53 protein-coding genes (1 of these 53 cut by a window edge) are annotated in these 56,994 nt (G+C 70.9%); 42 read left to right on the top strand and 11 right to left on the bottom strand.

What is annotated here, in order from left to right; all coding sequences use genetic code 11:
- Positions 1–43, bottom strand: the 5' portion of a protein-coding gene (gene cofC / locus ACFXOM_RS14020) for a 2-phospho-L-lactate guanylyltransferase (RefSeq protein WP_384933833.1). The gene continues 620 nt to the left of window position 1, outside the view; 43 of the gene's 663 nt are visible here — the first part of the coding sequence; it begins with the start codon at positions 41–43; its stop codon lies beyond the left edge, outside the window.
- Positions 44–183: 140 nt separating this feature from the next.
- Here cofC and ACFXOM_RS14025 point away from each other — a divergent pair, with 140 nt between their 5' ends.
- From ACFXOM_RS14025 to ACFXOM_RS14035, 3 genes are all read left to right on the top strand, one after another.
- A complete protein-coding gene (locus ACFXOM_RS14025) occupies positions 184–936 on the top strand; it encodes a lysophospholipid acyltransferase family protein (RefSeq protein ID WP_385037989.1) in 753 nt (250 codons plus the stop codon).
- Entirely contained in the window at positions 933–1,943 is a 1,011-nt protein-coding gene (locus ACFXOM_RS14030) for an NAD(P)H-dependent glycerol-3-phosphate dehydrogenase (protein WP_384933839.1), read from the top strand. Before ACFXOM_RS14025 ends, ACFXOM_RS14030 begins: the two co-directional genes overlap by 4 nt.
- Positions 1,944–2,016: 73 nt before the next feature.
- Positions 2,017–3,189: a D-alanine--D-alanine ligase family protein gene (locus ACFXOM_RS14035; RefSeq protein WP_384933842.1), complete on the top strand. Its 1,173-nt coding sequence runs from the start codon at positions 2,017–2,019 to the stop codon at positions 3,187–3,189.
- 115 nt (positions 3,190–3,304) lie between these two features.
- Here the strand turns inward: ACFXOM_RS14035 and ACFXOM_RS14040 are convergent, their stop codons facing one another.
- Both ACFXOM_RS14040 and ACFXOM_RS14045 read right to left on the bottom strand, forming a co-directional pair.
- Complete coding sequence (locus tag ACFXOM_RS14040; protein WP_384933845.1) at positions 3,305–3,808, bottom strand: DUF3515 domain-containing protein; 504 nt, start codon at positions 3,806–3,808, stop codon at positions 3,305–3,307.
- 20 nt (positions 3,809–3,828) lie between these two features.
- Positions 3,829–4,062 (bottom strand): Lrp/AsnC family transcriptional regulator, encoded by a 234-nt coding sequence (locus ACFXOM_RS14045; protein WP_017947604.1) that lies wholly within the window; start codon positions 4,060–4,062, stop codon positions 3,829–3,831.
- Positions 4,063–4,306: 244 nt separating this feature from the next.
- Here ACFXOM_RS14045 and ACFXOM_RS14050 point away from each other — a divergent pair, with 244 nt between their 5' ends.
- Both ACFXOM_RS14050 and thiD read left to right on the top strand, forming a co-directional pair.
- Complete coding sequence (locus ACFXOM_RS14050) at positions 4,307–5,266, top strand: thiamine-phosphate kinase (RefSeq protein ID WP_384933848.1); 960 nt, start codon at positions 4,307–4,309, stop codon at positions 5,264–5,266.
- Positions 5,267–5,336: 70 nt separating this feature from the next.
- Positions 5,337–6,119 carry a bifunctional hydroxymethylpyrimidine kinase/phosphomethylpyrimidine kinase gene (gene thiD / locus ACFXOM_RS14055; RefSeq protein ID WP_385037992.1) on the top strand — a complete coding sequence of 261 codons (783 nt, stop codon included), beginning with the start codon at positions 5,337–5,339 and terminating at the stop codon, positions 6,117–6,119.
- A 326-nt stretch (positions 6,120–6,445) separates the two neighbouring features.
- Here thiD and rpmB read toward each other — a convergent pair whose 3' ends face one another.
- The gene (gene rpmB, locus ACFXOM_RS14060) at positions 6,446–6,631 is read right to left on the bottom strand and encodes a 50S ribosomal protein L28 (protein WP_003957616.1); all 186 of its coding nucleotides are present in this window, start codon (positions 6,629–6,631) and stop codon (positions 6,446–6,448) included.
- 256 nt (positions 6,632–6,887) lie between these two features.
- Here rpmB and ACFXOM_RS14065 point away from each other — a divergent pair, with 256 nt between their 5' ends.
- Positions 6,888–8,504: a DAK2 domain-containing protein gene (locus tag ACFXOM_RS14065; protein WP_384933853.1), complete on the top strand. Its 1,617-nt coding sequence runs from the start codon at positions 6,888–6,890 to the stop codon at positions 8,502–8,504.
- 148 nt (positions 8,505–8,652) lie between these two features.
- Here the strand turns inward: ACFXOM_RS14065 and ACFXOM_RS14070 are convergent, their stop codons facing one another.
- Entirely contained in the window at positions 8,653–11,550 is a 2,898-nt protein-coding gene (locus ACFXOM_RS14070) for a tetratricopeptide repeat protein (protein WP_384933856.1), read from the bottom strand.
- Positions 11,547–13,373 carry an HSP90 family protein gene (locus ACFXOM_RS14075; RefSeq protein WP_384933858.1) on the bottom strand — a complete coding sequence of 609 codons (1,827 nt, stop codon included), beginning with the start codon at positions 13,371–13,373 and terminating at the stop codon, positions 11,547–11,549. The genes ACFXOM_RS14070 and ACFXOM_RS14075 overlap by 4 nt, the downstream gene beginning before the upstream one ends.
- Positions 13,374–13,668: 295 nt before the next feature.
- Between ACFXOM_RS14075 and recG the strand changes: the two genes are divergently transcribed.
- From recG to mutM, 8 genes are all read left to right on the top strand, one after another.
- Entirely contained in the window at positions 13,669–15,870 is a 2,202-nt protein-coding gene (gene recG, locus ACFXOM_RS14080) for an ATP-dependent DNA helicase RecG (protein ID WP_384933860.1), read from the top strand.
- Positions 15,871–15,954: 84 nt separating this feature from the next.
- A complete protein-coding gene (gene rsmD / locus ACFXOM_RS14085; RefSeq protein WP_384933863.1) occupies positions 15,955–16,539 on the top strand; it encodes a 16S rRNA (guanine(966)-N(2))-methyltransferase RsmD in 585 nt (194 codons plus the stop codon).
- Positions 16,536–17,045, top strand: a complete 510-nt coding sequence (gene coaD, locus ACFXOM_RS14090) for a pantetheine-phosphate adenylyltransferase (protein ID WP_384933866.1) — start codon at positions 16,536–16,538, stop codon at positions 17,043–17,045. The genes rsmD and coaD overlap by 4 nt, the downstream gene beginning before the upstream one ends.
- Positions 17,046–17,144: 99 nt before the next feature.
- On the top strand, positions 17,145–18,284 hold the full coding sequence (locus ACFXOM_RS14095) for an ATP synthase F0 subunit B (RefSeq protein ID WP_385037995.1): 1,140 nt from the start codon (positions 17,145–17,147) through the stop codon (positions 18,282–18,284).
- Positions 18,285–18,420: 136 nt separating this feature from the next.
- Positions 18,421–19,059: a YceD family protein gene (locus ACFXOM_RS14100; protein WP_384934091.1), complete on the top strand. Its 639-nt coding sequence runs from the start codon at positions 18,421–18,423 to the stop codon at positions 19,057–19,059.
- A 2-nt stretch (positions 19,060–19,061) separates the two neighbouring features.
- Positions 19,062–19,235 carry a 50S ribosomal protein L32 gene (rpmF, locus tag ACFXOM_RS14105; protein WP_026165248.1) on the top strand — a complete coding sequence of 58 codons (174 nt, stop codon included), beginning with the start codon at positions 19,062–19,064 and terminating at the stop codon, positions 19,233–19,235.
- Between the two features lie 19 nt (positions 19,236–19,254).
- On the top strand, positions 19,255–20,070 hold the full coding sequence (gene rnc / locus ACFXOM_RS14110; protein WP_384933871.1) for a ribonuclease III: 816 nt from the start codon (positions 19,255–19,257) through the stop codon (positions 20,068–20,070).
- A 191-nt stretch (positions 20,071–20,261) separates the two neighbouring features.
- Positions 20,262–21,134: a bifunctional DNA-formamidopyrimidine glycosylase/DNA-(apurinic or apyrimidinic site) lyase gene (gene mutM / locus ACFXOM_RS14115; RefSeq protein ID WP_384946659.1), complete on the top strand. Its 873-nt coding sequence runs from the start codon at positions 20,262–20,264 to the stop codon at positions 21,132–21,134.
- Here the strand turns inward: mutM and ACFXOM_RS14120 are convergent.
- Positions 21,095–21,484 carry a winged helix-turn-helix transcriptional regulator gene (locus ACFXOM_RS14120; RefSeq protein WP_384933877.1) on the bottom strand — a complete coding sequence of 130 codons (390 nt, stop codon included), beginning with the start codon at positions 21,482–21,484 and terminating at the stop codon, positions 21,095–21,097. The genes mutM and ACFXOM_RS14120 overlap by 40 nt on opposite strands.
- A 267-nt stretch (positions 21,485–21,751) precedes the next feature.
- On the opposite strand from ACFXOM_RS14120, the gene ACFXOM_RS14125 reads away from it, so the two are divergent.
- Both ACFXOM_RS14125 and ACFXOM_RS14130 read left to right on the top strand, forming a co-directional pair.
- On the top strand, positions 21,752–22,183 hold the full coding sequence (locus ACFXOM_RS14125) for a DUF6924 domain-containing protein (protein ID WP_384933880.1): 432 nt from the start codon (positions 21,752–21,754) through the stop codon (positions 22,181–22,183).
- A gap of 361 nt (positions 22,184–22,544) precedes the next feature.
- Positions 22,545–22,766: an integrase gene (locus ACFXOM_RS14130; protein WP_384933882.1), complete on the top strand. Its 222-nt coding sequence runs from the start codon at positions 22,545–22,547 to the stop codon at positions 22,764–22,766.
- A 20-nt stretch (positions 22,767–22,786) separates the two neighbouring features.
- Here the strand turns inward: ACFXOM_RS14130 and ACFXOM_RS14135 are convergent, their stop codons facing one another.
- Entirely contained in the window at positions 22,787–23,632 is an 846-nt protein-coding gene (locus ACFXOM_RS14135; protein ID WP_384933885.1) for a CAP domain-containing protein, read from the bottom strand.
- A gap of 153 nt (positions 23,633–23,785) precedes the next feature.
- Here ACFXOM_RS14135 and ACFXOM_RS14140 point away from each other — a divergent pair, with 153 nt between their 5' ends.
- The 4 genes from ACFXOM_RS14140 (at position 23,786) to ACFXOM_RS14155 (ending at position 30,068) form a co-directional block, all read left to right on the top strand.
- The gene (locus tag ACFXOM_RS14140; protein WP_384933888.1) at positions 23,786–24,067 is read left to right on the top strand and encodes an acylphosphatase; all 282 of its coding nucleotides are present in this window, start codon (positions 23,786–23,788) and stop codon (positions 24,065–24,067) included.
- Between the two features lie 379 nt (positions 24,068–24,446).
- Positions 24,447–24,665: a hypothetical protein gene (locus ACFXOM_RS14145; protein WP_093653542.1), complete on the top strand. Its 219-nt coding sequence runs from the start codon at positions 24,447–24,449 to the stop codon at positions 24,663–24,665.
- Between the two features lie 175 nt (positions 24,666–24,840).
- Complete coding sequence (gene smc, locus ACFXOM_RS14150; protein WP_385037998.1) at positions 24,841–28,404, top strand: chromosome segregation protein SMC; 3,564 nt, start codon at positions 24,841–24,843, stop codon at positions 28,402–28,404.
- Between the two features lie 239 nt (positions 28,405–28,643).
- Positions 28,644–30,068, top strand: a complete 1,425-nt coding sequence (locus tag ACFXOM_RS14155; protein ID WP_384933894.1) for a sugar porter family MFS transporter — start codon at positions 28,644–28,646, stop codon at positions 30,066–30,068.
- A gap of 40 nt (positions 30,069–30,108) precedes the next feature.
- Here ACFXOM_RS14155 and ACFXOM_RS14160 read toward each other — a convergent pair whose 3' ends face one another.
- Positions 30,109–31,080 carry an LLM class flavin-dependent oxidoreductase gene (locus tag ACFXOM_RS14160; RefSeq protein WP_384933897.1) on the bottom strand — a complete coding sequence of 324 codons (972 nt, stop codon included), beginning with the start codon at positions 31,078–31,080 and terminating at the stop codon, positions 30,109–30,111.
- A gap of 252 nt (positions 31,081–31,332) precedes the next feature.
- On the opposite strand from ACFXOM_RS14160, the gene ftsY reads away from it, so the two are divergent.
- The gene (gene ftsY, locus ACFXOM_RS14165; RefSeq protein WP_384933899.1) at positions 31,333–32,556 is read left to right on the top strand and encodes a signal recognition particle-docking protein FtsY; all 1,224 of its coding nucleotides are present in this window, start codon (positions 31,333–31,335) and stop codon (positions 32,554–32,556) included.
- 143 nt (positions 32,557–32,699) lie between these two features.
- Here the strand turns inward: ftsY and ACFXOM_RS14170 are convergent, their stop codons facing one another.
- Positions 32,700–33,365, bottom strand: coding sequence for a bifunctional DNA primase/polymerase (locus ACFXOM_RS14170; RefSeq protein ID WP_384933902.1), 666 nt, complete (start codon positions 33,363–33,365; stop codon positions 32,700–32,702).
- 427 nt (positions 33,366–33,792) lie between these two features.
- Here ACFXOM_RS14170 and ACFXOM_RS14175 point away from each other — a divergent pair, with 427 nt between their 5' ends.
- From ACFXOM_RS14175 to ftsH, 6 genes are all read left to right on the top strand, one after another.
- Complete coding sequence (locus tag ACFXOM_RS14175; RefSeq protein ID WP_384933905.1) at positions 33,793–35,271, top strand: hypothetical protein; 1,479 nt, start codon at positions 33,793–33,795, stop codon at positions 35,269–35,271.
- Between the two features lie 387 nt (positions 35,272–35,658).
- A complete protein-coding gene (locus tag ACFXOM_RS14180) occupies positions 35,659–37,014 on the top strand; it encodes an ammonium transporter (protein WP_384933908.1) in 1,356 nt (451 codons plus the stop codon).
- Positions 37,011–37,349, top strand: coding sequence for a P-II family nitrogen regulator (locus tag ACFXOM_RS14185; RefSeq protein WP_084904268.1), 339 nt, complete (start codon positions 37,011–37,013; stop codon positions 37,347–37,349). Before ACFXOM_RS14180 ends, ACFXOM_RS14185 begins: the two co-directional genes overlap by 4 nt.
- Positions 37,350–37,364: 15 nt before the next feature.
- Positions 37,365–39,869, top strand: coding sequence for a [protein-PII] uridylyltransferase (locus tag ACFXOM_RS14190; RefSeq protein ID WP_384946653.1), 2,505 nt, complete (start codon positions 37,365–37,367; stop codon positions 39,867–39,869).
- A gap of 109 nt (positions 39,870–39,978) precedes the next feature.
- The gene (ffh, locus tag ACFXOM_RS14195) at positions 39,979–41,526 is read left to right on the top strand and encodes a signal recognition particle protein (protein WP_384933914.1); all 1,548 of its coding nucleotides are present in this window, start codon (positions 39,979–39,981) and stop codon (positions 41,524–41,526) included.
- A gap of 186 nt (positions 41,527–41,712) precedes the next feature.
- Positions 41,713–43,635 carry an ATP-dependent zinc metalloprotease FtsH gene (gene ftsH / locus ACFXOM_RS14200; protein ID WP_385038001.1) on the top strand — a complete coding sequence of 641 codons (1,923 nt, stop codon included), beginning with the start codon at positions 41,713–41,715 and terminating at the stop codon, positions 43,633–43,635.
- A 106-nt stretch (positions 43,636–43,741) separates the two neighbouring features.
- Here the strand turns inward: ftsH and ACFXOM_RS14205 are convergent, their stop codons facing one another.
- The gene (locus ACFXOM_RS14205) at positions 43,742–44,620 is read right to left on the bottom strand and encodes a class I SAM-dependent methyltransferase (protein WP_384933918.1); all 879 of its coding nucleotides are present in this window, start codon (positions 44,618–44,620) and stop codon (positions 43,742–43,744) included.
- 727 nt (positions 44,621–45,347) lie between these two features.
- On the opposite strand from ACFXOM_RS14205, the gene ACFXOM_RS14210 reads away from it, so the two are divergent.
- The 15 genes from ACFXOM_RS14210 to dprA all read left to right on the top strand — a co-directional run bounded on the left by ACFXOM_RS14210 (position 45,348) and on the right by dprA (position 56,860).
- Positions 45,348–45,941, top strand: a complete 594-nt coding sequence (locus ACFXOM_RS14210; protein ID WP_384933920.1) for a hypothetical protein — start codon at positions 45,348–45,350, stop codon at positions 45,939–45,941.
- 237 nt (positions 45,942–46,178) lie between these two features.
- A complete protein-coding gene (gene rpsP, locus ACFXOM_RS14215; protein ID WP_384933923.1) occupies positions 46,179–46,616 on the top strand; it encodes a 30S ribosomal protein S16 in 438 nt (145 codons plus the stop codon).
- A 2-nt stretch (positions 46,617–46,618) separates the two neighbouring features.
- Positions 46,619–46,858, top strand: a complete 240-nt coding sequence (locus tag ACFXOM_RS14220) for an RNA-binding protein (protein ID WP_005311361.1) — start codon at positions 46,619–46,621, stop codon at positions 46,856–46,858.
- A gap of 78 nt (positions 46,859–46,936) precedes the next feature.
- Positions 46,937–47,503, top strand: a complete 567-nt coding sequence (gene rimM / locus ACFXOM_RS14225; protein ID WP_384933926.1) for a ribosome maturation factor RimM — start codon at positions 46,937–46,939, stop codon at positions 47,501–47,503.
- Positions 47,503–48,324 (top strand): tRNA (guanosine(37)-N1)-methyltransferase TrmD, encoded by an 822-nt coding sequence (trmD, locus tag ACFXOM_RS14230; protein ID WP_384933929.1) that lies wholly within the window; start codon positions 47,503–47,505, stop codon positions 48,322–48,324. Before rimM ends, trmD begins: the two co-directional genes overlap by 1 nt.
- Before the next feature lie 130 nt (positions 48,325–48,454).
- Positions 48,455–48,805, top strand: a complete 351-nt coding sequence (rplS, locus tag ACFXOM_RS14235; protein ID WP_017947635.1) for a 50S ribosomal protein L19 — start codon at positions 48,455–48,457, stop codon at positions 48,803–48,805.
- A gap of 72 nt (positions 48,806–48,877) precedes the next feature.
- Entirely contained in the window at positions 48,878–49,633 is a 756-nt protein-coding gene (gene lepB, locus ACFXOM_RS14240; protein WP_384933931.1) for a signal peptidase I, read from the top strand.
- The gene (lepB, locus tag ACFXOM_RS14245; RefSeq protein ID WP_384933933.1) at positions 49,626–50,732 is read left to right on the top strand and encodes a signal peptidase I; all 1,107 of its coding nucleotides are present in this window, start codon (positions 49,626–49,628) and stop codon (positions 50,730–50,732) included. The genes lepB (ACFXOM_RS14240) and lepB (ACFXOM_RS14245) overlap by 8 nt, the downstream gene beginning before the upstream one ends.
- Positions 50,659–51,531 carry a signal peptidase I gene (lepB, locus tag ACFXOM_RS14250; protein WP_384946648.1) on the top strand — a complete coding sequence of 291 codons (873 nt, stop codon included), beginning with the start codon at positions 50,659–50,661 and terminating at the stop codon, positions 51,529–51,531. Before lepB (ACFXOM_RS14245) ends, lepB (ACFXOM_RS14250) begins: the two co-directional genes overlap by 74 nt.
- Positions 51,532–51,579: 48 nt before the next feature.
- Entirely contained in the window at positions 51,580–52,335 is a 756-nt protein-coding gene (lepB, locus tag ACFXOM_RS14255) for a signal peptidase I (protein WP_385038004.1), read from the top strand.
- The gene (locus ACFXOM_RS14260; RefSeq protein WP_384946646.1) at positions 52,328–52,819 is read left to right on the top strand and encodes an NUDIX hydrolase; all 492 of its coding nucleotides are present in this window, start codon (positions 52,328–52,330) and stop codon (positions 52,817–52,819) included. Before lepB (ACFXOM_RS14255) ends, ACFXOM_RS14260 begins: the two co-directional genes overlap by 8 nt.
- Before the next feature lie 55 nt (positions 52,820–52,874).
- Positions 52,875–53,183, top strand: a complete 309-nt coding sequence (locus ACFXOM_RS14265) for a DUF2469 domain-containing protein (RefSeq protein WP_005311352.1) — start codon at positions 52,875–52,877, stop codon at positions 53,181–53,183.
- 488 nt (positions 53,184–53,671) lie between these two features.
- A complete protein-coding gene (locus ACFXOM_RS14270) occupies positions 53,672–54,034 on the top strand; it encodes a YraN family protein (protein WP_385038007.1) in 363 nt (120 codons plus the stop codon).
- Positions 54,034–55,659 carry a YifB family Mg chelatase-like AAA ATPase gene (locus ACFXOM_RS14275; RefSeq protein ID WP_385038010.1) on the top strand — a complete coding sequence of 542 codons (1,626 nt, stop codon included), beginning with the start codon at positions 54,034–54,036 and terminating at the stop codon, positions 55,657–55,659. Before ACFXOM_RS14270 ends, ACFXOM_RS14275 begins: the two co-directional genes overlap by 1 nt.
- 34 nt (positions 55,660–55,693) lie before the next feature.
- A complete protein-coding gene (gene dprA / locus ACFXOM_RS14280; RefSeq protein ID WP_384933948.1) occupies positions 55,694–56,860 on the top strand; it encodes a DNA-processing protein DprA in 1,167 nt (388 codons plus the stop codon).
- The last annotated feature ends 134 nt before the right edge of the window (positions 56,861–56,994 follow it).

Genomic DNA, 56,994 nt, shown 5'->3' on the forward strand with positions numbered 1-56,994 from the left:
GGGGCTTCAGGGGGACCACCAGTGACCAGTGCACGGAGCCCATTGTCACCTGCGCGCCCGGTGGCCAGGCGGCCCCTTCGCGTGGGCGGGGCGTACGGTGTTCTCGACAGGCCGGGGGCCTGGGGCGAGACTTGACCCCCAGCAGCCAGGCGTCAGCCCGGTCACAAGAGAAGGGTGTCCCGAGTGTCCCGCCGCAGAATCGGCTTCTGGTACCGCCTTGCGGCGGTCATCGCGAAACCGCCGCTGGTGGTTCTGTTCAAGCGGGATTGGCGGGGAATGGAGCACATTCCGGCCGAGGGAGGGTTCATCACCGCGGTGAACCACAACTCCTACCTGGACCCGCTCTCCTACGCCCACTACCAGTACAACACCGGACGCGTCCCGCGTTTCCTCGCGAAGGCCGCCCTCTTCAAGGGCTCTTTCGTGGGCACCATACTGCGCGGCACGGGGCAGATCCCCGTCTTCCGCGAGACGACGAACGCCTTGGACGCGTTCCGCGCCGCCGTCGACGCCATCGAGCGCGGTGAGTGCGTCGCCTTCTATCCCGAAGGCACCCTGACCCGTGACCCCGAGCTGTGGCCGATGGCGGGCAAGACCGGTGCAGCCCGTGTCGCTCTCCTCACCAAGGCCCCCGTCGTCCCGGTCGCCCAGTGGGGCGCCAATCTGGCCATGCCGCCGTACGCCAAGGAGAACAAGCTCCGCCTGTTCCCGCGCAAGACACTGATCGTGCAGGCGGGACCACCGGTCGACCTCTCCCGCTTCCACGGTCTGGAGCCCACCCCCGAAGTGTTGCGCGAGGCCACGGAGGCCATCATGGCCGCGATCACGGGGTTGCTGGAGGAGGTACGGGGCGAGAAGGCGCCGACCGAACCCTACGACCACCGTCTGGCGAGGGCCGAACAGCGACGCAAGGCCGCTGGGGAGGGAACGAAGTGACTCGTCCCGTCAAGGCCGCGGTGTTCGGCACCGGATCCTGGGGCACGGCCTTCTCGATGATCCTCGCCGACGCCGGGTGCGAGGTTGCCCTCTGGGGGCGCCGCGCCGAGCCGGTCGACGCCATCAACGCCACCCGGACGAACCCCGACTACCTTCCAGGAGTGACGCTCCCCGAAGCGGTGCGGGCCACCACGGACGCCGCCGAGGCGGCCCGCGATGCCGACTTCACCGTCCTCGTCGTGCCCTCCCAGACCCTGCGCACCAACCTCACGGAGTGGGCGCCGCAACTGGCGCCCGACACCGTCCTGGTCTCCCTGATGAAGGGCGTCGAACTGGGCACGGCCAAGCGCATGAGCGAGGTCATCGAAGAGGTTGCCAAGGTGCCGGCGCAGCGGGTGGCCGTGCTGACGGGGCCCAACCTGGCCCGGGAGATCGCCGACCGCCAGCCGGCCGCCGCCGTCGTGGCCTGCTCGGACGAGACGGTCGCCCAGCGCCTCCAGTCCGCCTGTATGACCCCGTACTTCCGGGCGTACACCAACACCGACGTCGTCGGCTGTGAACTCGGTGGAGCGGTCAAGAACGTCATCGGCCTCGCCGTCGGCATCGCGGACGGCATGGGGCTCGGGGACAACTCGAAGGCCACCCTGATCACGCGTGGCCTCGCCGAGACGACCAGGCTGGGCCTCGCGATGGGCGCCGACCCGATGACCTTTGCCGGGCTCGCCGGGCTCGGTGACCTCGTGGCGACCTGTTCCTCGCCGCTCTCCCGGAACCACACCTTCGGCACCAACCTCGGCCGGGGCATGACGCTCCAGGAGACCATCGCCGCCACCAAGCAGACCGCCGAAGGCGTCAAGTCCTGCGAGTCGGTGTTGGATCTGGCCCGGCGGCACGGGGTCGACATGCCCATCACCGAGACGGTCGTGTCGATCGTCCACGAGGGCAAGCCGCCGGTCGTCGCGCTCAAGGAACTGATGTCGCGCAGCGCCAAGCCCGAGCGCCACTGACGTACGCCGCCCAGGCGGGCCGGCGGCGCGGGCCTGCCGCCGCGGCGAGGGCGCAGGGTACGCTCATCGCGATATGAGCGAGAACCTGTCCCAGAGCACCGGCCTTGTCCCCACCGGCGGCGAGGCGCACCGCAAGCCGCGCGTCGCGGTCGTCTTCGGCGGCCGCAGCTCCGAGCACGCGATCTCCGTGGTGACGGCCGGTGCCGTACTGCGTGCGATCGACCGCACCAAGTACGACGTGCTGCCCATCGGCATCACCTCGGACGGGCGGTGGGCGCTGACCGCCGACGAGCCGGACCGGATGGCCATCGCCGACCAGAAGCTGCCGTCCGTCAGCGACCTCGCGGAATCCGTCGAGGGCGGCGTGGTCCTCCCCGTCGACCCGTCCAGCCGCGAGGTGGTCTACAGCGAGCCCGGCTCCGTGCCCAAGGCGCTCGGTGAGGTCGACGTGGTCTTCCCGGTGCTGCACGGCCCGTACGGTGAGGACGGCACCCTGCAGGGCCTGCTGGAGCTCTCCGGTATCCCGTACGTCGGTGCCGGTGTCCTCGCCTCTGCAGTCGGCCAGGACAAGGAGTACATGAAGCGGGTCTTCACCTCGTTCGGGCTGCCCGTGGGCCCGTACGTGGTCGTCCGGCCGCGCGAGTGGGCACAGGACCCTTCCGCCGCCCGGAAGAAGGTCGTCGACTTCGCCGCCGATCACGGCTGGCCGGTCTTCGTCAAGCCCGCCCGCGCCGGCTCGTCGATCGGCATCACCAAGGTCGACGATCTCTCCGGTCTCGACGACGCGATCGAAGAGGCCCAGCGCCACGACCCGAAGATCCTGGTCGAAGCGCTGCTGCGGGGCCGCGAGATCGAATGCGGCGTGTTGGAGTTCGAGGACGGCCCGCGCGCCAGCGTGCCCGCCGAGATCCCGCCGGTCAGCGCCCACGACTTCTACGACTTCGAGGCCAAGTACATCGACTCGGCCGCCGGGCTGGTGCCCGCGCCGCTCGACGCCGAGCAGACCGCCGAGGTGCAGCGGCTCGCGGTCGAGGCGTTCGAGGCCGCGTCGTGCGAGGGGCTCGTGCGCGCCGACTTCTTCCTCACGGAGGACGGCGAGTTCGTGATCAACGAGATCAACACGATGCCGGGCTTCACGCCGATCTCCATGTACCCGCGGATGTGGCAGGAGAGCGGGGTGGGCTACGGGGAGCTCGTCGACTGCTTGGTCCAGGCGGCCCTGCGGCGTTCCACGGGCCTGCGCTAGGCAGGCGGACCGCCCGGGGTGCGGGTCCGTCGCGGCCGAGCCGCGGGTCCCGTCTTCGGCCGGGGCCTTTGCCGGAACGATTCGGCAAGTCCGCCCCGGCCGAGCCACGACAATCTCAGGGGGAGTGGTGGGGACTCGGGGCGGGCTGGCCGAAACGCTTCGGCACCGACTTCGCGACCGGTCCCGCCAGCTCCACCAGCGGACCGAGGTCGGCGAGCCGCTTCGACAGCGTCACCTCGACGTAGGTCTTGCGGTACGTGGTGGTGAACCGGGCGCCGTCCTCGAGCTCCTCCGTGAACCACTCGACGCCGGAGACCTCGACCGCCTGTGCCCGTGGGTCATTGAGCCCCGCGGGTCGGGGGACGCCACAGCGCAGTACGATCGCGGCGTCCCCCCACCCGGCGGTCAGCTCGGAACGCGGCTCGGGATCCCGGCGGCCCTCACCGGCCACGGAACCCGGCAGCGCCCTGTGCAGCGTCCGGCACAGTGCCTCCTCCTCAGCGGGAGGGGTGGGAACCGTGAGCGACGGGGTGGTGTCCGTGCCCCAGAAGGAACAGCCGCCGACGGTCAGCAGCACTGCGGCGGTGGGCAGAGTCAGTAGCCGGCGGAATGGCGTCACCGGCCAAGGGTAAACGGGGGCTACAGGTGCACGACCGGGCAGGTCAGCGTGCGGGTGATGCCGTCCACCTGCTGGACTTTGGCGACCACCATGCGGCCCAGTTCGTCGACCGTGTCGGCCTGTGCCCGCACGATCACGTCGTAGGGACCGGTGACGTCCTCGGCCTGGATCACCCCCGGGATCTTGGAGATGGTGTCGGCGACGGTCGACGCCTTGCCCACCTCGGTCTGAATAAGGATGTACGCCTGTACCACGGAACCTCCAGGGCGGCCACGAGGATCATGTGGGGAGAAGGGACGCCACGGTATCGCGTCGCCGTGGGCCGCGGGGAGACCCCCGCGCCCCCAGGTGCCCGCAGCGTGGCGTACAGGGCACACAAGTTGACGGCCGACAGGGCCTACTCGACCGTACCCACAGCGGTGACGGCTCGCGACCGCACGAAGAGAGCAGGTGGGCCGGAGCGTCCGGCGGCACCGCGGCGACGAAGGGCATGACGTGATGAAGGGCACCGTGGGCGAGCTGGGGGAGTTCGGGCTCATCAGGGAGCTCACCTCCCGGCTCACCTCCACCCCCGCCGTACGGCTGGGACCCGGCGACGACGCCGCGGTCGTGGCCGCACCGGACCGCAGGGTCGTGGCCAGCACCGACCTCCTGCTGGAGGGACGGCACTTCCGGCGCGACTGGTCGACCGCCTACGACGTGGGCCGCAAGGCCGCCGCCCAGAACCTCGCCGACATCGCGGCCATGGGCGCCGTACCGACCGCGCTGCTGCTCGGCCTCGTGGTGCCGGCCGACCTCCCGGTCACCTGGGCCACCGAGCTGATGGACGGCATTCGGGACGAATGTCAGGTCGCGGGTGCGGCCGTGGTGGGCGGTGACGTCGTGCGCGGCGAGACCATCACCGTCGCCATCACCGCGCTCGGCGACCTGCGCAACCACGACCCGGTGACCCGGGCCGGCGCCCAGCCCGGTGATGTCGTCGCCTACACCGGGTGGTTGGGCTGGTCGGCCGCGGGCCACGCCGTGCTCTCGCGCGGCTTCCGCTCGCCGCGCGCCTTCGTCGAGGCGCACCGTCGTCCGGAGCCGCCGTACCACGCGGGCCCGGCCGCAGCAGGGCTCGGTGCCACGGCCATGACCGACGTGAGCGACGGGCTCGTCGCCGACCTCGGGCACATCGCCGAGGCGAGCAAGGTCCGGATCGACCTGCGCTCCGGACTCATCGATATCCCCTCGCAGATGAACGACATCGGCCAGGCCGTCGGCGTCGATCCGCTCCAGTGGGTGCTCAGCGGCGGAGAGGACCACGCGATCGTGGCGACGTTCCCGGTGGACGTGAAGTTGCCGGCGCGCTGGAAGGTGATCGGCGAGGTGCTCAACCCGTCGGCGCTGCCCCAGGTGACCGTGGACGGGGCGCCCTGGACCAGCAAGGGCGGCTGGGACCATTTCGGGGGTGAATGAGATGGCGGGAGCGGGGCGTGGGCCGCAGGGGCGACGAGCGCCCGTCGTAGGTGGCGCACGGCGGACGGGTGTGGTGCCGCGGGTCCTCGCCGTCGCCGGGTCCGACTCGGGCGGCGGCGCGGGGATCCAGGCCGACCTGAAGACCATGCTCGCCCTCGGCGTCCACGGGATGACCGTGGTCACTGCCGTCACCGCACAGAATTCGCTCGGGGTGCAGGGCTCCTGGGAGCTGCCGGTCGAGGCGGTCCGCGCCCAGTACCGCAGCGTCGTCGATGACATCGGCGTCCAGGCGGTGAAGACCGGGATGTTGGCGTCCGCCGAACTCGTCGACACGGTCGCCGCACTGCTGTCCGGGACCGACGTGCCCGTGGTCGTCGACCCGGTCGGCGTGTCCAAGCACGGCGACGCACTGCTGGCGCCGTCCGCGCTCGACGTCGTCCGCGGCAGGTTGCTCCCCGCGGCGACGGTGGCCACCCCCAATCTCGACGAGGTGGAGCAGCTCACCGGCGTCCGCGTACGCAGCGAGGACGACCTGGTGCGCGCGGCGGAGGCGGTGTTGGCGTACGGACCGCGCTGGGCGCTGATCAAGGGCGGCCACCTGGCGGGGGACGCCGTCGATCTGCTCACCGACGGCACCGAGGAGCACTGGTTCCGCGCGCCCCGCCACGACAACCGGCACACCCACGGCACCGGCTGCACGCTGGCTTCGGCCGTCGCGTCGGAGCTGGCGAAGGGACGGACGGTCCCCGAGGCGGTCCGGGCCGCGAAGAACTACGTCACGGGCGCGATCGCCGCCGGGTTCGCGCTGGGCGGCGGCATCGGCCCCGTGGACCACGGCTGGCGCCTGCGGTAGCTGCCGGCCCGGGAGGCCGGCCACGGGCCCGCAGCAGGACCGTGGCCGGCCGTGATGCGGTGTCGCACCCCGGGACGGGAAAGGCGCCGGCGGTGGGGCGCCCGCCCAGGGCGGGCAACGGTGGTGCGGGCGCCACGGCGGGGGTCGCCCCGGTCAAGCGCCCGACCGGACGGGAGTACGTCCTTTGGCAGGGCGGACTCCGGGAGGAGGACTCCGCCGGCGGTGACGGGGAACGGCCGGCACGGGGAACGGCGAAAAGCCGGCCCACCTGGGTGGACCGGCTTTCAAGGCAACCGCAGGGGCTGCGCTACGACGAAGCGTCGGCGTTAGCGCGAGACCTTGCCGGCCTTGATGCACGAGGTGCAGACGTTGAGCCGCTTCGGCGTCCGACCGACCACGGCACGCACGCGCTGGATGTTCGGGTTCCAGCGACGGGACGTACGGCGGTGCGAGTGCGAAATGTTGTTGCCGAAGCCCGGCCCCTTGCCGCAGACGTCGCAGTTGGCAGCCACGGGTCACTCCAAAGACTTCAGATGCACTTACGGTGAAATCCGGCGTGCCGGAATCAGTGATCTGAAGTGGCTTGCCGGGGGAATGGCCCGATTTTCATCGGGCAACCGGAGCAGCATACAACGGCTGCACCCGTAGAACGAAACTACCACGGCTCCCTCGGCCCCCGCCCCGGACCGGACCCGGGTGCGGGTCTACCCTGCGGTGCAGCCCATCTTCCCCCTGCGCCCCGTGGGGGACCCGTGAAGGAGGACGTAGTTGCCGCAGTCCCTCGATGCCGTGGCGGTACGCACCTGGTGCTCACTGGCGCTGGAGGCGCTGGGCCGGGAGCGCGAGGAGATCGATGCGATCAACGTCTATCCGATCGCCGACGGGGACACGGGGACGAACCTGTACCTGACGGTCGAGTCCGCGGCGCGCGCGGTGGAAGCGGTGTTCGCTGCGTACGAGACCGGTGCCGGGGCCCCCACCTTGGCCGACGCCGTCCGGGCCATGGCCCACGGGGCGCTGATCGGGGCCCGGGGCAATTCGGGGACCATCCTGGCCCAGCTCCTGAGGGGCATGGCCGACGTACTCGGCGCGCGGGGCGGAGGCGGGCTGGCGGACGCGTTGCGGCGGGCCGCGGAGTCCGCGCGGGAGGCGGTGGCCCACCCCGTCGAGGGCACGATCCTCACCGTCGCCGCCGCCGCTGCGGACGCCGCGGGGGCCCTGGACGACGCCGACGCCGCGGCGGCCGCGTACGCGCACGCCCGCGAGGCACTGGAAGCCACGCCGGGGCAGCTCGCGGTGCTCGGCCGCGCCGGCGTCGTGGATGCAGGCGGACAGGGGCTGCTGGCGGTGCTCGGCGCGCTCGTCGAGACGGTCACCGGGGACGCGCCCGCGCACCACCGGGACCGCCTCCACCAGGCAGGCCTCTCCCACCTGCACCACCCGGTCCCGGCCACCGCTCCGGAGTCGTGTGCCGAGGGCGGTCCCGACTTCGAGGTCATCTACCTCCTGGAGGCCGGCGATGCGGCGGTGGCCCGTCTGAAATCCCGGCTCGACGCCCTGGGCGACTCACTCGTCGTGGTCGGCGGTGACGGCCTGTGGAACGTCCACGTCCACGTCGACGACGCGGGCGCCGCCGTGGAGGCGGGGGTCGAGGCCGGACGGCCGTACCGGATCAGGATCACCCACTTCGCCAGTGACGCACCCACCGCCCGGGCACCCGAACCGGTGCAGCGGGCCGTCGTCGCCGTGGTACCAGGTGAGGGGCTGGCCGGCCTGTGCGCGCAGGCGGGCGCGACCACGGTCCTCGCCCGTCCGGGAGAACCCCCCGCCAGCGGCGAGCTCGTCGAGGCGATCCGCCGGGCGCACGCCCGAGAGGTGGTGCTGCTGCCGAACGACGCGGAACTGCGGCACACCGCGGCCGCCGCCGCGGAGCAAGCCCGTACGGAAGGCGTCCGGGTCGCCCTCATCCCGACGCGGTCCGCGGTCCAGGGGATCGCGGCGCTCGCCGTGCACGAACCCGACCGCCGTTTCGACGAGGACGTCGTGGCCATGACGTCGGCAGCGGGCGCGACCCGTTACGGCGAACTGGCGGTCGCCGAGCGGCAGTCCTTCACCTCGGCGGGGGTGTGCCAGGCCGGAGACGTCCTGGGGATGATCGAGGGCGACGTGGCGGTGATCGGCGCGGACCTCGCCACCACGGCGGAGACGGTGCTGGACCGCATGCTGTCGGCCGGGGGCGAACTCGTCACCCTGGTCCTCCCGGCCGACGCCCCGACGGAGCTGGCGGACCGCCTGGAATCCCACGTACGGACCGGGTACCTGGCGGTGGACACGGTGACCTACCACGGTGGGGACGGTTCGCCCCTGCTGATCGGCGTGGAGTAGTGGAGGAGGAGCCACGCGGCCGAAGCACCGACCCGTTCGGTGCCCGGATGCCCGCACGCCGGCAGGCCCCGGATGACGGACCGGGCCGGGCGCGCTCCCACCGCGGTCCGCTGCGGATCGCGGCAGGCGGTCCCTGCCGGCGGCCCCACTACCGGGACACGTACGCCAATACCTGCTCGGCCTCTGCGCGTCGCGACTCCGCCGTCTCGCCCGACGCCGTGGTGTACGCCTCCAGGACCCCGCGGGCCCGGGCGGCCGCGGAAGCCGTGGCGCCCAGGTCCGCCTCCAGCCATGCGGCCATCAGCTCCGCGCCCGTCCGCAGGTCGATGAAGTCCTCGCCGGCCTCGCCGAATCCGGCGATCGCCTTCTCCACGTGCACCAGGGCCGCCGCGTAGGTCGCCCCCTCCTCGCCTTCGCGCGCGACCAACTCTCCGGTCTGCCGGTGGGTGTCGGCGGTCTCCGCGAGCAGCCGTGCCCTCGCGGACGGGTCGGCCGCCTCCTGCAGCGCCCGCTCGCACTCCCGGGCCGCAGCGGTCATGAACGCCAGGGCGGCCTCCGTCCCCGCCTGGCCCTCGCGGACCGCGATCCAGGCCCGCACCCGCAGCGCGCGTACGGACGCGTGGACGTCGCCCAGTTCCCGCCAGAGCGAGCAGGCCCGTTCGTAGGCGCGGTCCGCCTCGCTGTTGAGGCCCGCGCGGTACAGCGCCTGGCCCGCGAGGTTGGCGAGCATGGCGTGATCGTCCTGTTCGGGCCAGGTGCGCGCGATGTCGGCCGCCCTCAGCCAGTGTTCGGCCGCCGCTCGCGGTTCGTCCAACGAGCTCAGGCAGTCGCCCGTCCACCACAGGGTCTGGACGACCATCCCCTCCCCGTGGTCGTCGGTGGACAGGTCGGCGAGCACCGCCTCCAGGACCGCTGCTGCCTCCGCCACCCGCCCGGCCTGCAACAGCCAGCCGCCGAGCCTGTGCCGGGCGTACACCCCGATGCCTGCGCTCTCACCGGCCTCGCCGGCCCAGTGCGCGGCCTCCAGCGCGTGCTCGGCCGCCTCCCCGAACCGGCCCGCGGCGCCGAGGACTTCTGCGAGCTGCAGGTGCAGGCGGGTGGACCCCCAGGCCTCGACGAACTCAGCACCGTGCTCCAGGGCGGCCCTGGCCGCCCGTTCGGCCGTCTCCTGGTCGCCCAGGTGGCGTGCCACCGGGACGAGACGGGACTCCGGCTCCACCGCGAACCAGGGCAGTCCGGCCTGGTGGAACAGGGCGGCCGACGCGGCGTACCGTTCGGCGGCCTCCGTGGCGTCCCCACGGCGCGCCGCGAGGTCGCCGAGCACGGACTCCGCCTCCGCGGCCCGGTCGGCGACGAGCGGGTCGATGCGGTGCGGCTCGGTGAACGCGAGTACTTCCGCCACGGCCCGCTCCACCGCGTCGGTCCGCCGCCTGCTCTCGTCCTCGTCCCGGAGGTCGTCCGCCTCGTGCAGGCGCACCAGATGGATGCGCATTCGGTTGAGGAGCGCCCCCGCCGGGTGGCGCGGCCCGATGGCGCCCTCGGCGTGGAGCGCGAGGGCGCGGGCACAGGACTCGGCCACGGCGGCGACCGCCTCGTCCGCTCGTCCGTCGCGGGCCATCGCGTACGCGGCGCGGGACCGCGCTGCCGCCGCCTCGCCGTGGTCGCCCACGGCCTCGTACCGCTCGGCCGCGGAACGGAACAGCCGGACGGACTCCGATGGCTCGGTACGGCGCGACATGGCCCGGTGGTCCTCGATCTCGGCGAGTGTCCGTTCGTCGGGATCCGCGTCCCGCGCGGCCTCGGCGAACGCCTCCCAGGCCGCCCCGGCACCGGGGTGCCGGGCGGCGGTCAGCCGTTGTGCCTCTGCCAGGAGTTCCTCCGGCCCGGCCGGCGCGGGCGCGCGCCGGACCGCGGGCGCATCGGCGGCGGGGACCAACGGCACCGCCCGCATCCCCAGCGGCAGGCGTTCCCGCAACGGACGCCGCCCCATCCGGTCCCTGAGCAGGGTGCTGATCGCCGCTGTGCCGTTGCGCGCGTCGAAGCGGGCGGCGACCGCCAGCGCCTGTTCGCGGGCGTGCCCGGCGAGCGTCCGCGCGGTCCAGGACGCCCCGGCGGGACCCGGCACCTCCTGCTCGCCGTGCCCGAGCGCCACGAGCCGGTCCATCAGCAGCGCCGTGACGGCGAGGTGGTCCATCAGGGAGTCCGGGTTGCCGTCGTCCGTGAAGTGCGCCGGTCGGTCCGCGAGGATCTCCAGCGCCCGCGCCTCGTTGCCGGTCACGGTGCAGAACTCGACGTGCAGGGCCACCGAGCTGCGCATGCTCTCCACGGGACGCACCAGCCGGTAGCCGCGCAGGTGGTTGGCGCGGGCTTCGTCCGTGCGGCCGAGCCGCACCAGGGGCAGCAGCGAGGACGCCAGCACGGCATGGGGCTCGTGGGCGCAGGTGTGTTCTCCCTGGAGGACCGGCCGCCACATCTCCAGGGCACGGGCGTCGTCACCGAGTTCCGCCTGCCAGGAGCCCTGCCCGTGCAGCTCGCACGCGTGGCAGTCGCTCATCCGGTCCCGGTCGGCGGCCAGCCACGCCGCGTAGGCGCGCTGGGCCCGATCCCGGTCCCCGAGGTGCCGGGCGACCCGGAACTCACTCTGGCGCACCGCCCGTTCGGAGTGCCCCGCCAGCCGGTAGCGGTGCTCCATCTCGCCGAGCCACTTCTCGATCGAGGCGAGCGGGATGTGCGGCTGGTCGAGCATGCCGCTGGACACCCATTTGAAGACCCAGTGCAGGGAGTGGGTCTCGTAATCGTCGAAGTCCCCGGGGCGCTCGTCCCACATCCGCAGCAGTCGCGCGAACGGGACGAACATCTTGGCCTTCTCCGCGCTGTAGTTGTAGACCTGCAGCTGGTGCCCGAGAGCCTCGATGACGGCCAGCGGTTCGCCGATGCCCTCGGCCTCGACGAGCAGCGCCTCCGCACGGGCGTTCCTGGCGGGCCCCTCCGGCTGCGCGAAGTTGTCCCGGATCGCCTCGCGCAGGGCTTGGAACGTCAGGGTCACCGGTCGTCCTCCCGGTCGTGGGTGGCCCACTCGAGCAGGCCGGCGAAGGCTCGGTTGAGCAGGGCTGAGTCGGCGGGGCGCAGCGGACGCTGGGCCATGAGCAGGGCCTGGCCGTACAGCGATTCGACGGCCGTGCCCGCGAGCTGGGGGTCGTGGAGGGCACTGATCCTGCGGACCAGCGGGTTGAGGTGGTTGAGGACGAGACGCGCACGTGGTGCGCTGCCGCGCAGCGAGCCGAGGATGCCCGCCCAGAGGTCGTCCGCCTGGTCCTCGGCCTCCGCGCGGGCCTGTTCGTGGCGGGCCGCCCGGTCGTCCAGGTGCAGCGCGGGAACGGTCAGCGGGTGGAAGGAACGCAGGGACACGTCGCAGCCGAGCGGATCCAGCGCGGCACGCGCCACCGCCAGGAAGCCCGCGAGGGCCAGTTCGTCGGCCGCGTCGACCGTGTCGAGATGCGCCGTCACGGTGTCGGCGTCGAGCTCTCCCACCACCGTTCCCGGCCGCACCGACGGGAGACGCTCGACGAGCTCGGAGTCGTAGGTGTAACCGCCGTTGACGACGCCGATGCCCTGGGCCGATGCGATCGGCGCGACCTGCCGGTACTCCTCGACGGTCCGCGTGAAGTGCACGACGGGGTGGCGCCGGGCGAACTCCTCGAGGGAGAGCCTGCCGTCGGTCGTCTCGAACGGCAGCCACGGCAGCATCGTGCGCAGCATCGCCTCGTCGTGCCGTGCCAGCGACTTGACCCCCAGGTGGTGGACGGACAGGAACTGGGCGAGGCGCTCCGGGTCGCCCGCGGCCAGCCCGGTCAGCCAGTCGCGGATGCGCCCGCCGAGCGTGTCCCGCACCGCCGCGAGCGTCTCGTCCGCGTACAGCGACTCGCGGGACGCGGTCGGGCGCAGGCTGTCGGTGTCCAGCACACAGCGGACGAAGAACGCCCATTCGGGCAGCAGTTCGTCCGCCCGGTCGGTGAGCAGCATCCCCTTGAGATGCACCCGGTGGCCCGCGCGCTGTACCGGACTCACCGCCGACGGCAGGACGTACGCCACACCGCGCACGCCCGCGAGCGGCAGGTCCAGGTCGATCGCGTCGAGCGGCGAGAAACCGAACAGCTCCTGGCAGTGGCGGGCGAGGGCTACCCGGCGGGCGGTCGGGCTCGGGTAAGCGCGGTCCCAGGGCGCGGGCAGATCGGTGATCTGTTCGTCGCCGATGCGCACGTCGTAGGGGAGCAGGGAGCCGAAGTCCCGGGCGAGCGTGCGCACCCGGTCCCGGGTCAGCCAGTCCCCGCTACCGGGCCGTGCGGTGAGGTACACGGTCGTACCTGGCTCCTCGCGGGCGCCGTCGGGGAGGCTGCGCACGGTGTACGAACCGTCGTCGCGCGCCGTCCATTCGACCGGCAGTGCCTGTGGCGTCCGCGCGGACCGGCTGACCACCCGGATCTCTGCGGCGACGACGAAGCAGGCGAGCAGCCCGATGCCGAACTGGCCGAGGAATTCGGACCGCGCGGACTCCAGACCGCCGTCCCGTTTGGAGCTGCGGCCGATCGTGGCGAGCAGGTCGTGCACGTCCCGTTCGGTCAGCCCGACACCGGTGTCCTCGACGCGCAGCCGGCCGTCATCCGCGTACAGGCGTACCCGGGCGGGCGCGTCCGGCTGCTCCGCCCGGCGCGCGGTGATGGCGTCCACGGCGTTCTGCAGCAGCTCGCGGAGGTAGACCTTGGGACTGGAGTAGAGGTGGTGGGACAGCAGGTCCACCAGGCCGCGCAGATCGACCTGGAAGGTGTGCGGGCCGGCAGCGGTGGTCTGTGGCGTGGTCTCAGAAGTCATCGTCGCTGCGCCGGTGGGGGGACGAGCGGCGGCGCGGGTCGGGCGATCCCGGTCGTCGGTGATCGCGGCGTGGGAAGGCGGGGAGACCCGAGCCATCCTAGGGTCCGCAGGACCGTGGTGACCAGGGGATATCCAGCGGTGCGCGAGGGTTGTCGGTGCCGTGGTGTGCAATGGGGGGCATGACGGCGCTGGATAGGGTGGTTCTCCGGGGTGCCGCCACGAGGCGGCCGGACCGGGCATCCGTCCGCGCCGGCAGCCCGGCCGGACCGGGAGTGACAGTGACGAGGAACGGGGCGTGCCAGGAGGCGTGGTGCTGGGTGAGTCGCTGAAGAAGACGCTCGGCCCGGCGACCGCGAAGGTCATGGCCGAGCACCTTGATCTGCACACCGTCGGTGACCTGCTGCACCACTATCCGCGGCGCTACGAGGAACGCGGTCAGCTGACGCGGTTGGCCGAGCTACCGCTGGACGAGCACGTCACCGTGGTCGCCCAGGTCGCGGACGCGCGGGTGCACACGTTCAACGGTGGCCGCGGCCAGCGGCTGGAGATCACCATCACCGACGGAAGCGGACGGCTCCAGCTGGTCTTCTTCGGCCGGGGGGTCCACAAGCCCCACAAGGACCTGCTGCCCGGCACCCGCGCGATGTTCGCCGGCAAGGTCTCCGTGTTCAACCGCAAGCTGCAGCTCGCCCATCCGGCGTACGAGCGGCTCGACGAGGAGAGCGGCGCGGGCGCGGTGAGCGCCTTCGCGGGCCGGCTGATCCCGATCTACCCCGCCTGCAAGGGCCTCGAGTCCTGGAAGATCGCCAAGGCGGTCGACGCGGTCCTCCCGCAGGCCGGTGAGGCCGTGGACCCGCTGCCGCCCGCGCTGCGCGAGGGCCGCGGCTTCGTCCCCCTCCCCGAGGCGCTGCTCAAGATCCACCGCCCGCAGACGAAGGCCGACATCGAGGACGCCCGGCACCGCCTGAAGTGGGACGAGGCCTTCGTCCTCCAAGTAGCCCTCGCCCGGAGGCGGTACGCGGACACGCAACTCCCCGCCGTCGCCCGCAGGCCCTCGCCCGGCGGATTGCTCGACGCCTTCGACGCCCGGCTCCCGTTCACGCTCACCGCAGGCCAGCAGAAGGTCTCCACGGAGATCTTCTGCGATCTGGCGGCGGAGCACCCCATGCACCGGTTGTTGCAGGGCGAGGTCGGCTCGGGCAAGACCATGGTCGCGCTGAGGGCCATGCTGGCCGTCGTCGACGCCGGCGGCCAAGCCGCGATGCTCGCCCCGACGGAGGTCCTCGCCCAGCAACACCACCGCTCGGTCGTCGAGATGATGGGCGACCTCGCCGAGGGCGGCATGCTCGGCGGCGCGGAGCACGCGACGAAGGTCGTCCTGCTCACGGGCTCCATGGGCGCGGCGGCACGCCGCCAGGCCCTGCTCGACCTGGTGAGCGGTGATGCCGGGATCGTGATCGGTACCCACGCGCTGATCGAGGACAAGGTCCGGTTCCACGACCTCGGCCTGGTCGTCGTCGACGAACAGCACCGCTTCGGTGTGGAGCAGCGCGACGCACTGCGCGGCAAGGGGAACGCCCGGGGCGAGCAGCGCACGCCGCACCTGCTGGTCATGACGGCCACGCCGATTCCCCGTACGGTCGCGATGACGGTCTTCGGTGACCTGGAGACCTCCGTCCTTGACCAGCTGCCCGCCGGCCGCTCGCCCATCGCCACCCACGTGGTCCCGGCGGCGGACAAGCCGCACTTCCTCGCACGGGCCTGGGAACGGGTCCGCGAGGAGGTCGAGGGAGGCCACCAGGCCTATGTGGTGTGCCCCAGGATCGGCGACTCCCTCGACGAAGCAGCCAAGAAGAAGTCGGCGGAGGACGAGGCCGAGAAGCGGCCGCCGCTCGCCGTGCTCGAGGTGGCCGAGCAGCTGGCGAACGGCCCCCTCGAGGGCCTGCGGGTGGAGGTGCTGCACGGTCGTATGGCGCCCGACGACAAGGACGACGTGATGCTCCGCTTCGCCGCGGGAGAGGTCGACGTCCTGGTGGCCACCACCGTCATCGAGGTCGGGGTGAACGTACCCAATGCCACGGCCATGGTGATCATGGATGCCGACCGGTTCGGCGTATCCCAGCTGCACCAGCTCCGTGGCCGTGTTGGTCGCGGCTCGGCCCCGGGGCTGTGCCTGCTCGTCTCCGAGATGCCGGAGGCGAGCCCCGCCCGGGCCCGGCTCGCCGCCGTCGCCGCCACGCTGGACGGCTTCGAACTGTCGCGCATCGACCTCGAACAGCGTCGCGAGGGCGACGTGCTGGGGCAGGCCCAGTCCGGCGCACGCTCCTCGCTGCGGGTCCTCGCGGTGATCGACGACGAAGAGGTCATCGCAGCGGCCCGCGAGGAGGCCCTCTCGGTCGTCGCCGCCGACCCCGAGCTGACTCACCTCCCCGGCCTGCGCACCGCCCTGGACGCACTGCTGGACAAGGACCGCGAGCAGTACCTGGACAAGGGCTGACGCCCGAGCCGCGCGCAGCCCATATCGTGGAGGTGACCGGTCCGGAGCGGGCCGGCCGGACCACCTCTGCCGCGAAGGACTCAGATGACCCGCGTGATCGCCGGTGCGGCCGGCGGACGTCGCCTGGCCGTGCCGCCGGGCAACGGCACCCGCCCCACCTCCGACCGGGCGCGCGAGGGCCTGTTCTCCACCTGGGAGTCGCTGCTCGGCACGCTGCACGGCGTGCGTGTCGCCGATCTGTACGCCGGTTCGGGCGCCGTCGGACTGGAGGCGCTGTCGCGCGGAGCGTCCCACGCCCTGCTCGTCGAGGCCGACGGCCGGGCCGCCCGCACCGTCCGGGAGAACGTGCGGACGCTGCGGCTGCCCGGTGCCGAGGTGCGCACGGGTCGCGCCGAGCAGATCGTGCAGGGACCGCCGCCCGAGACCCCGTACGACGTGGTGTTCCTCGACCCGCCGTACGCCGTCACGGACGACGATCTTCGCGAGATCCTGATCACACTCCGCTCGGAGGGGTGGCTCGCGGCCGATGCCCTCGTCACCGTGGAGCGCAGCACCAGGGGCGGGGCGTTCGTCTGGCCCGAGGGGATCGAGCCACTGCGGGCCCGGCGCTACGGCGAGGGAACGCTTTGGTACGGTCGCGCCGCCTCTACGTGCGAAGACGCACCATGACCGGACCGGAGAGCGAGGGACTTCAGTTGCGCCGCGCAGTCTGTCCGGGGTCATTCGACCCCGTCACCAACGGACACCTCGACATCATCGCCCGCGCCTCCAAGCTGTACGACGTCGTGCACGTCGTCGTGATGATCAACCAGGCGAAGCAAGGGCTCTTCAGCGTCGAGGAGCGGATCGAGCTGATCCGCGACGTCACCGCCGAGTACGGCAACGTCGAGGTCGAGGCCTACCACGGCCTGCTCGTCGACTACTGCAAGGAGCGGGACATCCCCGCCATCGTCAAGGGCCTGCGTGCCGTCAGCGACTTCGACTACGAGCTGCAGATGGCCCAGATGAACAACGGCCTCTCGGGCGTCGAGACGCTGTTCGTGCCGACCAGCCCGACGTACAGCTTCCTCTCCTCCTCGCTGGTCAAGGAGGTCGCCGCATGGGGCGGAGACGTGTCCCACCTGGTGCCTGAGGTGGTTCTCGCCGCGCTGCGCGACCGCCTCCCCGCGAAGTGACGCCCTGACCGTCCGTCATCCGGTGTCGGACCGGCGCCCGCTGGCCGTACAGTCGTCCCGTCCGTCTCCAAATCGGCTGTAGAGAGTGGCGAGCACACGGTGGACGTGCAGAAGAAGCTCGACGAGATCGTCGCGGCGGTCGGGAACGCCCGATCCATGCCCATGTCGGCCTCCTGCGTGGTCAACCGCGCGGAGCTGCTCGCGATGCTGGAAGAGGTCCGAGCGGCCCTTCCGGGTTCGCTCGCGCAGGCCCGAGAGCTGATCGGCGACCGGGACCAGATGGTGGCGCAGGCCCGCCAGGAGGCGGAGCGCATCATCGAGGCCGCCCACTCCGAGCGCGGGTCCCTGGTCTCCGGCACCGAGATCGCCCGGCAGTCGCAGGAGGAGGCCGACCGCATCCTCGCCGAGGCCCGCAGGGAGGCCGAGGAGATCCGGGCCGAGGCCGACGACTACGTCGACTCCAAGCTCGCCAACTTCGAGGTCGTGCTCAACAAGACCATCGGATCGGTCGACCGAGGCCGTGAGAAGCTGCTCGGCCGCGGCCCCGGACTGGACGAGCAGGGGTACGCCGACGAGGACGCCCCGGAGTACACCTCCGACCCGGGCGCGCTCCTCCAGCGCGCCGACGGTTACGTCGACGCCAAGCTCGGCGCCTTCGAGGCCGTGCTGGCGAAGACGCTGGAGGCAGTCGGCCGTGGCCGGCAGAAGCTCCACGGCCGTATCGCCACGGACGACCTCGGCGCCCACATCGCGGCTCAGGACGCAGCCGGAGTGCAGCACACCAGCGACGCCGACTACCTCGCCGGGCTCGCGGAGCTGGCCGACCCGGAGCCGCAGGCCCAGCAGGCTCGACAGCCTCACGACCAGCAGCCCCAGGCACCGCACTCCGGGATCCCTGCCCAGGCGGATCCCTACGCCGTGGGCGCCGCCCAGACCGGTGGGTACGGCCAGCAGGCCCCGGTCCAGGACGCGTACGCCTACCAGCAGGACCCGTACGCCTACGGCCAGCAGGGATACGGGCAGGGCTACGCCCCGGCGTACGGCCAGCAGGGCGCCTACGCCGTGGGCGCCTCCCACACCGGGGGCTACGGTGACCAGGAGGCCCAGGCCCAGGCCCAGCAGGCTCAGGCCCAGCAGCCTCATGCTCAGCAATCCCAGGGGCAGCTCGACGAGACGAGCTTCTTCGACACGAGCATGATCGACATGGAGCAGCTGCGCCGCTACGAACAGGAACGCTGACCGGTCATCGGCAGCGGCACTGACCGGATTGGGCCTACAGCGAACGGTCCAGTATCCTGACTGTTCGGTCGCGCGTGCGCCAGCTCGTGCTGCGCTGATTTCGCGGCCCCAACACGATCCGAAAGCAGGAAGAGCCCTGAACGCCCGTCTCGACCACCGCAACCCCCTCGTGTTCGACACGCACGAGCTGGGCCGGCGACCCGGTGCGCTCCAGCGAATCTCCCGCTCGGTCGAGGCGCCCTCCGCGCCCGTCTTCGGGATCGAAGAGGTCATCGGCGTGCCCGCGGGCACGCCCGTGGAGCTCGAACTCCGCCTCGAGTCCGTCATGGAAGGGGTGCTCGTGACGGGCACCGCCCGTGCGGCGGCCGAGGGGGAGTGCGTAAGGTGTCTGGAGCCGCTGCGCCAGGAGGTCGCGGCGGACTTCCAGGAGATGTTCTCGTACCCCGACGCCGATGACCGGGGCCGCACAGCGGAGCCCGGCGACGACGCCGAGGACGAGGGCATGATCTTCCTCGAGGACGGCTTGTTCGACCTCGAGCCCGTGCTGCGCGATGCGGTGGTGCTCGCACTGCCGATGCAGCCGGTGTGCCGGGAGGACTGTGCCGGCTTGTGTCCCGATTGCGGGATCAGGCTGGACGAAGAACCGGACCACCACCACGACGCCGTCGACATCCGTTGGGCGGCACTGCAGGGACTCGCCAGTTCACTCGGAACCGGTGAGAAGGACAACATGGGCGGCGCCGAAGCGGGCGTCGACGAGAAGCAGGAGAAGTAGCCGTGGCTGTTCCGAAGCGGAAGATGTCGCGCAGCAACACGCGCCACCGCCGGTCGCAGTGGAAGGCTGCGGTCCCCACCCTGGTTTCGTGTGAGCGTTGCCAGGAGCCGAAGCAGCAGCACATCGCGTGCCCGAGCTGCGGCACCTACAACAAGCGCCAGGTCCTCGAGGTCTGAGCGGCTGGTGAGAGGCACGGTGTCTGAGTTGTCCAACGCCGGCAACAGCAAGCAGGCAGACAACGCAAGCGCAGCCTCGTCCCACACGCTTCTGGAAGGGCGGCTCGGGTACCACCTCGAGTCCGCCCTTCTGGTGCGTGCACTGACCCACCGTTCGTACGCGTACGAGAACGGCGGTCTGCCCACCAACGAGCGGCTGGAGTTCCTCGGGGACTCGGTGCTCGGCCTGGTGGTCACGGACACGCTCTACCGCACCCACCCCGACCTGCCCGAAGGCCAGCTGGCCAAGCTGCGGGCCGCGGTGGTCAACTCGCGTGCGCTGGCGGAGGTCGGTCGAGGCCTCGACCTGGGCTCCTTCATCCGGCTCGGCCGGGGCGAAGAGGGCACGGGCGGCCGGGACAAGGCGTCCATCCTCGCCGACACCCTCGAGGCGGTGATCGGAGCGGTCTATCTCGACCAGGGCCTCGACGCTGCTTCCGAGCTGGTGCACCGGCTCTTCGACCCGCTGATCGAGAAGTCCTCCAACCTCGGCGCCGGCCTGGACTGGAAGACCAGCCTCCAGGAGCTGACCGCGGCCGAGGGGCTCGGTGTACCCGAGTACCTCGTCAGCGAGACCGGCCCGGACCACGAGAAGACCTTCACCGCTGCTGCCCGCGTCGGTGGTGTCTCGTACGGCACCGGCACCGGCCGCAGCAAGAAGGAAGCGGAGCAACAGGCCGCCGAGTCCGCGTGGCGCGCGATCCGCGCCGCCGCGGACGAGCGCGCGGCGGCGGAGAAGGCCGCCGCCGAGACTGAAGGGGCCGCCGACACCCCTTCACCCCGGGCCACGGCCTGAACCCTCCTGCTTCCTGCCCCCGTCGTCCCTTCCGGGTACGGCGGGGGTTCGCCGTGTCACCCTGTCCGTTCGGCGGTGCCGCGGGCCGGGCCCCCGCACCTTCCGCAGGGGGTCAAGGGCCCCGGCCCACGGGCGCCACCACGGAGGTACGCTGCCGACGTCGCCCTGCCCCCCTTTTTCCGAGGAGATCCGTGCCCGAGCTGCCCGAGGTCGAAGTCGTACGGCGAGGGCTGGAGCGCTGGGTCGCCGGGCGGACCGTCGGTGAGGTCGAGGTCCTCCATCCGCGTGCCGTCCGGCGCCACGTCGGCGGCGGCGAGGACTTCGCCGCCCGCCTCAAGGGGCACCGGGTCGGTGTGGCCAGGCGCCGCGGGAAGTACCTCTGGCTGCCGCTGGAGGACACGGGCGAGGCGGTCCTCGGGCACCTCGGCATGAGCGGTCAGCTGCTCGTCCAGCCGGAGGCGGCCGCCGACGAAAAGCACCTGCGCATCCGGATCCGCTTCACCGACGACCTGGGAACCGAGCTGCGCTTCGTCGACCAGCGCACCTTCGGCGGGCTCTCGCTCCATGACACCACCGGCGACGGCCTGCCGGACGTCATCGCGCACATCGCGAGGGACCCGCTCGACCCCCGGTTCGACGACGCCGCCTTCCACGCGGCGCTACGGCTCCGCCGCACCACGATCAAGCGGGCCCTGCTCGACCAGTCGTTGATCAGCGGCGTGGGCAACATCTACGCGGACGAGGCGCTCTGGCGCGCGAAACTCCACTACGAGCGTGCCACCTGGACGCTCACCCGCCCGCGGTCGACGGAACTCCTCGGCCATGTGCGGGACGTGATGAACGCGGCCCTGGCCGTCGGTGGCACCAGCTTCGACAGCCTCTACGTCAACGTGAACGGTGAGTCCGGATACTTCGACCGGTCACTGGACGCCTACGGGCGGGAGGACGAACCGTGCCGCCGCTGCGGTACGCCCATGCGACGGCGGCCGTGGATGAACAGGTCCAGCTACTTCTGCCCGCGGTGTCAGCGTCCGCCGCGTGCGGCCCCACGCTTCTCGTCGTAGCACTCACGGGAGGAGAGCACCTCGGGCATCCTGTCCTCCACGAGCCGGATCAGCTCGAGCAGGCGCTCGGCGACCTCCCGTCCGAGCGGGGTCAGTTCGTAGTCGACCCGGGGCGGGTTGGTGGGCTGCGCCTCGCGGTGGACGAGACCGTCCCGCTCCAGTGCCTGGAGCGTCTGCGAGAGCATCTTCTCGCTCACGCCGTCGACCCGGCGGCGCAGTCCGTTGAAGCGGCAGCCGCTGTCGTAGAGGGCGCTGAGTGTCAGGACGCCCCACCGCCCGGTCACGTGCTCCAGAGTGCCCCGGGAGGGGCACTCCCGGGAGTACACGTCGAAAGCCCTGGCATCGTCCATACCCAACAGCTTACGCCTGGGTAGCGCTCGCCCCGGGTGGGCGCTTTCGCCCGGACACCAGCGGTGTTCGGGCGAAAGCCGGCGGCACGGTGGGAATGGTCAGTAGCCGAAGAAGTGAAGGGTGGGGTCTCTGACCTGCAGCCGTGCGGTCGATCAACGCTACGACCTGCGACTTGAGCCGTCGGCGGTTATCAGCGTCGGTCCTCGTTGAGCGCTCTCGTACGGCCCACAGACGGCCCGACTCCAACGTCTCTTGCAGGTGACAGGATGGCCAGCATGCCCCTGCCTGCACCAAAGGATCTGACCTCGACGGTCCTGCGAACCGACTTCAGCAATGACGCGGACTGGGCCGCAGTACAAGCGGCGATCGACGCCGCAGACGGATCCCCGCACGCCACCTACGTCAGTGACCCCCGCTTCACCGACATGAGCATCCAAGCGCTGATCGATGAGGAAGCCGCCACCGAGGAAGACGACAAGCTCACCTACGTGTTCCTCGCGGATGCGACCACCATGTCCGACCCTTCGTCTCTGCTCCTGGCCGTCGACCTCTACGACGAGCCTGGGCGGACGTTCCGGGTCCCGGCCCTGTGGTACCCCGAGATTTCAGCCAATCTGAGCATCGCCAACATGGACTTCGCCGACTTCGCCGACGCAGCTGACGGTTCGGGGACGTTCCGCGGCTGGGGCGAGGACTGAACCGGCCTGTTCCCCCATGGCGCAACCGAGCGGTCGGCGTAGCGGCTTTGGGCGGGAGCTGTCATGGGGCGAGAGTCGGGGCCCGGACGCCGGCCGCGAATCGGGCCGGCTCCTAGCCTGCCCGCAAGGAGCGGGATGTCCCTCTGCCGAGTCCAAAGCTTTCGCGTTGGCCGGACACCTGACACGGTTCCCCGCTGCCGAGGTGGCGTTGCCCTGGAGGATGTTGGACGGTCCACCCGTCACGGCGTCTCTGATCTTCCGGAGCCCTGAGGGCCTCGCCCTGAACCGCAACCGGTTCAATGATCGCCAGTGGCGTCCTGCTCTACGTACTGCTGGTGCGGCCAACGGACGGGACAATGGCATGCACGCGCTGCGCCACCTCTATGCGTCCGTTCTCCTGGACGCGGTGGAGGGCATCACGGCTCTCGGTGAATATCTCGGTCACCATGACCCCGGCTTCGCGCTGCGGACCTACACGCATCTGATGCCGTCGAGCGAGACGCGTACGAGGGCCGCCGTAGACGCAGTCTGGGCCGCCCCGGTTGCCGATGACGGCCCCGAGGCGGCCCACGAAAGCTCATAGGTCGCTGACCTGCGGGAATCTCAGTAGCCGAAGTCCTGCGTCCACCAGGGACCGCCGTCGGCGAAGGACACACCCACGCCGAGAGTCCTGTAGGAGCAGTTCAGGATGTTCGCGCGGTGGCCTTCGCTGCTCATCCAGGAGTTCATCACCGTCGCGGCGTCCGCCTGACCGCGGGCTATGTTCTCGCCGCCCAGCCTGCTCACCCCGGCCTTCGCGGCACGGTCCCACGGCGTGGCGCCGTCCGGATCCGTGTGGTCGAAGAAGCCGCGCGAAGCCATGTCCGCGCTGAACGCCCCGGCGAGCGCCCCCAGCGATCCGTCCGGGCGGACCGGGCTGCAGCCCACCTTGGCCCGTTCCTCGTTGACCAGGGCGAGTACCGCGGCCTCCGCAGCGGCTTCACCCGTCGGCGGTTTGCGGTGGGTGGACGGTGCGGGGGCCACCGCGGCGGCGCTGCGCGCCGGCGCCTTGCGCTCGGGCGTCCCGGTGCGCGGCGCGGCGGACTTCTTCGTCGCGGGAGCCTTCGGCTCCTGCTTCTTCTCCGCTGGTGTCTTCGACGCCGTGGGGGATGCCTTTCCGGAGGTGGAGGACAGGCCCTTCGTCGGGGAGGCGGCACGTGCGGTGCCGCCCGTCGCGGTCGCCGAGGGACGCTCGGACGGAGTGGCTGACGCACCGCCCTGGGGGCTCAGCCGGCTCGCCCCCTCGACGCTCACCCGCTCACTGCCGCTCTCGCCCCAGGTGAACGTGTCGCCGACGGGCACCAGGCCGGATGCCACGGCCACGGCACCCACCGCCACGGCGGCGGAGACCCCGAGCAGCCCGGTGCGTACGGGCACCGCGGCCCGGTTCTTCCGGCGGTGGCGTCCCATCCGGTCGCCCTTTCTTGTTCGACGACAAACTCACTACGCGAGATCTCACACGAATGAGTGAGGTCTATTGCGTCGGGACTGTACGCGAAGAACAAGAAGGGGCGATGTGACGCAAACCCGATCGGCCGATCGGGTGACGTGTAACGTGCGCGCATGAACGATGACGCACGGCTCACGGCATGGGTGCGCGGCCGAGTGCAGAGAGTGGGCTTTCGCTGGTTCACCAGGGAGAATGCTCTGGATATCGGCGGTCTCCATGGGTTTGCCCTGAATCTTGACGACGGTCGGGTGCAGGTCGTGGCGGAGGGCCCACGTGATAATTGCCACCGTCTGCTCACCTGGCTGACGTCCCCCGACACGCCCGGACGCGTCGATGGAGTGACGGAGATCTGGGGCGAGCCGCGCGGGGGGTACGAGGGCTTCGCGATCCGCTGAGTCGGCCCAGGAAACGGCCACGCGATGTGTTCATCCGACCGCCGACGGCTTCTGCGAACGGCAGGAATGGCCTGGTGGTTGCCAATAACCGGACTGCCGTGCCAGGCTGCCGCCCTAGGGATGATCTCCACGCTCCCGCGGGCCCCGACGGAGAGCCGATGCCGTGCACCGCGCGGCGTGGCCCACGGCTGCCCGCGGATACGGGGCGTGATCGTGTTGACCGTCAAACTTTTTGGTGAGACGCTGGAAGCCCCCGCGCACCTTAGCTGTTTGGCAGTACGAACCGCAGTGAAACAAAGCGCTGCCGAGCACCGCGGGTGCGAATCCCTCACGACCCAAACCGCATCGGTCGGTCACTCAGTGTGGAGGACCATCCATCATGGCAAAGGCGCTTCTCGGTTACGTCGGCGGTTCCGACCCGCGACTCCTCGCCGAGATGCGACGGCTTCAGCAGCGCGTCCAGGACCTGGAATCCGAGCTCGTACGGATTCAGTCCGAGAACGACGCGCTGAGTGCTGCCGCCGCACAGCACCATGGCGAGTCGCTGCTTGAAGGCATCGACATCGACGTACCCAAGGGCGAGCCGGCGCTCACCTGATCCCAGCCCCTGTGGGGTTCAGGTGGGAAACTCTCTCGCAAGACAGGTACGTATGCAAGGGACGCTTCGGCGTCCCTTCTTTCTTTGTTTCCCCGGGTGTAGTGGTCTGCTTACCGTCTGATGTGCCCTGCACCTTCATAGGTGAAACCGAGACCGAGGGGTAGAGTCCGGCGGCGTGCACCTCAAGGCCCTGACCCTGCGCGGATTCAAATCCTTCGCCTCCGCCACGACACTGCGCTTCGAGCCAGGTATCACCTGCGTCGTCGGGCCGAACGGTTCCGGAAAGTCCAATGTCGTCGACGCGTTGTCCTGGGTCATGGGCGAGCAGGGTGCGAAGTCCCTGCGCGGCGGCAAGATGGAGGACGTCATCTTCGCGGGGACGACCGGTCGGCCGCCCCTCGGTCGGGCCGAGGTGTCCCTGACGATCGACAATTCCGACGGGGCGCTGCCCATCGAATATGCCGAGGTCACAATTACGCGGATCATGTTCCGCAACGGGGGCAGCGAATACCAGATCAACGGTGACACCTGCCGGTTGTTGGACATCCAGGAACTGCTCTCCGACTCGGGCATCGGACGAGAGATGCACGTGATCGTCGGGCAGGGGCAGCTCGACTCGGTCCTGCACGCGGACCCGATGGGGCGCCGGGCGTTCATCGAGGAGGCCGCGGGCGTCCTCAAGCATCGCAAGCGGAAAGAGAAGGCCCTGCGGAAGCTGGACGCGATGCAGGCGAACCTCGCCCGGGTCCAGGACCTGACCGACGAGTTGCGGCGGCAGCTCAAACCACTGGGGAGACAGGCCGCGGTCGCGCGACGGGCCGCCGTCATCCAAGCGGACCTGCGGGACGCCCGGCTGCGGCTCCTCGCCGACGACCTCGTGACGATGCGCGAAGCGCTGAAGTCGGAGATCGCCGACGAGGCGGCACTGAAGCAGCGCAAGGAGGCCGCAGAGGCGGAGCTGCGGGCCGCACAGACCCGAGAGGCGGAGCTGGAGGACGAGGTGCGGCGGCTCGCCCCTCGGCTGCAGCGCGCCCAGCAGACCTGGTACGAGCTCTCCCAGCTGGCCGAGCGGGTGCGTGGCACGGTCTCGCTGGCCGAGGCCCGGGTCACGAGCGCGACCTCGTCCCCGGTGGAGGAGCGGCGTGGCCGCGACCCCGAGGACATGGAACGCGAGGCCGCCCGGATCCGCGAGCAGGAGGCGGAGCTGGGAGCCGCACTGGAGGCAGCCGAACGCGCCCTTGAGGACACGGTCGCGCACCGGGCCGAACTTGAGCGCGAACTCGCAGCCGAAGAGCGGCGCCTCAAGGACGTCGCGCGCGCGATCGCCGACCGGAGGGAAGGCCTCGCACGTCTGAACGGACAGGTGAATGCGGCCCGGTCCCGGGCCGCGTCCGCACAGGCCGAGATCGGCCGGTTGGCCGCGGCGCGCGACGAGGCAGGGGAGCGGGCGAGCGCGGCACAGGCAGAGTACGAGCAGCTCAAGGCGGAGGTTGACGGGCTGGATGAGGACGACTCCGCACTGGCCGAGCAGCACGACCTGGCCCGGCGGGAACTGGCGGACGCGGAGGCGGCGCTGTCCGCCGCCCGTGAGGCGGCCACCGCGGCGGAGCGTCAGCGCGCCGCACTCGCGGCCCGCCACGAAGCCCTCGCCCAGGGGTTGCGCCGCAAGGACGGCACCGGGGCGCTGCTCGCCGCGAAGGACCGGCTGGCCGGACTGCTGGGCCCCGCCTCCGAGCTGTTGACCGTGGCCCCGGGCTACGAGGTGCCCGTGGCCGCCGCGCTCGGTTCCGCCGCGGACGCGGTGGCCGTGTCCAACCCGGCGACGGCGGCCGAGGCCCTGCGCCTGCTGCGCAAGGCCGACGCCGGGCGCGCTGCCGTACTGCTGGGCGGGGCGCCCGAACCCGTGCCGAAGGAGCGCCACGACGGTCCCCCGTACGCCGCCGACCTGGTCAGCGGGCCCGAGGACTTGTTGCCCGCCGTGCGGCGGCTGCTCCACGGCATTGTGGTGGTCGGCACGCTGGAGGACGCCGAAGATCTGGTGTACGCACGGCCCGGGATCACCGCGGTCACCGCCGAGGGCGACCTGCTCGCTGCGCACTTCGCCCAAGGGGGATCCGCCGGGGCTCCGAGCCTGCTGGAGGTTCAGGCGTCCGTCGACGAGACCGCGGCGCAATTGGAGGAGTTGGCGGGACGGTGTGAGGAACTGGCCGCCCGGCAGCAGGACGCCACCGAGCGGCGTGCCTCTTGCGCCCGGCTCGTGGAGGAGCTCGGGGAACGGCGGCGGGCGGCGGAGAAGGAGAAGGCCGGCGTCGCCCAGCAACTGGGCCGGCTCGCGGGTCAGGCGCGCGGGGCGGCGGGGGAGGCCGAGCGGACGGCCTCTGCCGCGGACCGGGCCGAGGAGGCACTGGAGCAGGCGCTCCGCGAGGCGGAGGAGCTCGCCGAGCGGCTGGTGGCGGCCGAGGAGGGCTCTCCCTTCGGAGACACGGAGGAGGAGCCCGACACCTCTGCACGCGACCGGCTCGCCGCCGACGGTGCCAACGCCCGTCAGACCGAGATGGAGGCTCGGCTCCAGGTCCGTACCCATGAGGAGCGGGTGAAGGGGCTCGCGGGTCGGGCCGATGCCCTCGACCGCGGCGCGCGTGCCGAGCGGGAGGCACGGGCGCGTGCGGAGCAGCGCCGCGCCCGCCTCCGGCACGAGGCGGACGTGGCCCGGGCCGTGACGAGCGGCGCGCGCCAGCTCCTCGCCCACGTCGAAGTGTCCGTCGGTCGGGCCGAGCTGGGGCGGTCCGTGGCCGAGGCGGTGAAGGCGGAGCGGGAGCAGGAGCTCGCCGTGGCCCGCGGCGACGGCCGGGACCTCAAGGGCGAGCTCGACAAGCTCACCGATTCCGTCCACCGCGGCGAGGTCCTCGGGGCGGAGAAGCGCATGCGGATCGAGCAGCTGGAGGCGAAGGCGCTCGAGGAGCTGGGCGTCGAGCCCGCGGGCCTGGTGTCCGAGTACGGGCCCGACCTGCCGGTGCCGCCGTCACCGCCGGCCGAGGGGGAGGAACTCCCCGAGGACCCGGGGCATCCGCGGAACCAGCCCCGTCCGTTCGTCCGCGCCGAGCAGGAGAAGCGTCTCAAGTCCGCCGAACGGGCGTACCAGCAACTCGGAAAGGTGAACCCCCTCGCCCTCGAGGAGTTCGCGGCACTGGAGGAACGGCACAAGTTCCTGTCCGAGCAGCTCGAAGACCTGAAGAAGACCCGGGCGGACCTCCTGCAGGTGGTGAAGGAGGTGGACGAGCGGGTCGAGCAGGTTTTCACGGAGGCGTACCGGGACACCGCGCGCGAGTTCGAGGGCGTCTTCTCCCGGCTCTTCCCCGGCGGTGAGGGCCGACTCGTGTTGACGGATCCGGAGAACATGCTCACCACCGGCGTGGACGTAGAGGCCCGCCCGCCCGGCAAGAAGGTGAAGAGGCTGTCGCTGCTGTCGGGTGGTGAACGTTCGCTGACCGCCGTAGCCATGCTGGTGTCCATCTTCAAGGCCCGGCCGAGCCCCTTCTACGTGATGGACGAGGTCGAGGCGGCGCTCGACGACACCAACCTCCAGCGGTTGATCCGGATCATGCAGGAGCTGCAGGAGAGTTCCCAGCTGATCGTGATTACCCATCAGAAGCGCACCATGGAGGTCGCGGACGCCCTCTACGGCGTGTCCATGCAGGGTGACGGAGTTTCCAAGGTCATCAGCCAGCGGCTGCGTTGACCTGCCCTCCGGGGTCTGGGGCCGGTCAATCCTCTCTGGATCTTCAAAACTTGTACATAAACATTTCCTGGTCCAGCTCACCTTCAAGTAGACCCCGGGTATTGACTTCGAAACTTGAAGGCATAGTCTCGGCAACGTTGCTTTTACCTTCAAGTGGTGGGCGGCGCCATGTTGTGCGCCACTGGAAGGGCTTCGCCCCCCACGTCCGGCGCCGGTGCCGGACGGCCCCAGGAGTACATGTGACCAGCACAGCGCAGGCGCAGCCAGAAGGCCGGAAGGCCAGGCCGGAGCATCTCAGCCACGTCATCTTCATTGCGGCGGCAGCCGCGATGGGTGGCTTCCTCTTCGGATACGACAGCGCGGTGATCAACGGAGCCGTGGTGGCCATCCGGGACCGCTTCGACGTCGGCTCCGAGGCTCTGGCCCAGGTGATCGCCGCCGCGCTGATCGGTTGCGCCATCGGTGCGGCGACCGCGGGCCGGATCGCCGACCGCATCGGCCGGATCCGCGTCATGCAGATCGCCTCGGTACTCTTCACGGCCAGCGCCATCGGTTCCGCACTGCCGTTCGCCCTCTGGGACCTGGCAGTCTGGCGCGTCATCGGCGGCATCGCCATCGGCATGGCGTCGGTCATCGCCCCCGCCTACATCGCCGAGGTGTCCCCGTCCGCCTACCGTGGCCGTCTCGCCTCGTTCCAGCAGGCCGCGATCGTCATCGGCATCGCGGTCTCGCAGCTCGTCAACTACACGGTCCTCAACATCGCGGGCGGTAACCAGCGTGGCGAGATCGCCGGTCTGGAGGCCTGGCAGTGGATGCTGGGCATCATGGTGGTCCCGGCGGTGCTCTACGGGTTGTTCTCCCTCGTCATCCCCGAGTCGCCGCGGTTCCTGATCTCCGTCGGCCGCTACGACCAGGCCCGCAAGGTGCTCCGTGACGTCGAGGGCAAGCAGATCAACCTGGACACCCGGGTGTCGGAGATCGAGACCAACATGCGGCACGAGCGCAAGCCCTCGTTCCGCGACCTGCTCGGCGGCAAGTTCCTCTTCCTGCCGATCGTCTGGGTGGGTATCGGCCTCTCCGTCTTCCAGCAACTCGTGGGCATCAACGTGATCTTCTACTACAGCTCGTCGCTGTGGCAGTCGGTCGGCATCAACCCCGCGAGCTCGTTCTTCTACTCCTTCGAGACGTCGATCGTGAACATCATCGGTACGGTGATCGCGATGCTCACGGTCGACCGGATCGGCCGCAAGCCGCTCGCGCTCATCGGCTCCACCGGCATGGCGGTCTCGCTGGGGCTCGCCGCCTGGGCGTTCTCGTACAAGACCGTAACCGGCGGCGAGGTCTCGCTGCCCAGCCTCCAGGGCACGGTCGCCCTGTTCGCCGCGAACTTCTTCGTCCTCTTCTTCGCGCTCTCCTGGGGCGTCGTGGTGTGGGTGCTGCTCGGCGAGATGTTCCCCGGCAAGATCCGCGCCGCAGCGCTGGGTGTCGCCGCGTCGGCCCAGTGGATCGCCAACTGGCTGATCACCGTGACGTTCCCGACGCTGTCGGACTGGAACCTCTCCGGCGCCTACGTCATCTACACGGTCTTCGCCGTGCTCTCGATCCCGTTCATCCTTAAGTGGGTGCCGGAGACGAAGGGCAAGGCGTTGGAGGAGATGGGCTAATCCCCGCTGCCCCTCTCCTCGGACACGGAACTGCCCCGGCTCACCCCGTGAGCCGGGGCAGCACCTGTTCACAGAACAACTGCACGCTGCGCCACCCCTCGTCCACCGGCATGCCGCCGCAGAGCGGGTGCAGCACCAGGCTTTCCGTCCCGACGGCGACGCACTCGTCGGGCGTCAGCACCCGGTAGACGCCCTCCGCCCGCAGCTCGGAGACCGTCGTGGCCGTCGACCTCACGGCCGAGCGGATCTCCTTGGACTGCCACGAGGCGTACGTCAGGGCCTCGTGCAGGAAGTGGTGTCCGTGCTCTGCCCACACCCGGTCCGGATCCTCCGCGACGTGCAGCAGCGGCGTCTCGGGCGCCGGCATCATGCAGAAGCCCTCCGTTCCGTACTCCTCGCGCATCCGGTGGTAGTAGGCCTCCAACTCGGGCAGGTGCGCGCTCGGGAAGAACGGCAGCCCGCGCCGGGCCGCACGTCGCGCCGCGGGTCTCGAGGAGCCGCCGACCAGCAACAGCGGGTGGGGCTGGGTGTACGGGCGCGGGGTGACCCGCACGGTACGTCCCCGGTGGGTGAACTCCTCCCCGGTCCATGCCGCGAGGAGCGTGTCCAGCAACTCGTCCTGGAGCGCGCCCCGGCGGTCCCAGTCGACGCCGCGGGCGGCGTACTCCTCGGGCCGGTAGCCGATTCCCGCGACCGTGACCAGCCGCCCCCTGCCCAGCAGGTCCAGTACCGCGATCTCCTCGGCCAGTCGTAGCGGATCGTGCAGCGGGCCGATGATCGCCGAGACGGTGACGGCGATCCGACGGGTCGCACCGAAGACCGCGCCCGCGAGGACGAAGGGGGAGGGGAGCCAGTTGTCGTCGGCCCCGTGGTGCTCCTCGGTCTGGATGGTGTCGACGCCCCGGTCGTCCGCGTACGCCGCCATCTCCAGGGCCGCGTGGTAGCGGTCCGCGAGCGTCCCGGGCGTCGCCGCGGGATCGACGAGGTTGAGCCGTACGACGGTGAAGGCCATGACGGGCGTCCCCTCTGCCGGTGTGGCCGTGCTCTGCCGGATGCGGGCGTGGCGCACCGGACGCTAGCTGACGTAGCGTCAGATGAGAACACCCGTGTGGTGCCTCCTGCGTCGCGGTCCGGAGCCACCTGCCCGGAGCGGCGGTGGGCGGCCGTCCGAGGCGGGCTGTGGGAGATGCACAATGCGGCTCCCTCTCGTGCGATCCTCCGAGGTGGCCGGTCCCGGGTGGACGTGGCCGATACTGGGTGGGTTATGGAAATCGTCATCCTTGCTGTAGTCATCGCCCTGGTCGCGGTCGGCGTGATCAGCGGCCTCGTGGTCGGCAGCCGCAAGAAGAAGCAGCTGCCGCCCTCGGCGCCGTCCAGCACGCCGACCATCACTGCTCCGCCAGCTGAGCCGCACGTCGGCGAGGAGGCGGAGACACCGCGCGAAGAACCGCGCCGCACCATCGAAGAGGTCGACCTCCCCACCGCCGAGGAGGCCGCGGAGGCTCCCGCCACCGTCGAGGACCCGGTCATCGCGGCGCCCGAGGCGCCTGCGATCGAGATTCCGGAGCCGACCGCGGGCCGTTTGGTGCGGCTGCGCGCCCGGCTGGCCCGCTCGCAGAACACGCTGGGCAAGGGGTTGCTCACCCTGCTGTCGCGGGAGCACCTCGACGAGGAGACGTGGGAGGAGATCGAGGACACGCTCCTCACCGCGGACGTCGGCGTCGCTCCGACGCAGGAGCTGGTCGAGCACCTGCGTGAGCGGGTGAAGGTGCTGGGCACGCGCACCCCGGAGGAGCTGCGCGGGCTGCTCCGAGACGAGCTGCTCCGCCTCGTCGGTACGGACTACGACCGCGAGCTGAAGACCGAGAGCGGCTTGGACACCCCGGGTGTCGTGATGGTCGTCGGTGTCAACGGAACCGGCAAGACGACCACCACGGGCAAGCTGGCCCGGGTGCTCGTCGCCGACGGACGCAGCGTCGTCCTGGGTGCCGCGGACACCTTCCGTGCAGCTGCCGCGGACCAGCTCCAGACCTGGGGCGAGCGGGTCGGGGCACGCACGGTCCGCGGACCAGAGGGCGGCGACCCGGCGTCGATCGCCTTCGACGCGGTCAAGGAAGGCATTGCCGAGGGCGCCGACGTCGTCCTCATCGACACCGCGGGCCGGCTGCACACCAAGACGGGCCTCATGGACGAGCTCGGCAAGGTCAAGCGCGTCGTCGAGAAGCACGGCCCGCTGGACGAGGTGCTCCTGGTCCTCGACGCCACGACCGGCCAGAACGGTCTGATCCAGGCGCGTGTCTTCGCCGAGGTCGTGGACATCACCGGCATCGTGCTGACCAAGCTCGACGGCACGGCCAAGGGCGGGATCGTCGTCGCTGTCCAGCGGGAACTCGATGTGCCGGTCAAGCTCGTCGGTCTCGGCGAGGGCCCGGACGACCTGGCCCCGTTCGAGCCCGAGGCATTCGTGGACGCCCTGATCGGCGACTGAAGGAACCTTTCGACAGGCACCGACTCCAGGCCCCGTGCTGCTCGCCGCGGCACGGGGCCTGTGCTTCCGGTGGGCCTTCGCGTCGCTCCGGTGGGCGGGGCCGATCAGCGACGGGGCCGATCAGCGACGGCTGGCCGTGTGCGTCACGCGGCGGCGGAGCGGTGGCAGATGTACGCCAGCGTGCCGAGGAGCAGACGGGCCTGGGGCGGGGCTCCCGGGGCGTCGGGGACCGGCGGGCGCAGCCAGCGGACCGGGCCGAGGCCCCCGTGGTCGGAGGGGGGCGCCGTCAGGTGGCTGCCGCGACCCAGGCAGCGCAGGTCGAGATCCGCGTCATCCCAGCCCATCCGGTAGAGCAGCGCGGGAAGCTCGGTGGAGGCGCCTGGGGCGACGAAGAATTGGGCCCGGCCGGTCGGGGTCACGCAGACGGGGCCCAGTGGCAGGCCCATCCGCTCCAGACGGACCAGGGCGTGCCGCCCGGCCTGCTCGGCCACCTCCAGGACGTCGAAATGCCGGCCCACCGGGAGCAGTACCGCGGCGCCCGGCACCCGGGCCCAGGCGCGGGTGACGTCGTCCAGCGTCGAACCCGCGGGCACCTCGGGCGCAAAGTCCAGCGGGTGCGCTCCCGGGGAACTGCACGTGGCGTCACCGCACGAGCACCTCCCGGTGGACGCCCTCGCTCCCGGGACCACGTCCCAGCCCCACAGTCCCGTGTACTCGGCGACCGCTGTGCACTCCGTGGCGCGGCCGCGGCGCCACGAGCCCGGCCGGATCTCCCGGACACCCCTGCTGCCGCCGATCGTGAAGCCCATGCCCCCTCCAACGTGTCTCACTCGCCGGTGGTTACGACTTGGAGTCTGCCGGTGACGCTCAGTCGCCGTCGTGCCGCCTCGCCGGTGCGAAGTGTCTTTCCGGGTGGCGCGTCGGGCCGCGCGCGCCCTGGCGCGCAACGCTGCGCGTTGCCCTGGTCGTCGTGGGTCAAGTGAATCGCGCCCGGCCGCAAGCGACTTCATTCGAAGGGGTGGCGAATGGTGGCGTTTCTGGAATCGCCATGGCAGGACCGGTGATCGTGGGATTACTTTCAGTGCACGAACCCCGAAGATTCCTCGCGTTCACGGGTATGCCGGAGGCAAGTCGGTTCTCTGTTCGACGGAGGGTGAACTCCGGACGGAGAGTCTCAACTCGCGGCATTCTGATAGGGGTTCGCGCAGCAAGGCATCGAAGGATGGGGGCGTTCCAGTGGGTGGCAGTGGCGCAGACGGTACGAGCACCGGGAAGCGCCCCAACGAGCAGTTGGGCTCCTGGTTCGTGCGCAGCGGCTGGTCGAAGGGCGAGCTCGCGCGGCAGGTGAACCGCAGGGCCCGCCAGATCGGCGCGCACCACATCAGCACGGACACCTCACGGGTCCGCAGGTGGCTCGACGGCGAGCAGCCGCGCGAGCCGATCCCGCGCATCCTCTCCGAGCTGTTCTCCGAGCGCTTCGGGACCGTCGTCGCCGTCGAGGACCTCGGGCTCCGCACCGCACACCAGGCGCCCTCGGTGTCCGGGGTGGACCTGCCCTGGGCGGGGCCGCAGACCGTGTCCCTGCTCAGCGAGTTCTCCCGCAGCGACCTGATGCTGGCGCGACGCGGATTCCTGGGGACCTCGCTGGCGCTCTCCGCCGGACCCGCGCTCATCGAGCCGATGCAGCGCTGGCTGGTGCCGTCGCCGCCGGCGGAGCCCGCGTCGCCCCAGGAGTCCGCCGGGGCGGTACGCCGCTCCGCACGACTCTCCGCGCCCGAGCTGGACCTCCTGGAGTCCACCACCGTGATGTTCCGCCAGTGGGACGCCCAGTGCGGCGGCGGGCTGCGGCGCAAAGCGGTCGTCGGGCAGCTCCACGAAGTGACGGACCTACTCCAGGAACCCCAGCCCGCGCACGTCGCCAAGCGGCTGTTCAGGTGCGCCGCCGAGCTGGCCGAGCTGGCCGGATGGATGAGCTACGACGTGGGATTGCAGCCCACCGCTCAGAAGTACTTCGTTCTCGGGCTGCACGCCGCCAAGGAGGCGGGTGACAAGCCGCTCGGCTCGTACATCCTCTCCTCCATGAGCCGCCAGATGATCCACCTCGGACGGCCCGACGACGCCCTGGAGCTCATCCATCTCGCCCAGTACGGCAGTCGCGACTGTGCGACCCCGCGCACCCAGGCGATGCTGTATGCGATGGAAGCCCGCGCCTACGCCAACATGGGCCAGCCCAGCAAGACCAAGCGGGCCGTCCGCATGGCCGAGGACGTCTTCGTCGACGCGCTCGAGTGCGACGCGCCCGAGCCCGACTGGATCCGCTTCTTCTCCGAGGCCGAGCTCAACGGGGAGAACGCCCACTCCTACCGGGACCTGGCCTACGTGGCCGGCCGCAGCCCGAGCTACGCCTCGCTCGCCGAGCCCGTCATGGAGCGTGCCGTCGAGCTCTTCAGCGAGGACAAGGTGTACCAGCGCTCGTATGCGCTCAACCTCGTCGGCATGGCCACCGTGCACCTGCTGAAGAGGGAGCCGGAGCAGGCCACGCAGCTGGCCGGGCAGGCGCTCTCGATCGCCAGGCGGGTCCGCTCCGAGCGGGTCAACAACAGGCTCCGCAAGACCGTGGACACGGCAGCCAGGGACTTCGGGGACGTCGCCGAGGTCGTTCACCTCACCGACCGCCTCACGGCACAGCTGCCGGAGGTCGCGGAAGCGGTCTGATCCGGCCGGCAGCCCTTGTGACTCCGGCGCGGCGGTCACCCTGAAACCGCCCGACTCGGCTCCCCACGCCAGGTCAAACGGGTGACCGCCGCGACCGGCTCCTCCTCTGCGCCGAGAACGGCGCCGCCCTCACGGACGCGTTGCGGTTTCGGGATGGTATGCCCGCCTCCATGATCGCGACGTGTAGTTCATGTGCGCGTAACACACCCGCCGTCTTCGTCACTGCGGTGAAACATGGTGCGGCATCGACGGAAACCGCGGCGCGCCAATCTCATGGCGCATAACCGGCCGACTCCCCAGGGCAGCCCCACCGGATCCAGCCGCACCGGTTGTCCAGCCGCCCAGGCTCCCGCCCCGCACAGGCCGTACGACGACGAGGAGACGCCGATGCCCCCAGGCATCACGCTTGCCGCAGACGCACCCACGCTGTCTGCCGCCAACACCGGGTTCATGCTCATCTGCTCCGCTTTGGTGATGCTCATGACGCCGGGCCTGGCCTTCTTCTACGGAGGCATGGTCCGCGTCAAAAGCACCCTCAACATGCTGATGATGAGCTTCATCAGCCTCGGGATCGTCACGATCCTCTGGGTGCTGTTCGGCTTCAGCCTCGCTTTCGGCACCGACGCGGGCTCGTTCATCGGCTGGTCCTCCGACTATGTCGGACTCAGCGGGATCGGGCTCAACCAGCTGTGGGACGGCTACACCATCCCCGTGTACGTCTTCGCCGTCTTCCAGCTGATGTTCGCGATCATCACGCCTGCCCTGATCAGCGGCGCCCTCGCGGACCGCGTGAAGTTCACCGCCTGGGCGCTCTTCATCGCGCTCTGGGTCACCGTCGTCTACTTCCCGGTCGCACACTGGGTCTGGGGCGCCGGTGGCTGGCTCTTCGAATTGGGAGTCATCGACTTCGCCGGAGGTACCGCCGTCCACATCAACGCGGGTGCCGCGGCCCTGGGCGTGATCCTCGTCATCGGCAAGCGCGTGGGCTTCAAGAAGGACCCGATGCGGCCGCACAGCCTCCCGCTGGTGATGCTCGGTGCCGGTCTGCTGTGGTTCGGTTGGTTCGGGTTCAACGCCGGATCCTGGCTCGGCAACGACGACGGCGTCGGCGCGGTGATGTTCGTCAACACCCAGGTCGCCACTGCCGCCGCGATGCTCGCCTGGCTCGCCTACGAGAAGGTCCGCCACGGCTCCTTCACCACCCTCGGCGCGGCGTCCGGCGCGGTCGCGGGCCTGGTCGCCATCACCCCGTCCGGCGGCTCCTGCTCCCCGCTCGGCGCCATCGGCATCGGCGCCATCGCCGGCCTGGTGTGCGCCATGGCCGTCGGCCTCAAGTACAAGCTCGGCTACGACGACTCCCTCGACGTCGTCGGCGTCCACCTCGTCGGCGGTGTCATCGGTTCGCTCCTGGTCGGCTTCTTCGCCACCGGCGGGGTCCAGTCGGACGCCAAGGGCCTCTTCTACGGCGGAGGCTTCGAGCAACTCGGCAAGCAGGCCGTCGGCGTCTTCGCCGTCCTCGCCTACTCTCTGGTGGTCTCCGCGGTCCTCGCCTTCGCCCTCGACAAGACGATCGGCATGAGGGTCACCGAGGACGACGAGATCTCCGGTATCGACCAGGTCGAGCACGCCGAGACCGCGTACGACTTCAGCGGAGCGGGTGGTGGGGCAGGTTCCCGCAGGACCGTCCCCACGGCCAGTGACTCCGTGGCAGCCGCACACCAGACCAAGAAGGTGGACGCATGAAGCTCATCACCGCAGTCGTGAAGCCGCACCGGCTGGACGAGATCAAGGAGGCCCTGCAGGCCTTCGGTGTCCAGGGGCTCACGGTCACCGAGGCCAGCGGCTACGGACGGCAGCGCGGCCACACCGAGGTCTACCGCGGCGCGGAGTACACCGTCGACCTCGTCCCCAAGATCCGCATCGAGGTGCTGGTCGAGGACGACGACGCCGAACAGCTCATCGACGTGGTGGTGAAGGCTGCCAGGACCGGGAAGATCGGTGACGGCAAGGTGTGGAGCGTGCCGGTCGACACCGCCGTCCGCGTACGGACCGGCGAACGCGGCCCGGACGCGCTGTAAGACGGGAGTTGCCGGGTGACGAGCGTCGACGTGACCACTGAAACCGAAGACCCGGGACCCAGCAGCTATGCGGCGGCCCGGCTGCGCCTCCTCCAGGAGAAGGCGCAGCCAGGGCCGCCGCGCCGTGCTGCCCTGGCCCGGCTGACCGACGACTGGCTCTGTGCCCTGTTCACCGCAGCGGCCGAGGACACGGGAGTGCGGGGCGCGGCCCTGGTGGCCGTCGGCGGGTACGGTCGCGGGGAACTCTCGCCGCGCAGCGACCTCGATCTGCTCCTGCTGCACGACGGCAGCGCCGATCCCGCGGCGGTCGCCTCGCTCGCCGACCGGATCTGGTACCCGGTGTGGGACCTCGGCCTCGCCCTGGACCACTCGGTCCGCACCCCGGCGGAGGCCGGGAAGACGGCCGCGGAGGACATCAAGGTGCAGCTCGGACTCCTCGACGCGCGCGCCGTCGGCGGCGATCTGGGCCTTGTCACGGGGCTGCGCACCACCGTCCTCGCCGACTGGCGCAACCAGGCGCCCAAGCGCCTGCCGGAACTCGACGCGCTGTGCCGCGAGCGGGCCGAACGCCACGGTGAACTGCAGTTCCTGCTCGAACCGGACCTCAAGGAGGCGCGCGGCGGGCTGCGCGATGCCACCGCGCTACGCGCCGTCGCCGCTTCGTGGGTGGCCGACGCACCCCGCGAAGGCCTCGCCGAAGCCCGGCGGGTCCTCCTCGACACCCGCGACGCGCTGCACCTGACCACCGGACGGGCCACCGACCGGCTCACCCTCCAGGAGCAGCCCCAGGTCGCCGACGAGCTGGGCCTCCTGGACGGCGACGCACTGCTACGACAGGTATACGAAGCGGCGCGCACCATCTCGTACGCCGCGGACGTCACATGGCGCGAGGTGAACCGGGTGCTCAGGGCCCGGTCCGCCCGACCGCGCCTCCGGGACCGGGCAAGGGAGCGCGGCGACTTCATCAGGAGGGTGGTGGCGGGCGACGGTCGATCCCTCGCCGGACGGCGCTCCGAACCGGAGCGCACCCCTCTCGCCGAAGGCGTCGTGGAGCTCGACGGCGAAGTCGTCCTCGCCCGCACCGCGCGGCCGGAACGCGACCCGGTGCTGCCCCTGCGGGCCGCCGCCGCGGCGGCCCAGTCCGGACTTCCGGTGTCCCGGCACGCCGTACGCCGCCTCGCCACGGCCGCCAAGCCGTTGCCCGTACCCTGGCCCGCCGAGGCCCGCGAGGAACTCGTCACCCTGCTCGGTGCCGGCGAGTCCACCGTCGCCGTCTGGGAGGCGCTGGAGGCCGAGGGCCTGATCGCCCGGCTGCTGCCCGACTGGGAGCGGGTCCGCTGTCGCCCCCAGCGCAATCCCGTCCACACCTGGACCGTGGACCGGCACCTCGTCGAGACGGCGGTCCGTGCCTCCGCGCTCACCCGTCGCGTCGGCCGCCCCGACCTGCTGCTGATCGCCGCGCTCCTCCACGACATCGGCAAGGGTTGGCCGGGCGACCACTCGGTGGCGGGTGAGACCATCGCGCGGGACGTCGCCACCCGCATCGGTTTCGACCAGCACGACGTGGGTGTCATCGCCACCCTGGTGCGGCGCCACCTGTTGCTCGTCGAGACAGCCACCCGGCGCGACCTGGACGATCCCGCGACCGTCCGCTCGGTGGCGGAGGCGGTCGGATCCCCCGGCACGCTCGAACTGCTGCACGCCCTCACCGAGGCCGACGCCCTCGCCACGGGACCCGCCGCCTGGTCGTCCTGGCGGGGTTCGCTCGTCGCCGACCTGGTGAAGCGGGTCAGCGGGGTGCTGGCGGGCGAAGCCCCCTCCGAACCCGAACCCCCCGCGCCCAGTGCCGAACAGGAGCGGCTCGCGGTCGAGGCGCTGCGCACCGGCGGTCCGGTCCTCGCCCTGCATGCCCAACCCGAAACGCCCCAACCGGACGGCGAACCGGAACCGGTCGGAGTGGAACTGCTGATTGCCGTGCCCGACCAGCCGGGTGTGCTGCCCGCGGTCACCGGGGTGCTCGCACTGCACCGGCTCACCGTCCGCGCAGCCGACCTGTGTGCCGTGGAACTTCCCGGTGAGGTCGGCCACGGAGCCGTGCTCGTGCTGGACTGGCGGGTCGCCGCTGCGTACGGGTCACTCCCGCAGGCGGCCAGGCTCCGGGCCGACCTCGTCCGCGCCCTCGACGGCTCGCTGGACATCGCGGCCAGGCTGGCCGAACGGGACGCCGCGTACCCCCGCAGGCGGGGAGTGCAGGCGCCGCCGCCCAGGGTCACCGTCGCCCCGGCGGGCTCCCGGCTGGCCACGGTGATCGAGGTCCGTGCGCAGGACGCCCCGGGGCTGCTGCACCGCATCGGCCGCGCCCTGGAGTCCGCGGCGGTCCGGGTGCGCAGTGCCCACGTGTCGACGCTCGGCGCCAACGCCGTCGATGCGTTCTACGTCACAGCCCCCGACGGCGCCCTGCTGCCACCCGCCGATGCGGCGGAGGTGGCCCGCGCCCTGGAGGCGGCACTGCGCCGATGACGCACCCGGGACGGACGCATGGACTGGGGGCAGACCCCAGCCCGTGCGTCCGGATACCCTTGGGGAGATCTGTCCGCCCGCTCCCGAGACCCGAGGATCCGCGACCGCCGTGTTCGACACCCTCTCCGACCGCCTTGCAGCGACATTCAAGAACCTCCGGGGCAAGGGCCGCCTGTCCGAGGCGGACATCGACGCCACGGCACGCGAGATCCGCATCGCGCTGCTCGAGGCCGACGTGGCGCTGCCCGTCGTGCGCGCCTTCATCAAGCAGGTCAAGGAGCGCGCGCTGGGCGCCGAGGTGTCGCAGGCACTGAACCCAGCCCAGCAGGTCATCAAGATCGTCAACGAGGAGCTCGTCGGCATCCTCGGCGGCGAGACGCGTCGACTGCGGTTCGCCAAGCAGCCGCCCACCGTGATCATGCTGGCAGGTCTCCAGGGCGCCGGTAAGACCACCCTCGCCGGAAAGCTCGGTCTCTGGCTCAAGAGCCAGGGTCACTCGCCGCTGCTGGTGGCCTGCGACCTCCAGCGTCCCAACGCCGTGAACCAGCTGTCCGTCGTCGCCGAGCGTGCCGGCGTCGCCGTGTTCGCCCCGCAGCCGGGCAACGGGGTGGGTGACCCGGTACAGGTCGCCAAGGAGTCGATCGACCACGCGAAGTCGAAGGTCCACGACATCGTGATCGTGGACACCGCGGGCCGCCTCGGCATCGACCAGGAGATGATGCAGCAGGCCGCGGACATCCGTGACGCGGTCAGCCCCGACGAAGTCCTCTTCGTCGTCGACGCGATGATCGGTCAGGACGCCGTCAACACGGCCGAGGCCTTCCGTGACGGCGTCGGCTTCGACGGCGTGGTGCTGTCCAAGCTGGACGGTGACGCCCGCGGTGGTGCCGCGCTCTCCATCGCGCACGTCACCGGCAAGCAGATCATGTTCGCGTCCAACGGCGAGAAGCTGGATGACTTCGACGCCTTCCACCCGGACCGCATGGCGTCCCGCATCCTCGGCATGGGCGACATGCTGTCGCTCATCGAGAAGGCGGAGCAGACCTTCAGCCAGGCCGAAGCCGAGAAGATGGCGGCCAAACTGGCGAAGGGCCCCAAGGAGTTCACGCTCGACGACTTCCTGGCGCAGATGGAGCAGGTCAGGAAGATGGGCTCCATCTCCAAACTGCTCGGGATGCTGCCCGGCATGGGTCAGATCAAGGACCAGATCAACAACATCGACGAGCGGGACGTGGACCGTACGGCGGCGATCATCAAGTCGATGACGCCCGCCGAGCGTCAGGACCCGACGATCATCAATGGTTCTCGTCGAGCCCGTATCGCCAAGGGCTCCGGCGTCGACGTCAGCGCGGTCAAGAGCCTCGTCGAGCGGTTCTTCGACGCCCGCAAGATGATGTCGCGGATGGCACAGGGCGGCGGTATGCCGGGCATGCCGGGGATTCCCGGCATGGGCGGCGGCGCGGCCCGACAGAAGAAGAAGCAGAAGCAGGCCAAGGGCAAGCAGCGCTCCGGCAACCCGATGAAGCGCAAGGCCGAGGAGCAGGCAGCCGCCGCCCGCCGTGAGCAGGCCGGCCAGGGCAGCGCCTTCGGCCTGCCCAGCGGGCAGGGCGGCCAGGACTTCGAGCTCCCGGACGAGTTCAAGAAGTTCATGGGCTGACGCACCGCACCGCACTGGAGCGGTCCGGGAGCGGACGGACGAGGAAGGCCCCGCGGTCGACGACCCCTTGACCCCAAGTCGTCGACCGCGGGGCCTTCGCACGCGCCGTGCCCGGTGGCAGGCCCGTGGGATCTGTGCGGTCATGAGCAGAGACCACCGCATCACCGGCCGTGGGCAGGAGGGCACGTGGCCAATTCCGTACCCCCGCGCGACCGGACCGACCAGCCCTGGCGCTCCGAGGGTGCACCCCCGCCCGCACCCTCCAGGAGGAAGCTGCCCGGGGGCTGGGTGGGTCTCGGCGCCGCCGCCGTCGCGGTCTTCCTGCTCGCTTACCTCCTCCTGTCGTTGTTCACCGGCGGAGGCGAGCCGACGATCTCTTACACGGAATTCGCCAAACAGGTGGCCGCGGGCAACGTCACCAAGATCTACGCCAAGGGCGACGCGATCCAGGGCGAGCTGAAGGCGGGGCGGCCGCTGCCGGACGGCGGAGGCGACTACACGAAGTTCACCACCCAGCGACCGTCGTTCGCCGACGACGACCTCTGGCAGGAACTCACCCGGAAGGGCGTCGTGGTGACGGCCGAGCCGGTCGTGGTCCAGCGCAGCCTGCTGGTCAACCTGCTCCTCGCCCTCGCCCCGATGGCCCTCCTCGTCCTGCTGTGGTTGTTCCTCGCCCGCCGGGTGGGCGCGGGGGCGGGCGGCGGGCTGCTGGGCCGCAAACCGCCACCGAAGCCGGTGCAGCTGACGGTGGGCCGGCGCACCACGTTCGCGGACGTCGCCGGTATCGACGAGGTCGCGGGCGAACTCAACGACGTGGTCGATTTCCTCAGGAACCCGCAGGCGTACCGGGACATGGGAGCGCGCATGCCGGGCGGCGTCCTGCTGTCGGGACCGCCCGGCACCGGCAAGACGCTGCTCGCGCGGGCCGTCGCCGGTGAAGCCGGCGTCCCGTTCTTCTCCGCCTCCGCATCCGAGTTCATCGAGATGATCGTGGGCGTCGGTGCCTCGAGGGTGCGTGAACTCTTCGCCGAAGCCCGCAAGGTCGCCCCGGCCATCGTCTTCATCGACGAGATCGACACGATCGGGCGGGTACGCGGCGGCGGGGCCGGCATCAGCGGTCACGACGAACGCGAGCAGACCCTCAACCAGATCCTCACCGAGATGGACGGCTTCACCGGCTCGGAAGGCGTCGTCGTCCTCGCCGCCACGAACCGGGCCGCGGTCCTCGACCCGGCGCTGACCCGTCCCGGTCGCTTCGACCGCATCGTGCAGGTCAGCCCGCCGGACCGGGACGGGCGGGAGGCGATCCTGAAGATCCACACCCGGGAGATCCCGCTGGGCGAGGACGTCGACCTGGCGAGGGTGGCCCGTACGACGCCGGGCATGACGGGCGCCGAACTGTCCAACCTGGCCAATGAAGCCGCGCTGCTCGCGGTCAAGCGGCGGCAGGCGGAAGTGACGCGGGCCGACCTGTCCGACGCCCTGGAGAAGGTCCAGCTCGGCGCGGAACGGCCGCTGGTCATGCCGGAGGACGAGCGCCGCAGGACCGCTTACCACGAGAGCGGCCACGCCCTGCTCGGCATGCTGCAGCCGGGCGCCGATCCCGTTCGCAAGATCACCATCGTGCCGCGCGGCCGTGCCTTGGGCGTCACCCTGTCCACACCGGAGGCCGACAGGTACGCGTACACCGAGTCCTACCTGCGCGGCCGCATCACCGGGGCACTGGGCGGAATGGCTGCCGAGCACGTCGTGTTCGGGGTCGTGACGACCGGGTCGGAGAGCGACCTGGAGCAGGCCACCGCGCTGGTCCGGGGCATGGTCGGCCGCTGGGGCATGAGTGAGCGCGTCGGTCGGATCAGCGCCGTCCCGGGCGACGCCCAGGAGCCGTACGGACTGGTCGCCGCTCCGGGGACGCTGGACGCGGTCGACCACGAGATGCGCAGGATCGTCGACGAGTGCTACGAGAACGCCTGTCGGCAGCTCCGTGAGAACCGCCCGCGGCTGGATGCGCTCGCCGAGGCCCTGCTCGTTGACGAGACTCTGGAAGAGGACGCGGCGTACCGCGTGGCGGGAATCGCGAGGGACACCGGGAACGGCGCGGAACAGTAGCCGGTGCGGGTGATCGTCGTGCGCGTCGTGCGGTGGGCTGCGATACGGCAACGCGCCTCCCCGGTCGTGCGGGCACCCGGCTCGCGACGGGGGAGGCGCGCCCGTTTCACGGCGTGCGCGCGATGAGGTAGCGGAAGACGTTCGGCATCCACACCGTCCCGTCGGCCCGCAGGTGCGCATGCAGGGCCTCCGTGACCTCCTTCTCCACCTGTGCCTGGTCCGTCGCCCGCACCGCCGCGTCGAACAGTCCGGTCGACAGCATCCCGCGCACCGCGCTGTCCAGGTCCGCGTAGCCGAAGGGGCACGCGACCCGGCCCGACCCGTCGGGTTTCAGTCCGGCCCTGGTGGCCACGTCCTCCAGGTCGTCCCGCAGCACGGGACGCCATCCACCGTCGGTGCGCAGCCGTTCGCTGAGCCGGCTCGCCACCCTGAGGACCGTCGACGTGGCACACCGCTCCGGCGGGCCCCACCCGGTGAGGACGACCGCGCTCCTGCGCTCGGCGAGCGGAACAGCCGCTTCGAGCATCGGGACGAGCCCTTCCGAGTCGCCCGCCATGCCTCCGATCGGGTGAAACACCGTGATCATCGTGAACCGGGGGAGCGTCGGGTCGGCCGCCTCGCCCGGTCCGCCCTCCACCAGCCGTACCCCCCGCTCTGCGTCGTCGGCGTGCGCCCGGTCGGAGTCGTGCGCCCGGTCGGTCTCCGGGGCGAGCCGCTCACGCGCCAGCGCGAGCCTGGACCGATCCGTGTCGGTGCCGGTGACGCCCGCGCCGCGCGCGGAGGCCATCAGCAGGGCGAGCCCTGCGCCGCAGCGCAGCCCCAGCACCCGGGAGTCCGGGCCCACCTCGAGGTGCTCGTACACCGCCTCATAGAGCGGCACCAGCATCCGTTCCTGGATCTCGGCCCAGTCACGGGCCCGCACCGACGGGGCCACGGGGGGTGCGGAGGCCGTGCGGGGGTGGTGCCGGACGAGCGTTGGTGTCATCGAAAAGCGCCCCAATCCGCCGAGAGGTCAGCCGTGCCCTGAGTGACAACCCCCGTGTACGTTCGCTCGCGCTCCCCCGTATGCCAGGGAACTGCGCATCCGTCGGTACGTCCAGGGGTTGCACTGCAATGCCTTGCGTGCCCCGGTTGTGCGCCCCCGCGCCCGGTCGACTCCTCATCCAGAGTGCCGTCGCCCTGCGATTCCCGCCATGGCAAAGCCACCGGCCCCAGGCCACGGCGGAGGGTGACCGCCGCGGGTACCAAGACCTGATCGACAGGGCCGAGCTCACCGAGTCCCGCACGCGGGACGATGGCGACCCGTCCCCGTCGCTGTGACCGGGCGCATCCGGGGCCGGTGCTCAGCCCGAGGGCGAGGGGCGCTCGCGAACCACGCCGAGTCCGCCGAGGCGCCCGGCGACCGAGGACGGGGCGGTGGCGGAGCCCGCCGACGGCCCGGGTACGCTCGCGATCGGCGCGCGCTCAGCCGACGGGCCGCACAGCGCGTCCGCCGAGACGACAGGTCGGCCGCGCGACCGGAGGGGCAGCCGCCCCGAACATGTGTCGTAGACGCATGGCTACGTACCACCTTGGTATGAGCTGTGAGGGTTCTCCATAGATCGGCGCACCCGCCCTCGTCATGACGCATCAATGCCAACTGACGGGTACGTGCAAAATATTTGGGATGCCCCGGAATGGAACCCGTGGGCCACTCGGCTCGTTATCACGACGTGAGCACGACACCACCTGTTCTCGCCGCAGAGCTGGCACAGGCGTGGGCCGACATTCAGCGGCACCACCCCGAGCTGCCGGATCTTGCCGCGCCGGAGTCCCTGATCGGAGAGTCCTCGTCCGCCTGCGGGCACGAACTCTCCTTCGAGCGACTGCTCCACGAGGCAGTCCACGGCATCGCCGCCGCACGAGGGGTTCGTGACACCTCGCGCGCCGGCCGCTACCACAACCGCCGGTTCCTGGCGATCGCCGAGGAGATGGGCTTGGACCATCCGGAGGAACCGCATCCCAGCAGCGGCTTCTCGCTGGTCACGCTCACGCCCGAGGCGAAGCGGCGGTACCGGGCGACGATCGAGCGGTTGCAGCGGGCCCTCGCCGCGCACACCGTCGCCACCACCTCCGACACCAAGCGGACCTTCCGGGGGCCGGCTGCCCGGCACGGTTCGTCGGGGGGAGGAGTCCGCGTGAAGGCCGTCTGTGAATGCGGGCGCAACGTCCGGGTCGTCCCCTCCGTCCTCGCTCAGGCGCCGATCGTCTGCGGAGGTTGTGGCAAGCCGTTCCGCATCCCGGAGACCGTGGCCGCGGCGAGCTGATCGGGCCGATCCCGAAGCGGCGGAAGCGGTGGACACGTCGGCCCGGCCGACCGGAGGCCCGCGACGACCTCCGGTCAGCCGGGCTGAAGCGGTGTGGCACAATGGCTAGCTGTACTCGACAGTCGCATAGGACCCCTCTCTCCTCCGGCTGACGCGTCCATCGGGCCATCGGGTACCGCAACCCCACGCGGCATCACGCTGTGCCCAACCACGTCAAAACCAGGAGAATCCACTCCCGTGGCAGTCAAGATCAAGCTGAAGCGTCTGGGCAAGATCCGTTCGCCTCACTACCGCATCGTCGTCGCCGACTCCCGGACCCGCCGTGACGGCCGGGCCATCGAGGAGATCGGCCTGTACCACCCGACGTACAACCCGTCGCGCATCGAGGTCGACTCCGAGCGCGCCCAGTACTGGCTCTCCGTCGGCGCCCAGCCGACCGAGCCGGTCCTCGCCATCCTGAAGCTCACCGGCGACTGGCAGAAGCACAAGGGTCTGCCCGCCCCGGAGAAGCCGCTGCTCCAGCCGGAGGCGAAGGAAGACAAGCGCGCTTCGTTCGAGGCCTTCGCCAAGGCCCTCGAGGGTGACGACACCAAGGGTGAGGCCATCACCCAGAAGGCCAAGAAGACCGAGAAGAAGGCGGACGAGGCTGGCTCCGCCGAGTCCACCGAGGCCTGAGCATGCTCGAGGAGGCTCTCGAGCACCTCGTGAAGGGCATCGTCGACAATCCCGATGACGTGCAGGTGGCTTCGCGCAACCTGCGTCGCGGACGGGTGCTCGAGGTCCGGGTGCACCCCGACGATCTCGGTAAGGTGATCGGCCGCAACGGCCGCACCGCGCGCGCCCTGCGCACCGTCGTGGGTGCCATCGGCGGCCGTGGTATCCGGGTCGACCTCGTCGACGTGGACCAGGTCCGCTGATCAGTTGATCACCGGCACGGGCCGGGGAGGGCTTACGGGCCCGCCCCGGCCCGTCGTCGTACGACAGGAGCATTGAGCGTGCAGCTGGTAGTCGCGCGGATCGGCCGCGCCCACGGGATCAAGGGCGAGGTCACCGTCGAAGTGCGCACCGACGAGCCCGAGCTGAGGCTCGCGCCCGGAGCCGTACTAGCCACGGACCCCGCCTCCGCGGGGCCGCTGACGATCGAGACCGGCCGGGTGCACAGTGGCAGGTTGCTGCTGCGCTTCGAGGGCGTACGGGACCGCAACGGCGCCGAGGCGCTTCGGAACACCCTGCTGATCGCCGACGTGGACCCGGACGAGCAGCCGGAAGAGCCCGATGAGTACTACGACCACCAACTGATGGACCTGGACGTGGTCCTCGCCGACGGGACCGAGGTGGGGCGGATCACCGAGATCTCACACCTGCCGTCGCAGGACCTGTTCATCGTGGAGCGGGCCGACGGCAGCGAAGTGATGATCCCTTTCGTGGAGGAGATCGTCACCGAGATCGACCTCGCCGAGCAGAAGGCGGTCATCACCCCGCCGCCCGGGCTGATCGACGACCGCGCCGAGATCGCCTCGGCCCGGGGTGAGGGCGAAGCCCGTGGCGGGGGCGAGGAGTGATGCGGCTCGACGTCGTCACGATCTTCCCCGAGTACCTCGAGCCGCTGAACGTCTCGCTCGTCGGCAAGGCCAGGGCGCGCGGTCAGCTGGACGTCCACGTGCATGACCTGCGCCAGTGGACGTACGACCGGCACCACACGGTCGACGACACCCCCTACGGTGGTGGCCCCGGCATGGTCATGAAGACCGAGCCCTGGGGCGACGCCCTGGACGACGCGTTGGCGCACGGATACGAGGCGGGTGCGCACGGGCCGGCCCTTGTCGTGCCGACGCCCAGCGGCCGCCCGTTCACCCAGGAACTGGCCGTCGAACTCTCCGAGCGGCCATGGTTGATCTTCACACCCGCCCGGTACGAAGGCATCGACCGGCGGGTCATCGACGAGTACGCCACCCGGATACCGGTCTACGAGGTCTCCATCGGGGACTACGTCCTGGCCGGCGGCGAGGCGGCCGTCCTCGTCATCACCGAGGCCGTGGCACGGCTGCTGCCCGGCGTCCTCGGCAACGCCGAGTCACACCGGGACGACTCGTTCGCCCCCGGTGCCATGGCCAACCTGTTGGAGGGACCCGTCTACACCAAGCCACCCACGTGGCGCGGCCGTGGCATCCCCGACGTCCTACTCAGCGGGCACCACGGGAAGATCGCGCGCTGGCGGCGGGACGAGGCGTTCCGCCGTACCGTCGCGAACCGCCCCGACCTGATCGAACGCTGCGACCCTTCGGCGTTCGACAAGAAGGACCGGGAAATGCTCTCCATCCTGGGTTGGGCACCCTCGCCCGACGGCCGATTTTGGCGCAGGCCGGAGGCCGTGGAAGAATAGGCCGCTGCCGTACGTCCGGCGTGCGCCCCTGCCACAGGGGGACACGACGCCCGCTCCGACGAGGCGGCTCCCCATCTCCTTCCTAGATACCGCTGATGACCTGTGGCATCGGCGAAGAAAGCAGACGAACATGTCGCACGTGCTCGACGCCGTCAACGCCGCCTCGCTGCGGACCGACCTCCCGGCGTTCCGTCCCGGTGACACCGTGAACGTCCACGTTCGCGTCATCGAGGGCAACCGCTCCCGTATCCAGCAGTTCAAGGGCGTCGTCATTCGCCGCCAGGGTTCGGGCGTCAGCGAGACCTTCACGGTCCGCAAGGTCTCGTTCTCCGTCGGCGTGGAGCGCACCTTCCCGGTGCACAGCCCGATCTTCGAGAAGATCGAGCTCGTCACCCGTGGTGACGTCCGTCGCGCGAAGCTGTACTACCTGCGTGAACTGCGTGGCAAGGCCGCGAAGATCAAGGAGAAGCGCGAGAACTGAGCTCCGGCTCACACCCGCGCGAAGCTGTGGACTAATACGGTTCATACACCGGCCGGATACCATCTGGCCCCGATGGACACCCAAGCACAGCACTCGGAGCGCGGCCTCCCTTCCGCAGCGGACACCGACGGTTCCGCACCGGAACGGGGGCCGCGCTCCGCGCGCATCTCCTGGCGGCAGGCCGGTGTGATCGGCTGCGTCTGCGCCGTCTTCCTGGTGCTGTTGAGCCAATTCGTGGTCCAGCCATTCCTGGTCCCGAGCACCTCCATGGAGCCGACGTTCGAGGTCGGCGACCGGATACTGGTGAACAAGTTGGCGTACCGTTTCGGTTCCGAACCCCGACGCGGGGACGTCGTCGTCTTCGACGGCGCCGGATCCTTCGCACGCGAGGCACCGGAGGAGAACCCGGTGACCTCACTGGTCCGCGGGGCGGCTGCCGCCGTGGGGCTCGCCCGGTCCACCGAGACGGACTTCGTGAAGCGCGTGGTGGGCACCGGCGGGGACCGCGTGGTGTGTTGCGACAAGAGGGGGAGGGTCGAGGTGAACGGCGTACCGGTCGAGGAGCGCTACGTGTTCCTCGGCGACGCCCCGTCGAGGGTGCCCTTTGACATCGTTGTGCCGCGGGGCACCCTGTGGGTCATGGGCGACCACCGCAGCAAGTCACGTGACTCCCGGGACCACTTGGGCGAGCCCGGTGGCGGCATGGTGCCCGTCGACAAGGTGATCGGCCGGGCGGACTGGATCGGTTGGCCGGCGGGCCGCTGGTCGGCGCTCGAACCCACCGGAGCCTTCGAGCGCGTACCCCGGCCGGGCGGCGCCCATGGGTAACCGTGGACGACGGGCGAGCCACCGGACCGACACCAGGCTGCCCACCGGCACCCGCCCCACGAACGGCACCCGGACCCTGCCCGGCCGTGCGGACCGGCGCAGGTTGGCGAGGAAGGTGAAGCGACGCCGCCAGAGGTCGGCGGTCAAGGAGATCCCGCTCCTCATAACCGTGGCGCTGATGATCGCGTTGGTCCTGAAGACGTTCCTGGTCCAGGCCTTCGTCATCCCGTCCGGATCGATGGAGCAGACGATCAGGATCGACGACCGGGTCCTGGTGGACAAGCTGACACCCTGGTTCGGTTCCAAGCCCGAGCGGGGCGACGTCGTGGTCTTCAAGGACCCCGGAGGCTGGCTGCAGGACGAGAAGCCCCCGAAGGAGGACGACCCGATCGTCGTCAAGCAGGTCAAGGAGGGGCTGACCTTCATCGGTCTGCTGCCCTCGGACGACGAGCAGGACCTCATCAAGCGGGTGGTGGCGGTCGGCGGTGACACCGTCAAGTGCTGCGACCAGGCCGGCAAGGTCACGGTCAACGGCGTGCCGCTGAACGAACCGTACCTGCATCCCGGGAATCCCCCCTCCAAACTGACGTTCGACGTCACGGTTCCGGACGGGCGAATCTTTGTGATGGGCGACCACCGTTCCAACTCCGCCGATTCGCGTTTCCACCTCGACGAGCAGTACCGGGGCACCGTTCCGGAGGGCGAGGTCGTGGGGCGGGCGGTCGTCATCGCGTGGCCGTTCGGCCACTGGCGCAAACTGGAAGAGCGGGGAACCTACGCCTCGGTCCCCGACGCGCGTGCCGGCACGGCAACCGCACTCGGGCCGTCGCATAGTGTGTCCTCTCAGGATCTCAACGGAATGATCCTGCTCCCGAGCCCTGCGGAACTCCCGCTCGTTATGGGAGTAGTGGGCCTGCGCCGCCTCCGGCGCGGGCGGTCGCACGGACTGAGGAGTGGATGTGGGGGACTTGGCGGTCGGCGCACGATCCGGACACGACGAGCCAGAGGACCGGCCCGAGCGGTTTGTGACGCCATCCCCCGGCTCCGGCGGTTCCGACGGCCGTTCACCGGAGGACGACGGTCCTCCCGGGGAGGGTGACGGCCCCGGCGGCGGCTCGACGGGGGACAGTGCCCCGCGGCACCAGCGGTCGTTCTGGAAGGAGCTGCCGCTGCTGATCGGTATCGCGCTCCTCCTGGCGCTGCTGATCAAGACATTCCTCGTGCAGGCGTTCTCGATCCCCTCGGACTCGATGATGGACACCCTGCAGCGGGGTGACCGGGTGCTGGTCGACAAGCTGACGCCCTGGTTCGGCTCGGAGCCCCAGCGCGGCGAGGTCGTGGTCTTCCACGACCCGGGCGGCTGGCTGGACGGCGCCGAGGCGCCCGAGCCCAACGCCGTGCAGAAGTTCCTCAGCTTCATCGGCTTGATGCCGTCCTCGGAGGAGAAGGACCTGATCAAGCGGGTCATCGCCGTGGGCGGGGACACGGTCGAGTGCAAGCGCGGCGGCAAGGTCATGGTCAACGGCAAGTCGCTCGACGAGACCTCGTACATCCGGCCGGGCAGCACGCCGTGTGACGACAACCCCTTCGGCCCCGTCAAGGTGCCCAAGGGGTCGATCTGGGTGATGGGCGACAACCGGCAGAACTCCCTCGACTCCCGCTACCACCAGGAACTGCCGGGCAACGGGACGGTCAAGAACGACGAGGTGGTCGGACGGGCCATCGTGGTGGCCTGGCCGTTCAACCGATGGTCCACGCTGCCGGTGCCCGACACCTTCGACCAGCCGGGACTCGGTGCGGCGGCAGCCGCCCTGCCCGGGGCGCTGGGTGTGGCGGGTGCCGTGCCGATCGTGCTGATGCGGAGGAGAAGGCTGACCGACGGACGTACCGCCGGGTAGGGTGCCGCTCGGATCAGCGATCGTCGACTCCGAGTGGGGAGCGCTGGGATGAGCGGAACTGGACGTACGAAAGGCGGCCGCGGCCGGCTCGGCAGCGTGCTGTCGGGGCTGGTCGTGGCCGTCGGCTGTGTGCTCTTCCTCGGAGGGTTCGCCTGGGGCGCGGTGGTGTACAAGCCGTTCACGGTGCCGACCGACTCCATGGCCCCGACCATCGAGCCCGGTGACCGTGTGCTGGCCGAGCGGATCGACGGGGCGGAGGTGCGTCGCGGCGACGTCGTGATCTTCAACGACAAGACGTGGGGCGACTTGCCCATGGTGAAGCGGGTGGTCGGCGTGGGCGGCGACAAGATCGCCTGCTGCGACGCCGGCGGGCGCATGACCATCAACGGCAAGGCGGTCGAAGAACCGTATCTGCACTCCAAGGGCCCCGCCTCGCCGACCGGCTTCACCGCCGTGGTGCCCGACGGAGAGCTGTTCCTCCTCGGCGACGAGCGCATGGGCTCGCTGGACTCCCGGCGTCACCTGGAGGACGCGGGACACGGAGCGGTGCCCCGCAGCGCCGTGAGCGCTCGGCTGGACGCCGTGGCGTGGCCGCTGCCGGGCGCGCTGGTAGGGCGTCCACAGTCGTTCGCGGACCTGCCCGGAGGCGTGTCGCAGCCGGGTCCGGTGACCCTGGTGCTGGCGAGCGTGGCGCTCGGCGCCGCGCTGATCCTGGGTGGAGCGGCGTACGGGCCGGTCGCGCGTGCCGTAGGCCGGCGCGGGGAGCCGGCCGCACCGCGTCCCCGGGTGACGGCCGATGCCTGAGAAGCGGCTGCGCAAGGTCGCGCGGGTGATCCTGCTCGACCCGCAGGACCGCGTCCTGCTGCTCCACGGCTTCGAACCGGCCGATCCGGCGGACAGCTGGTGGTTCACCCCGGGCGGCGGGGTCGAAGGCGGGGAGACGCGCGAGGAGGCCGCGCTGCGCGAGCTCGCCGAGGAGACCGGGATCACCGACGTCGAGCTGGGCCCGGTGATCTGGCAGCGCGAGTGTTCGTTCCCCTTCGACGGGCGGCGCTGGGAACAGGACGAGTGGTACTACCTCGCCCGCACCCGGCAGACCGCGACCAGCCTCGCGGGGCTGACGCGCCTCGAGCAGCGCAGTGTCGCGGGGCTGAGGTGGTGGACTTCCGCCGAACTGTCGGCGGCGCGTGAGACGGTGTATCCGACCAGGCTCGCCGAGCTGCTGCGCACGCTGCTCGACGAGGGCCCTCCCGGTGCGCCGGTGGTTCTGGCTCCGGAAAACGCCTAGCGACACTGAGCGCTGGCGCACAATGGGGGGACGCACGGCTGAAGGGGAACATGCCATGAGCGCCGAGGACCTCGAGAAGTACGAGACCGAGATGGAGCTGAAGCTCTACCGGGAGTACCGCGACGTCGTCGGTCTGTTCAAGTACGTGATCGAGACGGAGCGCCGCTTCTACCTCACCAACGACTACGAGATGCAGGTGCACTCGGTGCAGGGCGAGGTCTTCTTCGAGGTCTCGATGGCGGACGCCTGGGTCTGGGACATGTACCGACCTGCCAGGTTCGTCAAGCAGGTCCGGGTCCTCACGTTCAAGGACGTGAACATCGAGGAGCTGAACAAGAGCGACCTCGAGCTGCCGGGCAGCTGATCCTCCCAGGTGGTAGCCCCGCACCGCGGGCGGGAGCCTGGGGCCGTTGCTCGTCTCGATCCACCGGTGCAAGCTGTCGCCGGCCGCTCCTACCCTCCCACCGCCTGTTGACTACTGCCTGATGTCCGCTGCACGGCCCCGTCGGTCTGCGCCAGCGGAGGGCCCCACGTCGTGGCCGCTCGCTGCCCCGTGCAGCTGTGCAGTGTGCTCGTGTCGTGGCCGGCTCCACCATGCGGTGGCCGTGCTCGTGGCCGACTCCGCCGTCGTGGCCTGCGGCCGCGCCCTCCTCGTCCTCGCCGGCCGGGCGCCGGCGGGCTCCTCGAGTGCGCCACCCGCCCGCGCACCGGGGAGCCTCCTAGAACGTTGCTCTCCTGATGGGGATGCTCACTCGATCGAGTGAGTGAGTTATCCACACTGCTGGAGTTGTCCACCAAGATCCAACAAGGTCGGAGCGCCGGCGCAAGGTGGGTGCCGGAGGTGGTGCCGACATGAACGCACGGGGGACACTCGGTAGGTACGGCGAAGAGCTGGCCGCGAGGCGGCTTGTCCAAGTCGGGATGACAGTCCTCGTACGCAACTGGCGTGCCGGGAGGGCCGGCGAGATCGACATCGTGGCCCGCGACGGGGACGCCCTGGTCGTCTGCGAGGTGAAGACCCGCAGAGCCGTCGCATTCCAACATCCGATGGCGGCCCTCACACCCGCGAAGGCGGAGCGGCTCAGGGAGCTCGCGCAGCGCTGGCTACACGAGCACGGCGAGGCTCCGCCGGGCGGCGTGCGGATCGACCTCGTCGGTGTCCTCGTCCCCGCGCGGGGACGTCCGGTGATCGAGCATGCGCGAGGGGTGGTCTGATGGGCTTCGCGCGGACGTGCTCCGTCGCCCTGGTGGGCGTGGAGGGCGTGGTGGTGGAGGTCCAGGCGGACCTGGAGCCGGGGGTCGCCGCCTTCACCCTGGTCGGGCTGCCGGACAAGAGCCTCGTGGAGAGTCGGGACAGGGTCAGGGCGGCCGTGACGAACTCGGATGCCGAATGGCCGCAGAAGAAGCTCACGGTCGGACTCAGCCCCGCCTCGGTGCCCAAGGGCGGCAGCGGCTTCGACCTGGCCGTCGCATGCGCGGTGCTGGGGGCCTCGGCGCGCATTGACCCGCGGGCCATCGCCGATCTTGTGCTGGTCGGGGAGCTGGGGCTGGACGGGAGAGTGCGGCCCGTCCGCGGAGTGCTGCCGGCAGTTCTGGCCGCGGCGGAAGCGGGATACCGCCAAGTGGTCGTCCCCGAGCGGACGGCGGGAGAGGCGTCCCTCGTGCCCGGGGTCTCCGTCCTCGGGGTGCGCAGCCTGCGGCAGCTCATCGCCGTGCTGGCCGGCGAGCCCGTACCGGAGGAGGACCCGGAGGGTGAGGGCCGGCCGGACGCCATGGTCGCCGGCCTGATGGCCCATGGCGCCGGTTTGGGCACGGGGCTGGCCGTGGAGTCCGTCAGCGGCGAGGGCCACTGGCGGGACCTCGCGGACGTGGCGGGGCAGCACGACGCGCGCAAGGCTCTGGAAGTCGCGGCGGCGGGCGGTCACCACCTGCTCCTCCAGGGGCCACCCGGGGCGGGCAAGACCATGCTGGCCGAACGGCTGCCCGCGGTGCTGCCGCCCCTCACCGGTCGGGAGTCGTTGGAGGTCACCGCAGTCCACTCGGTGGCGGGCATCCTCCCACCGGGCGAGCCGTTGGTACGGACGCCGCCCTACTGCGCCCCGCACCATTCGGCGACGATGCAATCCCTGGTCGGTGGGGGCCAGGGGATGCCGAGGCCGGGGGCGGTGTCCCTGGCGCACAGAGGGGTGCTCTTCCTCGATGAGGCTCCCGAGTTCTCCGCGAAGGCGCTGGATGCGCTCCGCCAGCCGCTCGAATCCGGGCACGTCGTGGTGGCTCGCAGCGCAGCAGTGGTCCGGTTGCCCGCGCGCTTCCTCATGCTCCTGGCTGCGAATCCATGCCCATGCGGCCGCCACACCCTGCACGGGTCGGGATGCGAGTGCCCCGCCTCCCAGATCCGCCGCTACCAGGCACGCCTGTCCGGGCCGCTGCTCGACCGGGTCGACCTGCGGGTCGAGGTGGAGCCGGTCAGCCGCTCCGATCTGCTGGGGCGGGGCACGAGGGGGGAGTCGACGGTTGCCGTCGCGGCTCGGGTCGAGGAAGCCAGGGCCAGGGCGGCGGACCGTCTCGAGGGCACGCCCTGGCGGGTCAACAGCGAGGTGCCCGGGCATGAGCTCCGCACCCGCTGGCAGGCGGCTCCCGGCGCGCTCGACGGTGCCGAGCGGGATATGGAACGGGGGCTTCTCACCGCCCGCGGCATGGACCGTGTGCTCCGGGTCGCGTGGACGATCGCCGACCTCGCCGGACATGACCGGCCCATCCCGCACGACGTGGAGCTGGCCCTGCAACTGCGCACCGGCATCGCCAGGGGCGTCCGGACCGACCGGGGAGTCCGGCGGTGAGCGGGGGACGGCGCTGGAGGGGCGGGTGCAACACATGGGGCCGGGCCTGAGCGAAGAGGAACGAAGGGCGCGGGCCGCGTTGACGCGGGTCGTTGAACCGGGTGACGCACACGTGGGGCGGTGGTTGCGCCAGTACGGGGCGGTAGAGCTCATGACCCGGCTCACCGACTCCCGGGGCGTGGCGGGGGGCCTGCCCGGAGCGGGCGAGCGGCGCACAGCGGGCTACCGGATGCGGGCAGCAGCGACCCGTCCGGAGCGCGACCTCGAGGCGATGGGGGCATCCGGTGGGCGCTTCCTCTGTCCCGGGGACGCGGAATGGCCAGGGCAGCTCGCCGACCTCGGGGACGCCCAACCCGTGGGGCTCTGGGTCAGAGGCCTCCCGGACCTGCGGATATGGGCGCTGCGCTCCGTCGCCGTCGTCGGAGCCAGGGCCTGTACCGCCTACGGCGCGCACATGGCCGCCACCCTTGGATCGGGCCTCGCCGAGCGCGGCTGGGTCGTCGTCTCCGGCGCGGCCCACGGCGTCGACGGCGCTGCCCACCGGGGCGCACTGGCAACAGGCGGAGCGACCATCGCGGTCCTGGCCTGCGGGGTGGATGTCCCCTATCCCCGCACCCACGCCGAGTTGATCGGAAGGATCGTGGAACAGGGCCTGGTGATCGGAGAGTTGCCTCCCGGAGCGCACCCGACACGCAGCCGATTCGTGCAGCGGAACCGTGTGATCGCTGCATTGACACGGGGCACGGTCGTCGTCGAAGCCGAATACCGGAGCGGTTCCCTGGTCACCGCTCGCCATGCACGACGCCTCGGGCGTCACACGATGGGCGTCCCGGGCCCGGTGACCAGTGGACTCTCTGCCGGAGTACACGAACTACTGCGCGAGGAGGGCGTGCTCGTCACCGATGCGGATGAAGTCGCCGAGCTGGTGGGCGACATCGGTGACCTGGCGCCGGAGCGCCGAGGCCCGGTCCTCCCCAGGGACCTCCTCGAGCCTGCCGGTGCCCGTGTCCTGGAGGCCCTACCGGCCAAGGGCGTCCTCGACGGGAGGGACATCGCGCTCAGAGCCGGTACGACACGGGACGACGCTCTCGCCAGGCTGTACGAACTGCACGCGCTGGGCTTCGTCGAGCGGCGGGGCGACGGCTGGCAGTTGGCCGGCCGGGCGATGTCGGCCTCGAACACACGGCGAGGCGGTGCTTGACCTGGGGCATTCGAGTGAAATGGTGATCTCGATGATCCCCGCAGTCCGCTCGGTGACACCGGGAGGGCGCGCGCACCCGGCGTCGATCCCCTTTCGAAGATGTGGCCGACGGTACACACCCGCTCAGGCGTGAC

Source organism: Streptomyces sp. NPDC059169, from assembly GCF_042755225.1.
GTDB lineage: Bacteria > Actinomycetota > Actinomycetes > Streptomycetales > Streptomycetaceae > Streptomyces.

Excerpts from the sequence above, each read along its gene's own strand:
- lepB (WP_384933931.1), top strand. The coding sequence starts at position 48,878 with ATGGACACCCAAGCACAGCACTCGGAGCGCGGCCTCCCTTCCGCAGCG.
- ACFXOM_RS14160 (WP_384933897.1), bottom strand. The coding sequence starts at position 31,080 with ATGGCCTTCACCGTCGTACGGCTCAACCTCGTCGATCCCGCGGCGACG.
- ACFXOM_RS14125 (WP_384933880.1), top strand. The coding sequence starts at position 21,752 with ATGGCCAGCATGCCCCTGCCTGCACCAAAGGATCTGACCTCGACGGTC.
- ACFXOM_RS14270 (WP_385038007.1), top strand. The coding sequence starts at position 53,672 with ATGAACGCACGGGGGACACTCGGTAGGTACGGCGAAGAGCTGGCCGCG.
- ACFXOM_RS14205 (WP_384933918.1), bottom strand. The coding sequence starts at position 44,620 with ATGACACCAACGCTCGTCCGGCACCACCCCCGCACGGCCTCCGCACCC.
- ACFXOM_RS14130 (WP_384933882.1), top strand. The coding sequence starts at position 22,545 with ATGCACGCGCTGCGCCACCTCTATGCGTCCGTTCTCCTGGACGCGGTG.
- ACFXOM_RS14120 (WP_384933877.1), bottom strand. The coding sequence starts at position 21,484 with ATGGACGATGCCAGGGCTTTCGACGTGTACTCCCGGGAGTGCCCCTCC.
- ftsY (WP_384933899.1), top strand. The coding sequence starts at position 31,333 with ATGGAAATCGTCATCCTTGCTGTAGTCATCGCCCTGGTCGCGGTCGGC.
- ACFXOM_RS14220 (WP_005311361.1), top strand. The coding sequence starts at position 46,619 with ATGCTCGAGGAGGCTCTCGAGCACCTCGTGAAGGGCATCGTCGACAAT.
- ACFXOM_RS14145 (WP_093653542.1), top strand. The coding sequence starts at position 24,447 with ATGGCAAAGGCGCTTCTCGGTTACGTCGGCGGTTCCGACCCGCGACTC.
- ACFXOM_RS14035 (WP_384933842.1), top strand. The coding sequence starts at position 2,017 with ATGAGCGAGAACCTGTCCCAGAGCACCGGCCTTGTCCCCACCGGCGGC.
- ACFXOM_RS14260 (WP_384946646.1), top strand. The coding sequence starts at position 52,328 with ATGCCTGAGAAGCGGCTGCGCAAGGTCGCGCGGGTGATCCTGCTCGAC.
- lepB (WP_385038004.1), top strand. The coding sequence starts at position 51,580 with ATGAGCGGAACTGGACGTACGAAAGGCGGCCGCGGCCGGCTCGGCAGC.
- ACFXOM_RS14170 (WP_384933902.1), bottom strand. The coding sequence starts at position 33,365 with ATGGGCTTCACGATCGGCGGCAGCAGGGGTGTCCGGGAGATCCGGCCG.
- ACFXOM_RS14265 (WP_005311352.1), top strand. The coding sequence starts at position 52,875 with ATGAGCGCCGAGGACCTCGAGAAGTACGAGACCGAGATGGAGCTGAAG.
- lepB (WP_384933933.1), top strand. The coding sequence starts at position 49,626 with ATGGGTAACCGTGGACGACGGGCGAGCCACCGGACCGACACCAGGCTG.
- rsmD (WP_384933863.1), top strand. The coding sequence starts at position 15,955 with ATGACCCGCGTGATCGCCGGTGCGGCCGGCGGACGTCGCCTGGCCGTG.
- ACFXOM_RS14135 (WP_384933885.1), bottom strand. The coding sequence starts at position 23,632 with ATGGGACGCCACCGCCGGAAGAACCGGGCCGCGGTGCCCGTACGCACC.
- ACFXOM_RS14075 (WP_384933858.1), bottom strand. The coding sequence starts at position 13,373 with ATGACTTCTGAGACCACGCCACAGACCACCGCTGCCGGCCCGCACACC.
- trmD (WP_384933929.1), top strand. The coding sequence starts at position 47,503 with ATGCGGCTCGACGTCGTCACGATCTTCCCCGAGTACCTCGAGCCGCTG.
- ACFXOM_RS14180 (WP_384933908.1), top strand. The coding sequence starts at position 35,659 with ATGCCCCCAGGCATCACGCTTGCCGCAGACGCACCCACGCTGTCTGCC.
- ACFXOM_RS14140 (WP_384933888.1), top strand. The coding sequence starts at position 23,786 with ATGAACGATGACGCACGGCTCACGGCATGGGTGCGCGGCCGAGTGCAG.
- ACFXOM_RS14185 (WP_084904268.1), top strand. The coding sequence starts at position 37,011 with ATGAAGCTCATCACCGCAGTCGTGAAGCCGCACCGGCTGGACGAGATC.
- coaD (WP_384933866.1), top strand. The coding sequence starts at position 16,536 with ATGACCGGACCGGAGAGCGAGGGACTTCAGTTGCGCCGCGCAGTCTGT.
- ACFXOM_RS14050 (WP_384933848.1), top strand. The coding sequence starts at position 4,307 with ATGAAGGGCACCGTGGGCGAGCTGGGGGAGTTCGGGCTCATCAGGGAG.
- dprA (WP_384933948.1), top strand. The coding sequence starts at position 55,694 with ATGGGGCCGGGCCTGAGCGAAGAGGAACGAAGGGCGCGGGCCGCGTTG.
- rplS (WP_017947635.1), top strand. The coding sequence starts at position 48,455 with ATGTCGCACGTGCTCGACGCCGTCAACGCCGCCTCGCTGCGGACCGAC.
- ACFXOM_RS14275 (WP_385038010.1), top strand. The coding sequence starts at position 54,034 with ATGGGCTTCGCGCGGACGTGCTCCGTCGCCCTGGTGGGCGTGGAGGGC.